Genomic DNA, 57,671 nt, shown 5'->3' on the forward strand with positions numbered 1-57,671 from the left:
CCGGGTCGAGTGCAGAATTGTGGTCTGGCAGGATCCCAGTGTGCTTACCGTGCCCTCCAGTGCACTGTTTCGCCATAACACGGACTGGGCGGTATTTGTAAAACAGCGAAACAAGGTGACACTAACGGTGGTCAAAGTAGGTCACAACAATGGTATCCGGGCCCAGATACTAACCGGCCTTGAACCCGGCGAAAAGGTAGTACTTTATCCGGGGCCAGAACTACAGGATGGTGCTGCTGTCACCGAGCGTACGGACTAACAAAGCAAAGTGTTAAATCCTTAAACAGGAGATACGTTATGACCAATGAACAGATGATCGTTGCCTTTAAAGATATTGAGAATAAGTTTAAGCGCAATCAGGAAGCCGCCGAAGCAGTCTGGTCGCAGGGCTCGCCTTTTCTGGAACTGGCCAGGCAGCAAGCCACCAGAGTGATGGAGCAGGAACTCGCCGCTGTTATGCAGTCAGAGTAATGTTACCGCAGAGTCACTAAGAGCAAAGAGAAGCACAGTACATCCCTTTAAAACCTCAGCGCTCTTTGCGCCTCAGCGAGATCAACAAATAAAAAGCCAGTGATCTCACAGAGGCGCGGAGGTCGCAGAGGTATTTACCGTTTAAACCTTTAGAACCTCTGTTTTCTTCTTGCCTCCATGGTTCTGGGTAATAGAATCACCTGGAGCCAATTCGGGTTTGGCCCGGCAATACCCTCATTAGTTTTTCTAACCTTAAGATTAGAATATTCCAATCCCTTCAGACAGCGCTTGGGCGTATGATAGAAACTATTGCGTAGCGGCCACTAACCATTAATAACAAAGGTCAGCAAACCCGTTTTTTTATAAAATCGGAGTAATTATGGAACATATCCTGATTGTCGGTGGGGGTGCCGGAGGGCTTGAACTGGCCACAAAACTAGGCCACAAGCTGGGGAAAAAAGATAAGGCACAGGTTACCCTGGTAGATAAAAATACCAGCCATATCTGGAAGCCACTGCTACATGAAGTGGCAAGCGGGTCGCTTGATACCAGCACTGATGGCGTGATTTACAGTGCCCATGCTGCCCGCCACGGCTACCAGTTTCAGCACGGCGAGTTTATCGATCTGGACACCGGGAACAAACAACTCACTCTGGCAGCCATTCGTGATGATAATAATGAACTGCTGGTCGCAGAGCGGAAGCTCGGCTACGACACTTTAGTACTGGCTATTGGCAGCGTGTCCAATGATTTCAACACGCCCGGCGTCAGTGAACATTGCTATTTCCTTGATTCTGCCGGGCAGGCGATGCGTTTTCATCGTGCGCTGATGAATAATTTTGTACGTATCAATCAGCTCCCTGACAACAGGGAACTGAATATCGCCATCGTCGGAGGCGGTGCTACCGGGGTGGAACTGGCGGCTGAGCTCTATCATGTGGCCACACTGGCCAAACGTTATGGCATGTCACAGATGAACGCCAGCAAGCTCAGAATTCATCTGTTAGAGGCAGGGCCCGGCATACTGCCCGCCCTGCCGACGCGGATCTCTGATGCAGTCCGCAAAGAGCTCAAAGCATTAGGTGTACAGGTACTGGAGAATACCCGGGTCAGTGCCGCCAACAGCAAAGGCTTTGAAACCGCAGAGAACGGCTTTATTGCCGCAGATATGATGGTCTGGGCGGCCGGGGTAAAAATCCCGGATTACATTAAAGAACTGAACATCTTTGAACTCAATCGTATGCAACAGATTCTGGTCACCCCGCAGTTAACCGCCAAAGGCACGCCAGATATTTATGTAATAGGCGACTGTTGCGGCTTTGAACAGCGCGATGGAAGCTGGGTGCCGCCAAGAGCACAGTCGGCTCATCAGATGGCCTCCGTTGTGGCGACAAATATTCTGCGCAGTCGTGCGAACAAACCTCTGAAAAGATTCGTCTACAAAGATCATGGCTCACTGGTTAACCTCAGCCGCTACAGCACAGTAGGGAATCTGATGGGAAACCTGACCGGTAACAGCATGTTTATCGAGGGGCGTATCGCGCGATTTGTGTATATGTCGTTGTACCGCATGCACCAGATAGCCATTCACGGCTGGTTTAAAGGGATGTTGCTGATGATGGTGGAAAAGATCAATCGTGCGGTAAGACCGAAGTTAAAACTGCATTAACAAAGAAAGTTATCAGCCCTCAGTTATCAGGGGGCAGTTAAGCACGTAATAGGAACTTAACCACAGAGGCACGGAGAACACAGAGGTTTAGAACTTTCTTATCATCTCTGTGCGCTCTGTGATCTGTGGTGAAATTAGCTTTTGGTAGCTGCGAGATCTTAAGCTTTTATCCGTTTGATCTCGCTGAGGTACAAAGGCGCAGAGATGTTGAAGCCCTTTCAATCCTCTGCACCCTCCGAGCCTCTGCGGTGAATATTAAGTTGTTCCCGGATTCCGCTTCGCTGCATCCGGGCTACAACTATGCCCTGGCAGGCCTAATTGGTCGGATACAAGGCGTGTTCGATAACCGGGTACTGACTGATCATCTCTCGGTAGCGCTCTGAGTATTTCAGTTGGTTTAAGGCTTCCTGAAGCTTGTCTTCCACCCATTTTGGAGTCGAGCGACTTAACCCCATATATTGGTGAGATTCCTGCAGGATATATACAATTTCGTATTTATCCAGATCTTCACCGATATGATCCAGGTACCAGAACGCAGAGATATCGTCATAGGCAATGGCATTGAGATGGTTACGCTTGAGCATTTCAACAATCTTCTTGGGAGAGTCTTCACTGACAATATTACGCACCGCAAAACCTTCCTCTATCAGCAATTGCTCTCCCACATCCTGACTCACGGTTCCGATCACCAGGCCGGCCAGTTCCTCAACGGATTCGGCTTTAAATTCCATATTCCGTTTGGCAATCACTACCACGCGAGTCGGTACTAAAGGGCCAATCCAGCGGAATAATGGATCCCGATGTTCAGTGTGGATCAGGGTGAACAGCATCGTATCAGGGCGCAACAATCCCTGTTGATAGGCACTGGACCAGGGCAGAACCTGCATATCAGTGCGGTTCTGCGATGAGCCGGTGGCGGCAAGGATGTGTTCCACCACATCAACAGTGAACCCCTTGATCTGTTCGTCTTCAACGTAATTGAACGGCGCAAAGTTTTCAGTTAACAGCGTCAGTTTTGGCAAGGGTTTGTCATCAACAACATCAACTTCATCGGCATAAGTTGGCATCAAAGCAATGGCAGTCATCAGACTGGTGAATAACAAAGCAATTCGGTAGCACATAATGGACTCACAATGCAGATGTTAATTAATTGTTAGTGTAGCAAAGCCCTCAGAAATACAAGCTTTAATTTGCGCTGGTGTTGATCCAGCACAATGCTGAACTCTCTCAGATGGACTAGGCTTGGTGCACTGGTAAAGACAATTACAGAGGAGACTGGCAATGCGGGTAAAAGATATTATGACTACTGACCTGCATACGCTGGATGAGTCGGCCACGCTGCGGGACGCTCACAGTATGAGTCGCGAATACGGTATCAGACATATTCCGGTACTGGATTCAAAGAGCGGCAAATTGCGTGGCGTGGTCACGCAAAAGGCGTTGATTTCTAAGGTTATGAAACTGGCAAAGATCTATGGTGAATCGGAATTAGCCGAACAGGAAAAAGCGGTACCCATTGAGGAAGTCGCTGTTGTTGACTGTGACACCATAAGCGCTGATCATCCACTGCTGGATATGGCTGAGTATTTTCTTGCACACAAGCATGGCTGTTTGCCTGTTGTCGACGAACAGGGTGCACTTCAAGGTATTATTACCTCTTCGGATTTCGTTAAACTGGCAATCAGATTACTCAAACACCAGGCCGCACCGGAGTTCTAGGCCGTACCGGTTTGCCTGCAGCAGTCAGACTGAAATTGGGGCCAGTCCAATGCCATAGACAATCTGTCCAGACCACAGAATGGCTCCTGCTGCACCTGAAAGAAAGGCGCATCGAATATACCAAGCCGGATAGCCTGCTGGTTTTGCAGGTGTAACCTGGCCTTTGCCTCCATAGAGTTGGCCTGCTCAATAACCGTCAGTGGATCCTGGCCTGCGATGGCAACACAATCAGCTATGACCTTTTCATCGGCAATATTTCTGTCTTGTGCATAAGCGGCATGAAATACCGCTCTGACAAAAACCGGTAGCCAGCTCTGTTGCTGATACCAGCACAGAATGCGTGTCGCCAGTCTGGCCCCGTTCGGGTAACGGGATGGCTTTATAAAAATAAGTTCATATTGCTTGCACAGCCTGTGCATATCATGCCAGATGTATGAGAGTCTGGCGTTGTTCTGCTCATCCAGACCCCGCTCATGACTCTGAGATCTGATCATCGGCCCGAGCATAAAACCGCGCCAGTTCACCTGCAAGTCCTTGTGCCGGGCTGCCTCTTCGATCATCATGGCAACGGGGTAACAATAGGGGCTGGAAAAGTCGAACCAGAAATCAATTTCCATCAGCTAATTCCTTATCGGACAGAGAATAGCTGACAGTTTGCAGAATTATCCGCCGACAATAAATGGCAGATCTGATACCCACTGAACAGTGCCCATACCTAATCTTTACCAACGTAAATAACTATCTGAAAACTCGCCCTTTTTCCGCAGTGTTCTATACTGTTAGCTGAGCTGGCTTTGTGCTGGTTCGTTGCGCGGTCACAATAACCGGATGATGAGTTTTGCAGAAGTTTATGTGTTTTTTCGGGCCCTGCGTTTTGCTTTTTTGCACGTCGCTGTTCGCCTCACCTCATCTGTTGGTGGAATATCAATATCAGAATAACAATTATGAGGTGCAGGGAATTCGCACAGATCGCGGCTACCTGTTTGCCGATGACAGCACAGATAAAACGGTGATTATTTCAACCCTCAACTGGCAGCCGTATATAGGAGAGAACCTCTGTAAGCAGGGCTGGGTGCAACAGCTGACTGTGGCATTGCTGCACAGCCAGGGCTATGCAGTACATTCTCAGTTTCGTCCCTGGGCCCGAGCCGTACAGGAGGCTGAATCCGGCGACTCAGATATACTCTATCCCGAATACTTTATCGAACAGCGCGCACCATCCGATATCTACCCCGGCACCGCCCGGCTTAAACACCTGGCCTTGTCGGATCCCTTTCCCGGCGGCAGTATCGCCCTGATCAAACGCAAAGGCGAAGCGGATAAGTTTAATGGTGAGCTGAAAAACCTTAAGGGAGAGCATATCGGTGTGGTGCGAGGGTATCAGAATACCCCGGAGTTTGATGAGCTGATGGACCAGGGATATTTTAAGACTATGCAAGCCACCCATGACTTACAGCTGGCCAGGATGTTGCTGGCCGGGCGGGTTGAACTGATCATCGGCGACCCTAAAGTCATTTTTTATAATATCAGCCAGGCAAACTCTTCCTCACCGGAGTTTACTTCCGACGTCAGCAAGCTGGAAGTTGTCGAGCCGGCATTGCAGTACAATCACCTGTATTACGCCATCAGCCGCAAAAGGGAAAACTGGCAGCAACTGCTCAGTGATATCAATACGGCTCTGGCGCATTTCACCGAAAACAACGAATTACAAAATATTGTTGATAAAACAGTCCGTTACTGTGGATATGGGAATACCACTGACTGACCGGTATAAAAAAGCCACTCCTGAGAGTGGCCAATCTGACGGGAATAGGTATCTGCCGGAAACCAGGTCAGGAAGAAAATTCTTCCTGCAGTTGCTCGTAACTGACTTTTTCAGCCTGTACATAACGCCCCCACTGCTGAGCCATGCGTCTGGAGCTGTCATACTCCTCTGCTTTGGCCAGTTGATTGAGGGAATCGTTAAAGCGCTTTTGATTAAAGTAGGCCATACCTATAACCAGGTGAGACATGCCAGGGTTGCGCAGTTCACCTTTATCCAGCGCTCTCTGGGCTGCAGCAATAGCCTTATCCCACTGCTCCATATTCAGATACAACTGAGCGAGTTGCGCATCCAGCTCACCATCACTGGAAAGCTCGGCAGCTGAAATCATTACCGGTATGGCTTTTTCATGCTCTTTGGCCAGTGACCAGCAGTTAGCGAGGAACTTAAGATTGCGCAGGTTGCGCTCCAGAGTCCCATCCGCCATAGCCTGTTCCATTAATCTGGCCCCCTTCACCGGCGCCTGGTGGTAGTAATATAGCTGGGCAAGATTAAAAATATCCGCGCTGCTGGTGATATAGTCCTGCTGATAAGCCGATTCGAGGATCGCCAACTGTTTTTTCTCTTCACCCAGTTCGCCGTACATGCCTGCCAGTTGCACCCAGTATTTGTCCTGATTATAGTGCCGGACCATTTTTACCAGTACATCACGGACTTTTTCGGGCTGCTTGAGCTCGTAATACACCGCCCGTTGCAGTACATACCAACTCTCTTCGGGTACCTTACCCTCTGCCTCAACCATCTCCACTGCCTGGTTGATATACCTTGATGCCCGTTCAAAATCCTTCATCTGGTACATGGCCTGTGCCTTGATCAGATAATTTTTTGCCGGGATCTCTCCGGGATTCAGGGCTTCCCAACGTTCCAGAAAACTCAGGGTTTTATCATAGTTGCCCTGCATCATATGCAGTTGCGCTAATGAAAACAGCGTACTGAGTTCAAAAGATTCGGGAATGGGTTGCTGTTCAACCACCTGCTCGAAGGCAGCGATGGCGTCATCGTACTTCTCATCGTTGTAGTAAATAAAACCAAAGAAGTTATACATCATCGCCAGCTCATAGCTGTTCATGGAGCTGCTGCGGTCTTTGACCGAGTTCAGCGCCTCGATGGCCTCGGCAGTTTTATCCTCATCGGCCAGCGTCTGTGCCCGGGCAAGCTGTTCGTATACTTTTGCCCTGAGCGCAGGAGTACGGCGGGTTTTGCGTTCCTCACCCGATTCCTGAGCCTGCACCAAAGAGACTGGCAGTAATGCGGGCAGGCTATAGACAGTAGAGCCCAGCAGAGCCACAGCAATAATCCGGCCTAACGATTTTCTGACTAACATACTGCCCCCTTACCCATCTATCTGGAACGTAATGCGGTTCTGTACGCCGGACACTTCCGCTGCCTCACCGTTCACTACTCTTGGCTTGTATTTAAACTTAAGCGCGGCATCCATGGCAGCCTGCTCGAAGATCCCTTCCGGATTGGCTTCTACCACAAAGGGATCTTTCACCGAACCCTGCTTACTGACAGTAAATTCAACAATCACATAGCCTTCGATACCACGCTGTAAGGCGCGACGGGGATAAACCGGTGCCACTTTTACAATCGGCAGGTATTCACCGTCTCCCCCTTCCAGAGCAAGACCGCCACTGATGGCCATATCGCCACCCACATCGGCACTAAAGTCCATGCCAGCACCGCCTTCTGAATCAGGACTGGGTGAGTCCATCTGCGGCTGCTCCATCTGCGGTGGCGGCTCCTCGGGTTTAGGTGGCTTCTTCGGCTTGCGATCTTTCTTTTCCACCGTTTCTTCTTCTTTCACCCGTACAAAATCCAGCACACTGCCCTGAGCCGGTTCGGTCAGGGCACTGCCGCCCATCTGAATCAGCGACTGCATCAGAAAAAACAGCCCTAATGTCACGGCGCTGGCCAGTACCAGCGCGATCAGCAACCTTGGAATATTCATGCCGCTGCAGACCCTTGTAGTAATTTACTGATAAACATCATTCACTCTCCGCTTAAGGGCTGCCGGATCACTCCCGGGCAGCGATGGATACGTCATAAACGCCAGCGGCCCGTGAGGCATCCATAACTTTGATTAGGGTCTCGGTGGTGGCTTTCTTATCGGCCTGAATCACCACGCTGCCTTGCGGATTCTCAGCGTACAAACGCTCGATATTGGCCTGCACGGCACGCTCATCGATACGACGCTTATTGATCCATATTTCGTTGGTGTCACTGATGGCCACCAGAATATTGGCACGGTCTTTTTTCACCGCCGTGGCTGCTTCAGGGCGGTTTACATCAATACCTGATTCCTTTACGAAAGAGGCGGTAACAATAAAGAAGATCAACATGATGAAGACCACGTCCAGCATGGGAGTCAGGTCGATATTCGCTTCTTCTTCATCTACCAGGTTCTGAAAATGCTGTTTCATAAATTTCTCTTAGTCTGTAGGTCGGACTTTCGTCCAACAAATCTGTTGAATCCCGGAGCCATTTTCCTTTGGGTCGGGATTTATCCCGACGTATTTGCCAGCCTAACGCTAAACAGTCGGACTAAAGTCCGGCCTACTAATGTTCCATCGCCATGGCGTCTTCGATATGGGTTTTCTCGGTCTTGCCGATACGTGCCAGCCAGGTCGAGGCAAATACCCCGGATAGCGCCCCGACCATTCCCGCCATAGTGGGAATGGTGGCCTTGGACACGCCGGACGCCATAGAGCGCGCATTGCCTGAACCGGAAATAGCCATCACGTCAAATACCTCGATCATGCCGGTCACCGTGCCCATCAGACCAAGCAACGGGCACAGCGCCACCAGCGCCTGAATAATCGGCACACTGACATTGAGTTTCAGCATCACCCTGGAAATCTGCGCCTGACGGATCTGCTCGGCAAACCAGGAGGATTTATCCTGACGGGCATTCCAGCTGGCTATGGTTTGCTGTTTAAGCTGCTTGTGCCAGATAAAGAAGTACAGTGCACGCTCCAGAATCAGCATCCACATCACGAAGATCAGTACCCCGATGACCAGCAAGACCTGGCCCCCGGTTTCGGTGAAATCGCGAATCGCTTCAAAAAACTCAGCAAAGAACATGAACTTAACCTCGCTCGGCGCGTTCTGCTATGACACCGGAAGCCTGTTCCTGAAGGATATAAACAATGTTCTTACTACGGGTATTGAGCATGGCGTACAGCAGTGTCATCGGAATCGCCACCACCAGACCCAGTACCGTGGTCATCAGCGCCGTAGAAATACCACCGGCCATCAGTTTCGGGTCACCGGTACCAAACAGAGTAATAGCCTGGAAGGTATTGATCATACCGGTTACTGTACCCAGCAGTCCCATCAGTGGTGCCACCACAGAGATGATCTTGATAATGGTCAGATTACGGCCCAGCTTTGGCACTTCCCCCAGAATGGCTTCTGTGAGTTTCAGTTCCAGGGTTTCGGTATCCACGTCCGGGAACTCTTCACGCACTTTCAGCACACGTCCCAGCGGATTATTACTGTTAGCCTGTTTGGCTTTCAGTTGCTTATTTACCTTTGTGCGCACCAGCGTCAGGCTAATCAGTCGCTCCAGCGCTAACAACAGACCAATAGCCCCGACTACCAGGATGATGTAGCCGACGATTCCGCCCTGCTCAATCCGCTCCTTAAAGTTAGGCGCCTGTACCAGTAATCCGAGAATAGAGCCGCCGGTAGGGTCCAGGCCGAACTGCACCAGCTCACCGCTGGATTGCTGTAATTCTTCGGCGCTCTCGCCATAACGACCTGCAGGCTGACGCACCAGCTCGGCAACGGTACCGGTAGAAGGGTTCATATCCAGATATTTACCATCGGATACCAGGGCGAATGACCCCACGCGTACCACTTCTTTATTGACCTTTTCACCACCGGCTTCCACCACATCGGTAGTAAATTTAGTGACTTTGCCTGATTCAGTCATTTCCCGCTGTACTTCAAACCAGACCCGCTCTATCTCATCAATCGAAGCCAGTTTGGAGCTTTTCCCCATGGACTGAGCCAGTTCATCCAGAAATGTGGCGCGGCCCTGAATTTGTGCCGAAATCACCGAGTTCTGAAATTTACCTTTGGTATCACCCGCGACCTGCTGCAACACACCGAACAGCTCTTTCAGTGATCCCAGACGGGTCGTCAGTGCTTCATCCATATCTGCCAGCTTGAATTCATTTTCCTGAAACTGACGTTCCAGTTCTTCACTGGTTTGCAGGGCCCGATTGCGGCGCTGAGTCGCATCGTTAAGCATCTGATCCTGCTCGGAAACCTTTGCGGCAAATTCCTGCTCACGGCGCTGATTATCTTTATTCTGGATAATCTGACCCTGTTCAAGTTGCCTGAGCAATTGATCCAGATCCAGCGCTTTGTCACTGTCCTGGGCGAAGGCACTGGTCGCGACAAAAGAGGCGACCAACGTAAATGTCTTTAGTATGGATTTCATCAGTCTTCTCTCTTAGTCGGTCAGGGCTACGGGCATCATTAACAGATCAGGGGCCAGCTGTTTTTTGGCCATTCTCAGGCCCTTGGTCACCTGAGTGCGATAATCAGCCGGTAACTCCTCCCACTGACGGGTCTGTTTGTTCCATACACCCTGCTTACTGGCATCCCGGGTCTGATAAATCAGTGCGGTGCGGCCAATACGTAAGAAGTCCACGTCCCTTTCCTGACCATCGACGGTATGCAGGCCACTGTATGCCTCGATGGTGCGGCCATAATCCATCTCTACCTGATAGGCTTCCATTACACGGCGAAACTTCTCCGAGGGTGCCACATCGGCCCGGTCCATCAGATTCTGTAAATCGGCCAGTCGTCTGGCGCGCTCTTCGGGCAAAAAGGGCATGTCTAGTTCGATAAACTGAGCCAGACCTTCGATCATGCGCATCATCAGCGGCGTAATCTGCCGCTCAATCACACTGACTTCATCGATAGAGGCATTCAGATCGGCCATTTCCTGTTCCTGATTGGCAATCTGTTTACGCAGCTGGCGGTTATATACTTCCAGGCCGTCAATCTCCTTATTGAGCACCTTGAATTGCTGCAATTTGCTGTCTATCTGGTCAGTCATCCTGTTGATCTTCTGTTGTGACTGCGCCGCCGATTCATTGATCTTCGCCGCTTCTTCGACAACAGGTTCAAGATACTCGTCCTCCTGTGCCAATACCGGACCGGCAAGCAGGTAAAGGGCGCATAGCACCGCTGGAAGTCTTGTCAAAAGCCTCATACTGTCCCCAATATCAAAAATGATCAGTGGGATACTGATCGTGGAATTCGCGCACAGCATAGGGGTTATCTGTGACAGTTTTATTACGCTTTGATGACGGACAGATTAAGGCTGACTAAAGGCCATGAAGAAGAATTGACTGAGAGTCATCTCTGGTAAGCTGATGGCAGGATAGATGGGGGCGAAAAACGCCCCCATTGTTATGACAGGTCTCTTAGAACTCTCTTTTATAAGACAAGCTGAACTCGATACCCTGAGATTCCGAGCGGATAAGGTTGTCGGAAAAAGTGATTTCCTTTTTCTCATCCAGCAGGTTTTTGACTTTAAAGCTGATGGTAGAGTTAAAGTCAGGGTAATAGGTATACACCACATCCAGCGAGTGAAATGGCTTCTCATAGGAATCATCACGACCTTCGATGCCCGGAATAATAATCCGCTCACCGAACACGTTATAGACTACTGATGCGGAATGCTCACCGCTGTCAGAGTCAAAGCCCAGCTGCAGGTTCAGCACATACTCAGAGTGACCGGTCAGGCGACGCTCAGTATTGGTGATGGCCGCAGACACCCCGGTTTGCTCGACAATGGCCTGAGTATCCAGCTGAATTTCCGAGTCACTCAGGGTCAGGTTACCGGCGGTGTAGAAATTACGGCCAAAGTCACCGAGGAAATCCAGACCTTTGAGAAACTCCAGTTCCACCCCGCAGACCTCACCCGTCTCAGCGTTGGCAATCCGCACCAGAGGTGGACCATCCTGAGCGGGAGACTGCACAGTTTCAATCGGGTTTTCCATGTCTTTGTAGAACAGCGCCACAGACAGGTTGTCACCATTATCCACATACCATTCCCAGCGCAGGTCATAGTTTTTAATGTCTGTCGTTTCCAGACCTGGCGTACCGCCGACCGGGAACAGCGTCAGCGGATCCAGATAGGTGGTAGGTGCCAGTTCCCGCAGATCCGGACGTACTACAGTTTCACCGTAACTGAAACGCAACTGCATCTCATCATCCATAATGTAGGTAAGTGCCAGCGCCGGATAGAGGTTGTCTTCCTGGAAAGCCAGGCTGGCCAGATCCTCGGGGGTGGCACTTGTGGGCAGATCGATAGTCCCATCGGCCGGATCCAGTGGCACCACAGCCTGACGAAAATCCTCCCAGCGCACACCACCGCTGATGCGCCACTTATTATCGAAGAACATGTCCGCTTCAAAATAATAGGCGTCCACTTTTTGCGCCGATACATAGTCATCGCCCGCAATAGTCGTATCCCGCAGTATTGAATCACGCAGCGGTGCATTCAGAATCACATCATCATTGAGAATATCTGCAAAACGGTGGCCCTGCAGCACGCTGGAGTCCATAAAGGCCCGCGCATTGACGTCAAAACGGCGGTTACTGGCGGTACGGGTCTTGTCGATAAAATCGGCACCGGCTTTAAGGGTAATATCCCACTTATCCAGCATTAATGGATAATTCAGATTCCAGCCGTAGTTTTCTACCTTATCATCCAGATCCTGGAAGCTGTAACGGGAGGCCGTTGTGGCGTTATTGAGAATGCTCTCATTAACCCGGTCAAAGACACCATCTTCATTATGATCCGTTATGATAAAACGGGTCTGAACATTACCCGGGGCATAACGGCTGGAACGGGAATCAGAGTATTTCCAGTCAAAACCAAGGAAGTTCCACTGAGTAAAGGTATGCATACCCTTGATCTGATTGGCCACCATGCGCCGCTCTTCATAGGTCACATCGTATTCGCGTATACGCTGATCAGAGCCGAAGTTAATGTTGTTACTGTTCCCCAGCTTTTCCCGTAATTCATCATTGGTATCGTTGAGGATTACTGTGGTCAGATCGACTCTGTGGTTGCGGTTGTAATCCACACCCAGTGCCAGCATCCCAGACCATTTTACGTTATGCTCTGTCGACTCCACATCATCCCAGCCGCGCACCAGGGTGGCCGTACCATCCTGGTTCTGACGGTAGTCTTCACCGAGGAACTGGTCGCTAACCTGCCATTCATTGTCGTAGCCCACAGTGCCAAGAAAACCAATGCGAAAATCATCAATATCAGTACTGTCACCAAAGGCCAGGTTGAAGCCAAAATCCGGGTCAACTGACTTAAGCTCGGTATCGTATTCACGATTTAAATCCAGTGCCAGCTGGCGGTTCGCATCTGTACTGACGTCATTCAACGAGGTGCGGCTGTCCCACAGCGCCTGGATTGCGGCCGGGGCTGCGCGAGTGCCATCATCCTTGCCCTTCCAGCTGCTGCCGCCATCGTACTGCCAGGCATCATCAAAATTATCCGTGTTACCACCAACACTGACACTGGCATTAAAGACCGTATCGGTAGGAATACTCTTCAACCGGATATCTACGCTACCGCCACCAAAAGCGGCTGGCATCGAGGGGGAAAAGGATTTTTGTACTGAAAGACTTTCAATAATATCCGAGGGAAATAAGTCCAGCGGAATAACAGTACGGGTCGGATCCGGGCTCGGCACCGAGGCACCATTGAGTAAAGTACTGGAATAACGCTCACCTAAGCCACGAACATAGATAAACTTACCATCTACCAGGGTCAGTCCCGTAATACGGCGCAGGGCACCGGCCGCATCGCTGTCACCGGTACGGGCGATTTGTTCCGCGCCCATAATATCGGCCACAAAAGCCTGATCCTTACGCTCCTGCATCACTGCGGTGGCACTGCCCTTCAGGCGGGTGCCTGTGGCCACCACTTCTTCAATCAACTGATCTTCATCATCGCTTTGTGCCAGAACCGGCTGAGCGCTCAATCCAGCCAGTATGGCCGCACTCAGGCTGGCGAGGGGAAACCTAATCGCACGCTTCATATGTGTAACCTCTTGTGCATTTGGACTTAAGGCGGCTCGCAGCCGCCTTGATTCGCATGACTTGTAGGTCGGGCTTCAGCCCGACAATAGAGTCTCGTTTTAACCTGTTTGTCGGAATAAATTCAGACCTACAGACCTACGGTCCAGCCGGCAGTCCAGTCGTTGCCTTCTTCCACTGCACCGATAAAGTCAACATTATCGAAGAAGGTATCACCGCTGAAATCTTCAGTGGTGCTTTCGATGATGGTGTAGATACCGTTGAGCACTGCACTCTGGCCGGCGGCAACCTGATTGCCGTCCTGCGCCAGGAACCAGCTTTCGAGGTTGACATCGGAGCCGCCAAACTTGAAGTTCTCATCGTTTTCACAGGCCATTACGCTGTGAGTCATCGCTGTGCCACCGCTCAGGTTAGCCTGAGTAACCGGCTCCGATTCAAATTCCAGACACTCACCCATACCTGCAGGGCCGGTAACGATGAAGTTATGCATCTTAGGCATCGCACCTTCACGGAAGTAGATACCTTCTGAGGAATCAGTGCCGACGAAGTTGTTACCGATAATGGTCATATTGGCGATAGTTGGACTGGTCATCGGCTCGGCGCCGGGGTTAGAACCATCGTTATCACATTCAATAGCACGGTTAGCATCGGAATCATCTTCAGCATGACGGGCCAGCACATACTGCATCTTGCCATCCCAGCCGTTATCGCAATCAACGCTGTCATCCTGAATATCCGTCAGCACCACATACTTGAAGTTGAGGTTGCCACCGAACATTTCGATACCGTCATCAGAGCTCTTATGTACCTGCAGATATTCAACTGTGGTACCGCGTCCGACACCACCAAAAGTGATACCGTTAAGCTCATTATCCGGGGCGATTTCAAAACCTGAGTGCATCACGCGCACATAACGCATGGTGCCTGAATTGTCTTCTTCGTCAGTGCCGCCGAATACGGCACCGGCTTCGATACCCTCAACCTGCAGCGCACAATCAGAGCCGTCTGACGGGCACTTATTGGAAGGTGCATTTCCGAGAACTACAAAACCCCCCCACTGTCCGGCAAAGGTATCTTCACCCAGCACGTCCTGGCGGGAGGTCAGTGAAATAGGCTTATCGGCTGTACCTTCGGCCATAATCTGTGAACCACGGCTGATAATCAGCACATCGGCGCCTTCACGGCCATAGATAGTGACACCCGGCTCAACTGTCAGCGTGGCAGAGTCCACATTATCGCCGCCTATAAATACCTGGCCATCAAGAGCGTAGAAGTTACCTTCGGTAAGTGTTAAATCAGCAGTAATACGACCAGAAAGCTGGCAGGTGGTTGTCACACCATCAACAGGGGTGATGGCTTCTGTACCGGTGGGGCAGCCCGCCACAGGCGCTTCAGAATCCCCTTCACGGGCCACTTCACCACCGCCAAAACCAAAGGCCCAGCCCTGACGCCAGTCATTATCAGGGTGTACAGCACCGATAAAGTCAACGGATTCAAAGAAGCTGCCATCAACGGTATTGGCCACATCCTGACCAGCACCTAACAGTGGTGAGCCAGCCATCGGCTTGCCTTCACTGTCGAGCATTACTGATGTGCTGATAAAGTTACCGTCCTGGCCTAAGAACCATTCTTCAAGGTCTACATCCGCAGCACCAAACTTAAAGTTCTCGTCATTGCTACAAGCCATGGCCGAGTTTTGCATGGTGATATTACCATTACCCAGATTCGCCTGAGTGACCGGCTCGCTCTCTACTTCGAGGCATTCGCCCATCTCAGAGGGGCCGGTAATGACCATGTTATAGATATTCATGCCCACGCCTTCACGCAGGTAAACCCCCTCAGAGGCATTGGTGCCGGCGAAGTTATTACCTATGATGGTCATATTGGCGATGGTCGGCTGTGTCATTGGTTCTGCACCGGGGTTAGAGCCATCGTTGTCGCACTCGATACCACGGTTAGCATCGCCACCGTTCTTATCATGCTCAACATAAACAAACTGCATACGACCATCCCAGCCGTTATCACAATCTACGCTGTCATCCTGAATACCGGTCAGCACTACATTTTTAAAGTCAACGGTACCACCGAACATCTCAATGCCGTCATCAGCATTAGAATCTACCTGGATATATTCCACTGTGGTACCACGGCCCACGCCGCCGAAGGTAATACCATTAAGCTCGTTATCCGGGGCGATTTCAAAACCGGCATTTTTCAGCACCAGATAACGCAAGGTGCCGGAATTATCCTCTTCATCGGTGCCACCGAATACAGCTCCGGCTTCAATGCCTTCCACCTGAAGGGCGCAATCTGAACCGTCAGCAGGGCATTTGTTGGAAGGCGCGTTGCCCAGAATCACAAAACCACCCCACTGACCGGCGCCAGTTTCTTCACCAACGACATCCTGCAATGACGTCATGATGATCGGCGCTTCAGCTGTACCTTCGGCTTCAATTTGCGAGCCACGGCTGACCACCAGCACATCAGCTCCACCACGGCCAAACAGCACGGTACCCGGCTCAATGGTCAGGGTAGCGGAGTCTGTATTATCACCACCAACAAATACCTGACCATCAAGAGCATACATCACCCGGTCAGAATCGGAGGTGGCAACCAGAGTGGTATCCTGAATGATGCGGCCACTGAGTACCTGTACTATTACGTCCTGCTCCAGAGCGGCAGAAGCCTGTTCAGATAATGAAGCACTGAATTGACCCGGGAGAGGCTCAGAAGGATCCGGAGCCGGAGAAGGTGAAGGGCTCGGAGCAGGTGCAGGAGCGGGTGCCTCAGAATTTGTATTGATATTGATATCACCACCACAACCGGCCAGGAGCAGGGCCGTGGCAACGGCAGAAGCTTTAAATAATGTGTTGAGTTGCATTGAGCTCTCCAATTCGGGTTTTATGAGTTTATGTATTCATACCGGCGGCTAGGTTAAACAAGGTGGGTGACAGTTTTGTTACAACGACTAGCTGTCATTAAAGTTTCATATACCAAAATCCGGTCTTGATTGTCGCCGGTGGCTATGGCTGCTCAGAAGCCTTTGTGCCCGGCATCGGGGAGAGGATAAATGGTCGCTGATGAGAATGACTGGAAATAGCCGGTATCAGTGAAGGGACGATTAAACATGGCGCCTAATCTATCCCTTCACATCACTTAACGGCTAAAAAGGTATGAGGTTACTCCGATTTCGCTGACAGTGCTCTTAGCTTGTGAACCAAAAGATACAGGGCAGGTAATACTACCAACGTCAGCAAGGTGGATGACACAATCCCGCCAATCACTACCGTGGCTAACGGCCGCTGCACTTCTGCGCCTGTTCCGGTATTAAAGGCCATGGGGACAAAGCCCAGACTCGCCACCAGCGCAGTCATCAGTACCGGGCGTAAACGCTGCCGGGCACCATCAAATACGGCATCGAACAGTAATGCGCCCTGATCCCTTAGTTGCTGAATAAAAGACAGCATCACCACCCCATTGAGTACCGCAACACCCGATAAGGCAATAAAGCCGACAGCCGCTGAAATCGACAATGGCATGCCCCGCAGAGTCAGGGCCAGAATCCCGCCGGTCAGCGCCAGCGGCACCCCGGTAAAGATAATCAGTGAGTTGCTCAGCGAGTTAAACGCGCCGTACAACAGCCCTAATATAAGCAGCAATGCCAGTGGTACGACAATGGCCAGTCGGTTCGAAGCCGACTGCAATTGCTCAAACGTACCGCCATAGTCTATCCAGTAGCCCGTTGGAAGGGGTAATTCAGATTTAATCTTCTGACCTATGTCTTTAACAAAAGAGCCCAGATCCCGCCCCGTCACATTCGCGCTGACAACGATATTGCGTTTCCCGCTTTCGCGGTTAATCTGATTCGGCCCCAGTTTCAGTTCCAGTTCGGCAATCTCTCCCAGCGGCACATACTGCAATTCCGGGTTTTCCGCCTGTGGCACCGCTACCGGCAAACGTTTCAGGCTTGATAAATCTTCGCGCCAATCCTCATCCATGCGCAGCATCAGCCGAAAGCGCTTATCGCCCTCATAGATGATTCCGGCTTCAATTCCGCCAATCGCGGCCTGAACGGCGCGCTGCACATCTGAAACAGTCAGTCCCAGCAACGCCAGATGATCCCGAATGGGGATGACAGATAAGGTAGGCAGTCCGGTCATTTGCTCCGCGCGCACATCACTGGCACCCCGAACAGTATTAATAATGCCCACCGCGGCATCACCCAGTGATTTTAACTGACTCAGATCGTCACCGTAGATGCGCACAGCAAGGTCAGCGCGAACCCCGGATATCAGTTCGTTAAAACGCATTTCTATCGGTTGGGTAAACTCATAATTATTGCCGGGAATTTGTTCGACGGTTTGTCGCAGTTCAGAGATAAACTGCGCTTTGGTTTTTGTGGGATCAGGCCATTGCTGTCGAGGTTTCAGCATCACGAAGGTATCTGCCACACTCGGTGGCATAGGATCCGTTGCCACATCTGGCGTACCAATTTTAGAAAATACCCGTTTCACTTCATCAAACTCTGCAATCGCCGACTCCAGTTGCAACTGCATATCAACAGACTGCTGCAGGCCGGTGCCGGGTATTCGCAGCGCATGCATGGCAATATCTCCCTCATCCAGCTGTGGCAGAAACTCGGTGCCCATTCGTGATGCCTGATATAACGCGCCGGCAAATAAGCTGAAGCCTATCACTGCAATCAGCAGCGGTTGTTTTAACGACAACCTGAGTACCGGCTCATAGATACGGCGTGCACTGCGCATAATCCGGTTTTCCTGGTGTGTCACTCTGCCTGTGACGAAAATGGCAATCGCGGCCGGCACAAAGGTGATTGACAGAATCAGTGCACCTAACAGAGCAAACACCACAGTGAATGCCATGGGGTGGAACATTTTTCCTTCCACACCGCTTAGGGCAAAAATCGGCAAATACACCAACATAATAATCAGCACGCCAAAAACCGCCGGATTAAATACCTCACGGGTACTCTCGAATACCTCCTGTAAACGCTCTTTGGTACTCAGCAGGCGGCCAAGTCGCTGCTGTGCCAATCCGAGCCGACGCAGGGCGTTCTCAACCACAATGACGGCACCATCGACAATAATGCCAAAATCGATGGCGCCGAGGCTCATCAGATTTCCGGATACCCGGTTTGCGGTCATGCCGGTCACCGCAAATAACATACTCAGCGGAATCACCAGTGCAGTGATCAGCGCTGCACGGACATTACCCAGCAATAAAAGTAGCACCACGATAACCAGTACCGCCCCTTCGAACAGGTTCTTCTCGACCGTCGCAATGGTTTTATCAACCAGTGTAGTGCGGTTATAAATCGGCTCTGCGATGACCCCTTCGGGCAGACTCAACTGAACCACTTTGAGCTTTTGTGCGACCGCTTCGGATACAACCCGGCTATTTTCACCAATCAACATCATCGCTGTACCCAGCACGACCTCTTCACCGCCGGAGGTCGCTGCACCAGTGCGCAACTGTGTACCATAGCCAACCTCTGCCACATCGCTGATCCGCACGGGAGCATCATCCCGCCTGGCGATCACAACTTGCCCAATCTCTGCCAGGTTTTTAAGCTGCCCCGGCGAACGCACCAGCCATTGCTCGCCATTACGTTCAATATATCCCGCGCCGGCGTTGTCATTATTCAGCTGCAGGGCGCCAAAAATATCTTCCATGGAAACTTTATAGGCCAGCATTTTGCCGGGTATTGGCGCCACCTGATACTCACGCTCATACCCCCCTACCGCGTTGATCTCGGTCACTCCCGGCACCTTAAGCAGTTGCGGGCGAATCACCCAGTCCTGCAATGTGCGTAACGATTCTGCGGTATAAGGTTTACCATGTTCATCAACGGCCCCGGGCCGGGCCCTTACAATATAGGTGAAAATCTCCCCCAGACCGCTGGCAATAGGCCCCAGGGCTGGTTCTAGTCCTTGTGGTAACTTACCCCGAACGCTTTGTAAGCGCTCACTGATTTGCTGGCGGGCCCAGTAAATATCAGTGCCTTCGTCGAAGATCACCGTTACCTGAGATAAACCATACCGGGACAAAGAGCGGGTATAATCCAGATTCGGTATACCCGCCATGGCGTTCTCCACCGAATAAGTAATGCGCTGCTCCGTCTCCAACGGAGAGTAACCGGGCGCTTCGGTATTGATTTGCACCTGTACATTGGTGATATCAGGCACCGCATCAATGGGTAATTTTAATGTGCTATACACACCTGTTGCAGCGACCAGCAGCGTTGCCGCTATTACCAGCCAGCGTCTGTGGATGGCGAAACGTATCAGTGCATCAACCATGCTCTCACCTCCTAGTGATTGTGGCTGGCGCCATCTTTAAGAATGTCTGCTTTGAGTAAATAGCTGTTTCCGACAACATAGGGAATGCCTGGCGAAAGACCGCTTTTTACCTCAATATAGTTCCCATCGGTCTCACCCAACTCAGGCATGCGAACCTCGAAAGTATTACCAAAACGGGCAAACACTACCGGCTTCCCTCGAAACGTCTGTAGCGCGTCCTTTTCTACTGCCAGTGCAACTGCTTTTTGCCCTGTCGTCACATCTGCCTGTACATGCATACCGGGCCGCCAGTGCCCCAGTCTGTTAGTAACCAATACGCGAGCCCGGGCGATATGGCCGCCAGTCATGACCGGCGCAATATACGTGACTTCACCATGAACACGCTGATGTTGATGCAAATCGAAAACTTCGGCTTGCTGGCCGACCTTCAGCTTTTCGATATTTTCCGGGAATGCGGAAAGCTCAACCCACACAGAAGACAGATCGACAATCTCAAACAGGACCTGCTCGTCTGCCAATTCCCCGGCATTAACGAACCGCTCAGTGACCTCTCCGGCCATCGGGCTATTGATCTGATAACGCACACCACTAGCGGCATTGACGACAACTGCCAGCGCCTGCCCCTGCACCACCTTATCGCCAATACTTACCAGCACCTGCGCCACTTCACCGGCATAGGTGGCCTTCACTGAACTTACCTGCTCGGCCACAGGTGCAATAACTCCGAACAGACGTTGTTTGAAAGTCAGAGTCGCTGGTTGCGCTTTCTCAACCGCAATACCGGCTCTTTCAATCACCCGTTCGGATAAAGTTGTGCGCCCCTCGAAACTTTCATAGCGCCAGTCTGCCTGAATAGTCTGATAAGCGGCTTGCACCGCTACCTCGTAGGAGTGAGGCTCAGTGACCACTTCGTTGCTGACCAGATAACCTCCTTCAGGGGTGAAGCTGAGGTTGTCAGTGACCCCGCCGAGCCGGTGCAAGCTAACCTTCAGATCGAGCCGTTCGGGGCTCACCAGTTCGCCTTTGTGGTAGGCATAAACCCGCATTTCCGGCGGAATGCCCGACTCGAAAATAGTAATTTCGACAGCAAGATCTCCTTCTTTGAGCAGTTTCCCGCCTTTGGGGCCTTCAACTTTATGGTTATCAATAGGGTGGGAGTCACCCGGCGCGGCGCAGGCAAGCGGGGTGAATATCAGGCTGCTGAGCAGGCAGAGGATTAAACTAACGAAGTTGACAGAATTCATTTTGAAGATCCCAAAAAGGCTTGTCCGGTGAGTCGCTCCAGTTCAAGGAGCGCATGATAAATGGCATAGCGACGATTAATTTGTTCGGCTTCCAGCTGTGCCAGCTCGTTTTGCGCGTCCAGCACCTGCAACAGGTTGTAAGCTCCTCTGGCATAACCGGCCTGAATTTCCGTTTCCAGTTGCTGAGCCAGTGGTAACAGGGTGTCCTGAATGCTTTGCAGATACTGCTCATGTCGTTGCAATTGTGCCATGACAGCTCGGGTACGCACACGCAACTGCTCGCGCACAGAATGCTGCAACCCCACAAGCATGTCACGCTCGGCACGATTGGACTGCATCAGTCCGGCATTGGGGTCAGAGAGTTGCAGCGGCATTGACGCCTTAAGTATCAGGCCTGCATCTTCAAACTCGTTGTTATAGCGCACCCCCATACCCAGGGTTAAATCTGCCGTCGCCGCACTACTCAAGGCTTGAGCTTTCGCTGCCAACAGTTGCTCAGAATCTGCCAGGCGCAGCAGCTCAGGCGCCTGATTCACCGCAGCCTCTACTTTTGCCACAGTCGGCAGAGTGATATCCCTGGCAAAGGTGCCACGCACAGACTCAAATTCGGGCGCCGATGCCCACATACCACTGAGCCTTGCTCTGGCCTCGGTTAACTGCCCGCTGATAGCGTTAAAATCAGCTTCAGTACGTTTTTTCTGCAGGCTTATCCTGGTGATCTCAGAAGGCGCAACAGCGCCGGATTTGACCCTTGTGCTGGCGATATTCAGGGCATTACTGAGACGCTGTTGTTGCTGCTGATTCCAGTGCGCAAGCGCCTGCAACTGAACCAGGCGGTAAAAACGGCTGGCGGTTTCTGCCAGCACTTCTGTTTTAGCGTAGGCAAATTCGGCTTCAAGCTGGCGCTGTTTAGCCGAGGCAAACTCAATACGTTGCTCACGCTTGCCGCCCAGTTCAATTAACTGGCTAAAAGACAGCGTGGCCTGTGCACTTTGAACTCCCTGATTGCGGCCACTACCGGCCAGATTTTCCAGCTCAAAACCTATTACCGGATTAGGCCTGAGCGATGCCTGCAGCTTTTCAGCCTCAGCCATTCTTTGTTGATAAGGGTATTGTTGCAATTCAGGGTGACCCTGCAGGGTTTTTTGTAACGCATCGCGCAAGGTCAACTCATTGGCGATCGCTGTATGGGGGAGCAATAATACCCCCCACAGGCCAGCAATCGCGAAATAAACTGATTTCATGATTCATCTCCACATCAAAAGGATTGTGCAACAGCACAGATTTTTTAAAGGTGAAGATCAGCTGTCAGGCGGAGGAGTGGGAGGCTGGGTGTGATTATTGTTAAACGACAGATGCCTGAAGCCAATAGCCAACTCAGGCGAACAGCGTACAGAGGTATGCACAGCATAACCAGTAATACAGCTTATATGGGTATGAAACTGATGCTCGTGATCTGTATCAGACTCGCTCTGAAAACCAGTGTCATGAGTATGATTCTGGTGACTTTGGTAATCAAAGGTATGTTGGCCATCCTGAATATGCCCGGCTGCAACCGCACAGGTGAATAATCCATGCAGCAACATTATGGCGATAAGTATCCAGGAAAACTTCGGCAACTTTATAAACACCCTAAACGGTAAAAAGGCGCAGCAGCATAACAGACAGTAGCTCAGAGCCACAAGCAGCGTCGCGATAGACAAAACGTTGAGTTAATCAGATTCAATGGCACGGAGAAACACAGCCTGCACCGACTTTTTCAAGCTACCCGGAAACTTAGAACAGGTCAGGCAATATTAGCGTAAGGTGTCAGTTGGAAGCCGTACACCTTACCCCCGGCATTCTTACATATCTGAAAAACGATTACCTGCTTGTACCATAAGCATCACTTCGTGTTCTTCTAGAGCGCTTAAAGAATCCAACAGATGCTGGGCTGACGGAATATCCGCACGCGATGCCAAATAACGATACAGTTCTATCACCTGCTGATGCTGATTGATAACGTCATTCATCACCTGCGTCGCATCCAGGTCTTTGAAAGGAGCGTTACATTGTTGATGACGAACAATCGGGTGTTTCTGAAGGTACTCAATGCACCATGTGTTAAGTGCATCCACAGCTCCGGTAGCCTCGAATCCGCTAACCACTTTCCTCAGTCTGTTCTCGTGCTCGGAGAGGTATTGAAGCATCATCCTGGCTCTCTGATCTGTATTGTTATCCGCACAATGCGACAAACACTCACTGAGTTGCTGATGAAATGACGCGGTCCAGTGCAGGATGTCTCTCAGGGTTTCAATTTGCATTTAGTATTCCTCTTTGATTTGCCCTTCATTATGTTGCGTTTTAAAGGCAAGGATATGTTTAGTTAATTCGTTCGTCATAGCATTCTCTGAAGAACCGGCTACCTCCTGACGGATAACGGAGTTACTCTCGCTGTTTTTGTTCCTTCACCAACGACACCAATCACCTATTGCAAATCAATTTCAGTGCTGATGATGCTCTGCACGCTCATCTTGAGCGCCCTTTCTAAAGCTGGAGCGCAGAAAAAGCCACTCCCCAAGGGCAATCAGCAACATCCCGATCAGGGCGACACCAATCACCAGTGGATCCGTATTCAGCTTAACCCAGACAAATCCTCCTAATGCTGCCAGATCGAGGATAATGGCTGTCATCGGTATCCAGCGTTTCACTTTCACTTCGTCTTGCAGATAACGTAATAATCCCCAGTGAATAGCCATATCCATGATCAGATAAAACACGATACCCAACGCCGCTATGCGGGAAAGATCAAAAAACGCAGTCAATACCAGCCCCAGTACAACGGTGTAAACCAGCGTATGTTTCTGAATGCTGCCAGGCATACCGAAGTGGCTATGGGGCACCAGTTTCATTTCAGTCAGCATCGCCAGCATTCTGGAGACAGCAAAAATACTGGCGAGCATCCCCCCTGCGGTTGCCAGCATAGCAATGATGACCGTAGACCAGACTCCCCACTCTCCGAGTGCAGGTCGGGCAGCCGCTGCCAACGAATAATCACGGGTACGGATTATTTCACTCACAGACAGGTTACTGGCTACAGCCAAACCCACCAGCGTGTAGATGACAACACAAACAGCGATAGAAATAATAATCGCTCTTCCGACATTGCGATGCGGCTCAATCACCTCTGAACCGCTATTTGTGATGGTGGTAAACCCCTTAAATGCCAGAATCCCCAGTGCCGTTGCCGCCAGAAAATTCTCCGGCCCACCACTGGCTTTTTGAGTGATAAAATCCACTGCCAGGCTGTCAGCCAGCCAGATACCGACCAGACCAAAAACCAGAATACCAGCAATCTTGAACATGCCCAGAAAACCGGCCGTTCTCTGAATCAGTTTGTTCCCCAGCAAGTTAACAATAAAAGCCGTCAGTATCAGCGCCACACCGAGTACCGGAACCATGTTCCCGGACTCATCGCCACCAAATAACTGCATGGTGTAAGAGCCGAACGTACGGGCCAGAAAGCTCTGCGCAATCACCATAGAGAAATACATCAACAGCGCATTGAATGCTGTCGGCAAGCGCTCACCATATGCCTTGTACAAATACATACCAATACCGCCAGCAGATGGGAAGGCATTAGAAATTTTGATGTAAGAATAAGCGCTGAAGGCAACGATCACGGCGGCAGCCAGGAACGCCAGAGGAAACAGGCCTCCCACCATTTGGGCCATCTGGCCGGTCAGGGCGAAAATGCCTGCACCAATCATCACCCCTGTACCTAACATGACCGTTCCGGACAACGTCAGGCTTCCCTCAGCGTAGCGGGATGTGCGATTTTTATCCTGTGTCATAATGCGTCCTTAACTCGTTGTCTTATCTGTATTTATTGACATTTTGGGGATCCACGCGGGCGTCACTTCCATATAGCGACGATATTCATCGCCGAATTCTTTAAGTGCGTTGTTCTCCTCACGCCTGGCCAGTCTTACGTAAACGATTACCAGAACCGGAAACATAACCAGTGTCGGAATCGTCGGCCACTGCAACAAAAAACCAAACATAATCATGATAAAGGCAACATATTGTGGATGACGACAGCGGGCATACCATCCCGTTTTTGCCATAGAGCGGGTTTGCTGCGCGCTGTGCAGTACGTGCCAGGCCGAAGCAAGCAGGAAAAACCCCAGTACAATTAAGATGTTGCTGGCAAGATGAAGAGGATCAAAGTGCGGATTGCCTTCAAAACCTAAAATAGTGTGTAGCAAATGACCACTGTCATGAGAAAGAAAATCCACTCCCGGATAGTTGTCTGCCAGCCAGCCGGAGAGAAAATAAATGGTCAGCGGAAAACCATACATCTCGGTAAACAGCGCCACGATAAACGCCGAAAACGCCCCGAGACTGCGCCAGTCAGTTTTGCTTTGCGGTTTGGTAAAACTAAAAGCAAAGAAAATAAATATCGCTGAGTTAAGAATCACAAGGGTCCACAGACCATAAGCCGAGTCACCGTGCATCGTCACTCTCCTTCTTTTTGCGTTCATCCCGCGCAGTTTTCAGGCCTTCAAGATAGCCGTCACGGTACGCCTTGTTTTTGTCCGTCTGCTGACCGAATGATTCGGCGGCATCGTCGTGATGATGTTCACCAGAGTGCTGATGTCCGCGCCCTCGGTGCATAAAGATATGCATCACAGGACAGGCCAGCAGGATCAGGAAAGGCAGGAATTCAAACAGGTGTTGTCGGTGCTCCACCAGCAGAAAGTAGCTTACCGCGCCAATCAGGCCCAATGAAGCAATCCCCTTTGGGGTAAGCCAGAACGACTGAGGTTTATGTTTCATAATATACTCCGCTTAGTAAGCCCGTAATTTCGCGCGTTTCAATAAAATGGAATTACCGATAACAGACAGAGAACTGATGGTCATGGCGACAACACCCACCATGGGGTGCAACAGCCCCAGCGCAGCAATTGGAATGGCAGCAAGGTTATAGAACCAGGCCCAGAACAAGTTTTGGACAATTTTGCGGAATGTCGCCCGGGACAACAGAATCGCCTCAATCAGCTTTGTCAGCTGTCCCTGCACCAAGGTCACATCAGCAGCTTCAATGGCCACATCGGCTCCGGCCCCGATAGCGATGCCCACGTTGGCCTGTTTTAATGCCGGCGCATCGTTAATACCATCCCCGACCATTGCGACACTTTCACCGTACTTCGTTTGTAGCTTCTTTACTGCATCCACTTTTCCTTCGGGTAACACATTCGCCAACACTTCATCAATGCCAACCAGATCTGCGACATGTTTCGCTGTGCGTTCATTATCGCCGGTTACCATAACCACATGGATATTCAGATCGTGCATCGCTTTTATCGCGGCTTTGGAATCTTCTTTAATGGTGTCGGCGACAGCGACAACTCCCGCTGGTTGCTTATCAATGGCAACCAGCATCGCTGTTTTACCCTGTACCTCGAGGGATTTGAGCCTGTCGTCCAGTTCACCTAAGCTTACCCCCTGCTCGTCAAGCAGGCGGCGACTGCCTACATGCACTAAACGCCCGTCAACGACCCCTTCTACGCCACGGGCAGTGATAGAGCGAAAATCCTTAAGCTCCGGAATAGCCAGTTTCTGGTCTTTTGCCCCCTGAACGATGGCTTGTGCCAAGGGATGCTCTGAACCGCCCTCCACCGCAGCGGTTGCGGCTAACAGCTCCTCCTTTGTGAATCCGGGGGCGGGTATGACATCGGTAAGAGAGGGTTTACCCGCGGTGATCGTGCCGGTCTTATCCAACACAACAACCTTGATGTCTTTGAGCGTTTGTATTGCTTCGCCTGAGCGTATCAACACCCCCCGCTCTGCTCCCATACCGGAGCCCACCATAATTGCCGTGGGTGTGGCCAACCCCAAAGCACAAGGGCAGGCAATAACCAGAACCGCAACGGCCGCCAGCAAGGCTGCAATTAAAGGAGTTAAGGTCGGGTCGACCCAGGGTAAAACGTTTGCTCCCCATTCAAGAACAGGACGCAAGGTATCAGCGAAAACCAACCAGCCCAAAAAGCTTAGCAGGGAGATGATAATAACAGCGGGAACAAAGGTGGAGGTGACTTTGTCTGCAAACTCCTGTATCGGCACCTTGGATCCTTGTGCTTGTTCCACCAGCCGAATCACCTGAGACAAGAAGGTATCGGCACCAATTTTTGTTGCCCTGACTTTTAACAGGCCTTCCTTATTCATGGTGGCACCCAGCACCATCGCACCGGGGCCTTTTTCTACCGGAACAGATTCACCGGTGGCGATAGATTCGTCCAGATGACTATAACCTTCTATAACCTCGCCATCCGTAGGCACCTTAGCACCTGGTTTTATAATCATCACATCGCCAATTGCGAGTTGATCAATTGGCACTTCAATTTCCTGAGCATCGCGTAAGACAATTGCCGTTTTTGCCCCCATTTTAATAAGCCGTTTAATAGCTTGTGATGCCCTTCCTTTCGCACGGGTTTCCAGATACCGGCCCAACATATGAAAAGTCATAATGGTTGAGGCCATTTCAATAAACGACGTCATCGGGTAAATAAATCCGATCAGACCAATCAGATATGGCGGCATGCTGCCAAGAGAAATCAGCACATCCATGTTTGCCGTGCGATTTTTGAGTGAGCGCCAGGCGGAACGATGGGTCGCCTTGCCTCCTTTGAGAAATACCACCGGGAACGCCAACACAGCGACAATGGCCAGATAGCCAGGAATCGGAAACCAGAACATATGGGGTATCATCAAAAGCATGATAACGGTAGTAGGGATGGCCGCGAACCATAGCCGACGCCAAGCTTGTGTAAGATAGCGTTCTTCCGCTTCATCAGAAGTCTTGTGATCACCCACTAACCGGTTGTCGACACTGGCAACCTCATACCCGGCATTTTCTACCGTGCGCTTGATCGTCTCGGCATCCAGTGTTTTAAGATCAAAACTGACTGTAACCTGATGATTAGCAATGTTGGTTTGTATTTGCGTAATGCCGGACAAACGCTCTAATGAGGTCTTAATTAATCCCGCGCAGTGATCACTGCCCATGCCTGGCACCATTAAGAGGATTTGAGACGCCTGAGCTTCCCCGCTCAGCTGTGCGCTGATCACATCATAGCCTGCGCTTTCAACTGCCTGCCGGATGCGTTCAACATCAGTATTGGCCCCCTCATAGGTAACTTCTACGGCATGATTAGCAATATTGGCCTGAATATCCACTATACCGTCAAGTCTCGCTATTGACGTTCTGACCAGACCCGCACAATGGTTGCTTCCCATGCCGGGGACAATCAGCCTGGCCACATGATGATTCGGACTCCCATTACCCTTGCGGTCAGCCCCTTGCTGTGTTGATACCCTCTTCATAAATTTTTCCATTGATATGATTAAAAATAACGCCAGACTCACCAGCGCCCCACGACGCTCACTCTTGGTTTGGCATAGACTGCTGGTTTAATTGTCGTGAAAAGTCTTCAATAAGGTGGCAGATTGTGCTGCCGGTCGGTGCCTTGTCCGGCTTTTGCTGCCACTGTTCAACCGCCTGTTTCATGCGCTGCCTGAGTTGCGACATTTCAGAGAAGCGCTGCTCAGTTTCTTCCAGTCTTTGCACGATAAGTCGACGTGCCACCGGGCAGGGTGACGCTTTTTTATCTGCCGTGGTGAGCAGTTGTTGGATATCGTCTACTGAAAAACCCAGTTGCCGCGCATTCAACGCAAATCGCATACGAGCGATGTCGCTCTGGTTGTACTCACGATATCCGTTGCTGCGATTCCTTAACGGCTTGAGAATCCCGATACGTGTATAAAACCTCACCGTATCAGCGGTAATCTGTAAATACCTTGCTAATTCAATTACCTTCACAACCTTTTCCCACTTTTCTGACATTAATTTCTGTTGAATTACCCTGCTCCTGGGCACCAGAGCCTCATACCGGACGCCAGCGCCTTGTGGGCGATGCCACGCTATGGTCTGAACATACACTTATGTCCGGCACACAGGTCAAGCAGACGATATTGTATTTACCGGTTTTTAACGGAATTGCGGCAAATACAGAGCTGACTGAGCCGCTCTTTTTGCTGTCAAACTATGGTGTGGTGGGTTCTCGGAGGGTGATAAATACGTGAAAGGCTGCCAGTTGGTAACGATGTTGAAACAGTAGCCGGGGTAACAAAAAATTCATCACTGACCATATCAACAGAGTTAGAGTTTACCATGCAGGCTGTGACTACAAGCGAACAAAAGGTCAGACAAGAATCGTTACACGAACAGTCCGAATAACACGCGCCCGCAGGACACCTGACACTTTCCCCGACGCTGTCTTTGTATATCTGCTGATGGCAAGGCAGTTCAGATTCACTTCCCGTTGAATTCCCGCTTACTGCCCGCGGTTGTTGGGCCTCGCCTTGTTCAACGGTACCGTCTGAAGTCTGCAATTCCAGCATTGATTCTGCTCTTCGGGGGGCGTCTTCTGGCAGTGAGAACTCTGAAGGCGAATTGTGCACCAAAGCCGACACAGGATGACAAGTCAACCCCGTGATCACTAACAGCACTATCCAAATTCGCTCCATCTTTGTTCCTATATATATCAGTGTAAACTGCAGTCAAGTGCCAACCTGACCCGAATCACCTGTTTGACCGCTGCTCAGCCATCACTGGCACAAAAACGGCATCCTGGCTTTTCTAGTTATCGCTCTAGTCCATATTGACGCCACAGGTAATAAACTGCAGGCAGTACCAGCAGCGTCAGCACGACGGCGCTAATCATCCCCCCCACCATAGGTGCCGCAATCCGGCTGACAACTTCAGACCCGGCCCCTGAACTTAGCATGATCGGTAACAAGCCGGCGATAGTTGACACCGTGGTCATCATTACCGGACGAACACGAAACCCTGCACCTTGTCTGATGGCTTCTAAAAGCTCGGCTTTGTCTGGCGCCGCCGCTTTGTTTTTGCAGTCCCGCAACAGCTCATTATAGGATTGATTAAGATAGGTCAGCATAATTATGCCTATCTCAACCGTGACCCCGGCCAGAGCAATAAAGCCAACTGCCACTGCCACTGAGAAGTTGTAATTTAGCAAGTACATCAACCAGATGGACCCGATAACAGCCAATGGCAAGGTACCCAGAATAATCGCAATTTCCGCAAAGTTACGAAAATTCATATAAAGCAATACGATAATAATGGCCAATGTCAGTGGTATCACATACGTCAGCTTTTCCTTAGCCCGCTGCATGTATTCGTATTGACCTGACCAGGTTATTGAATAACCAGCAGGCAAATCGAGTTGCTGCTCAACGGTCACCATTGCTTTTTCCACGTAAGTGCCTACATCAACATTTTCTATATCCACAAAAGTCCAGCCGTTGAGTCGAGCATTTTCACTCTTGATCGCGGGTGGCCCATCCTCCACGTACACTCGGGCTACATCCGCCAGCGCGATACGCTGCCCTGCGGGCGTCACTATAGGCAATAAGGCAAGTTGTTCAGGTGAATTGCGGTAGTCTTGAGGATACCGCAGGTTCACCGGATAGCGTTCTAAGCCCTCCACCGTTTGGGTAACATTCATGCCGCCGACGGCGCTAGCCACCACCTGTTGCACGTCAGCAATATTCAAACCATATTTTGCTGCCTGCTCCCGCTGTATATCAACCTTGATATAACGCCCCCCTGCCACTCTCTCTGAATAGACTGAGGCTGTGCCCGGCTCATCCTTGAGAATTCTCTCTAACTGCTGCCCAATCTTTTGTATTTCCTTCAGATCCTGACCTGATACCTTGATACCTACGGGTGTCTTGATGCCGGTGGCCAACATATCGATACGGGTTTTAATTGGCATTACCCAGGCATTGGTCAGGCCGGGAAATTTCACCAATGCATCCAGTTCTTTCTTTAGCTTGTCGGTGGTCATTCCCTCTCGCCACTGCTCTTTGGGCTTAAGCTGGATAAAGGTTTCGATCATTGTCAGTGGTGCAGGATCGGTGGCGGTATCCGCACGGCCAATTTTACCAAACACCGTTTTCACCTCTGGGACCGTGGCAATCAACTTATCAGTTTGCTGCAACAGTTCTCTGGCTTTACCGACAGACAAACCTGGGTAAGTGGTTGGCATATACATCAGATCACCTTCATCCAGATCCGGAATAAACTCACTGCCAATTTTATTGACTGGCCATATACCGATGAAGAAAACCACAATAGCCAATACAACCGTCATCTTAGGAAAACGTAATACGGTCTTTAGTAAAGGCATATAGCCGGCAATCAGTACTCTGTTTACCGGGTTATTACGTTCAGCAATCACTTTCCCTCTGATAAAGTAACCCATCAGTACTGGCACCACGGTGATAGCCAGCGCCGCACTGGCAGCCATGGCATAGGTCTTGGTGAACGCCAGTGGACTAAACATTCGCCCCTCCTGAGCTTCCAGCGTGAATACCGGCACAAAACTCACCGTAATGATCAGCAGACTAAAAAACAGGGCCGGACCGACCTCCACCGCAGATTCAGCGACAACCTGCCACCGATTCTCCTTTGTCAGGGGGGTTCGCTCCATGTGTTTATGCATGTTCTCGATCATCACAATAGCCCCGTCAATCATGGCACCAATAGCGATGGCTATCCCCCCTAAAGACATGATGTTGGCGTTGATCCCCTGCCAATACATAACGATAAAAGCCGTCAGAATACCCAGAGGCAAACTGATGACCGCCACCAGCGACGACCTGATATGAAACAGAAAAATAGCGCATATCAGTGCCACGATAGCGAGTTCTTCAACCAGGCTTTTCCACAGACTTTCAACGGCACGGGAAATCAGTCCGGAACGGTCATAAACGGTGACGATCTCCACCCCATCAGGCAAACCAGTTTTAAGCTTTTCCAGTTTTTCCTTAACACCATCAATGGTCTTTTGTGCATTTTCACCGAAACGCATCACCACAATGCCGCCAACTGTTTCTCCTTCGCCATTGAGTTCAGCAATTCCGCGGCGCATCTGCGGGCCCAGCCCTATATCGGCTACGTCTTTAAGTAGCAAGGGGGTGCCATTGGCTTCGACGCCCAGGGGAATCGTCGCCAAATCCTCGATCCCCTGAATATAACCGGTCGCCCGCACCATATATTCTGCTTCGGCCATCTCCACCACGGAGGCACCAACTTCCTGGTTTCCCCGCTGTATGGCTGTCTGAATATGCGCCAGAGGGATGCCAAATGCGCGCAGCTTTTCCGGGTTCACCCTGACCTGATATTGCTTTACCATCCCGCCGATTGCTGAGACTTCAGACACGCCGGGGACGGTTTGCAATTCATATTTTAAAAACCAGTCCTGAAGACTACGCAACTGACTGAGATCATGCTGACCGCTGCGATCTACCAACGCATACAGGTACACCCAGCCGACCCCTGTCGCATCAGGACCCAATTGCGGTCTGGCGCTCGCGGGCAATGTCGGCGCCACCTGCGATAAGTATTCAAGCACCCTCGAACGCGCCCAGTAGGCATCAGTGTCCTCATCGAAGATCACATAGACATAAGAGTCACCAAAGAAAGAGTACCCACGCACGGTGACAGCACCCGGCACGGACAGCATCGCGGTAGTCAGTGGGTAGGTCACCTGATCTTCCACTACCTGAGGTGCCTGACCTGGATAGCTGGTCTTAATGATAACCTGCACATCCGACAAATCAGGAATCGCATCTACAGGGGTATTTTTCAGAGAAAAGAGCCCAATGCCGACCAACATCAGGGTTGCCAACAACACGAAGAAGCGATTACCGACAGACCAGCGGATAACCGATTTAATCATGATGATGCTCCTTGCTGTTGCTCTTCGTCTGGGGTTGTGACTTCACCGTGGCATCATACGCCTTCCCCCGATGCTGACTGTGATCTTCTCCATCTGAGTCAGGATCCTCTGTTTTTTCCTGTTCGGGAATATGAATGCGGGTAAGCAGATAGTCACCGCTGCTGGTTCGCGTAATCTGCACATGCAAGCGCATTCCCGGCTGCAGGCTATCCAGAGCGATACCATCTTGAGCCGTGAAGTCCATGGTCATGGCAGGCCATTGCCATTCCGGTATGGCATCATGTTGCAGCGTAACCTTACGATGATCCGGCATTAAACTATCGACGCGGGCACTGACCCAAACTGATTCGGCTTCAGCGCTTGTCTGCTCTTCCGTTGCTCCATTCTGCTGTGTATACCCGTCCATACGCTTAAAGTCCGACGTCTTGCTGGACTCCGAGTCAATCAGAAATTGCGCCGATGTCACAATGCGTTCGTTGCTATTCAAACCCGCCAGTATCTCAACCTGGTGTTGCGCAATATGACCGACCTCAACCGCCACTGATTTGAATTTCCCATCCCCCAGCGCCACAACAACGCGTGACTGTGCGCCGCTGCGAATCAGTGCCTCCCGCGGAATCAATAGCGCTTCTTCTCTGGGTTGGGTTTCAATCTCCATTTGTGCAAACATGCCGGGCTTGAGAAACTGATCAGGATTATCGAGATGCACCCTCACCTGGACGGTTCTTGTATCGGTATTTAACGATGGGTAGATATAGTCAACCTGGCCAGTCCATTCACGTGCCGGCAGATAATCAAGCCGCAGGCGCACCTTATCCCCTTCGCCTACCAGGCCGACCTGGCGCTCGAAAACTTCGCCAATCACCCAAATATGCTCCAGCTGACCGATGCTCATCATACTCATGCCAGGCTTAACGAACATACCTTCACGCACTGACAAATTATCCAGCACGCCGGACTGCGGGGCCGTAACAGTAAGAGTCTGGCTGACCTTGCGTGTTTTTCGTAACCTGTCGATGTCAGTCTGTGAAACCTGCAGTGCTGACAATCGCTCAATAGCCGCATCGATCAGAGCCGGGTTATTGCGCTTAAGTGACAGTAATAACTCTTCCTGTGCATTCACCAGCGTTGGCGAATAGAGCGCGAAAAGCGGCTCTCCCTGCGTAACCGGATCCCCTGCCGCTTTGACGAAAAGCTCTTCAATCCAGCCCTCGACTCTGGGACTGATATGCACCAACCGGTTTTCATCATATTGGACATAACCGACGGTTTTCACCAGTGGCTGCAAGTGACCTGTTTTAACTGTCGCGCTGCGTACACCAAGGTTATTTACTACCGCAGGAGATATTTTCACTATACCTGCTTCGTCATCACCATCTTCATACACCGGAACCAGATCCATCCCCATAGGCGACTTGCCCGGCTGGTCACGTTTATAATTAGGGTCCATGGGAGCCACCCAATAGAGCGGCTGCGGTGAGTTATCAGAACCCGCTGTCTCTTGCTTGCCTGAATCTGATAGTAGCCAGGCTCCGGAGGCGCCGAGCAATATCCCCACGGTAATCCCCAACAACACCTTGTGAAATGTATTCATTCTGTTTTCCTTTAAAACGATGTGGCGGGTCCCTGCGGGTTGATGGGCGCCTGGGTGAGCAGATAATTGATTTGAGCGATGGTCTTTTGTCTGTCCACGGCAATGCTAAGCCCATCGATCCTGGCGTTGAGCTCCGCTATACGGGCTCGCACTGCCTCTGAAAAATCACCATCATCATTATTGTAAGCGCTGAGCGATGCTTCGGCTTGTTCCGCCATTTGCGGCAGCAGTTGTTCGGTATAAAGGGCATGCCTTTCGCCCAGGCGCACTAGCTGCGCGATTGCCGTGTCCAATGCCGCCATCAACTGACGGCTGCGCAACCGCTTTTCAGTTTTGATCGCTTCAGTACGATTGACCGCGGCACTGACCTCCTTGTCCTGGCGGTTCTGCGTAAAAACCGGCAAGTCAAAGCTGACGCCCACTGAAAACAGGTCTGCCCTGTCAGAGCCCATGGGATCGTCATAACGATACCCATACTGAGCTGTTAATCCCCACTGAGGCTTATATTTCTGCCTGGCCAGCGCAATACTGGTGCGTGTAGCGTTAATACGTTGCTCCAATGCCTGCAACTCTGGATGATTGCGAATCCACTCATAACGTGCCTGCGCTGAAACCTGTTGTATTTCCTTTAACGACAAAGGCAGAGCAAGGGACTGCTCGGGTAACTCTGAACTGACACCCGCCCCGATGTCTTCTCCTATCCACTCCAAAAGCCGTTGCTCAGCAGTTTCACGCTGCTGACTGAGCAATGTTAACCTGTCCTGTAAGCGAGTCAGTTCCAACTGGGCTCGAATAACATCCTGTTGTCGTGCTTTGCCAATAGCCGATGAGTAGCCGGCTTCAGCCGCATCCATCAGTTGCTCAAACAGCGATCTGTCCTGTTCCAGTAAACGAATGCTCTCCTGTGCCCTGAATGCCTCCAGCCACAACTGCGTGACAGTCGCCTTCACTTTGGCCTGTCGGTCCTGTCGCAGCAACGGATGCTGCTGCGCCAATTGCAGTTTCTGCTGGCTCGCCAGCTTCAGGCTATCTCCGCGGGGCAACATTTGTGTGACGGCGGCGACCAACTGCGTCATCCCTTCCTGATTTAGATCAAAACCGTTCAACGGAAAGTTCGCGGCCATCAGACTTACCCTCGGATCAGGCAGGGTCGATGCCGCTGTCGCCTCATCATTCAGGGCTTGTTGCGTGTGCTGACTGCCACTGAGCCATGGATCGGTTTTAATAGCTGCAACAACCGCAGTATCTAAGGCTAATCGCTCAGTGTCCTGCTGAGCGTGGACGTCAGTTGCGCCTCCAGAAGCAAACAGCAACACACCCAGGTAGGTTAAAGGTCTCATGGCGTTCCCTTTTCGTATTGTTGTTCCATACTCTCAATACTGGCGTAAACCTCACTACTGCCATCATTTTTCAGTAATAAAATCTGATAAGGTCTGAACCTGTCACCCACCTCCATGCCGGGACTGCCAACCGGCATTGCCGGCACCGAAAGGCCGAGTGCTCCAGTCGGGGGGCTGGCCAGAAACTGGCGTATAAACTGTGCTGGCACATGACCCTCAAACACATACCCCTGAGAGGTCACAGCGGTATGACAGGAGCGCTCTGTGGCCGCTATCTTGTAACGCGATTTAATCACATCCAGATCCGCCGGGTGCTCTGCAGTCGCCCTGAATCCCTGAGCTTCAACATGCTCAATCCATTTCTCGCAACAGCCACAATTGGGGCTTTTATAGATCGTCAGCTGTTGCTCAGTACTGAACTGGTTTTGGTCAGCCGGTGGCGACGTCGCCGGCGTCTGATTGCTGCTGTGTTCTGACACATCGTCGCAGGCAGCAAAAAAGGGTAGCAACATTAGTATGCTCAGCGTTTTAATATGATACATATCCGTCTCCGGTAAAAGTGGTCGCGCAGCTTAATGGGGGCATGATAATCACTAGTCCTCACAGCCCATTGAATAATCCTTTCCAGTACCAATGCCGAACAAGCGAAGCGAGAATGGGATAACGGGTATACTGGTATTGGGGAAAAATTTGCGGTATGCAGTTGAAAATACGAAAAATGTCAGAACATTGTCATCGACAGTCCGTCTGGCTTTCTGTGCATCACCAGCCTTTAAAACATGATCTAATGCACTAACCCCTTCCTTGCTATTCCTGCCGTAATGCTCCCGACAAGCATAAACGGAGAACAGTCGCACCATCCATCGCCCTAAGAGAACCACCGAGATGAGCACTGTTGTAACTATTTTCATATGAAAGTTCTCCCGTTTTATCCCTGTTTCAGTATCAAAGTAGAACCCTTAGTGCGCCTCATCCGACTCCCCCCGTGCCGTAAGGATCTGATATTGAGCCTGGGACAACTCGGGAAGCCGTTGCAGGAACGCCACCATATTCCAGATTCGCTCGTCATCATGGCCTGACCCCCAGGCTGGCATGCCTGACGCTTTGATACCGTGTTTAATAATCCAGAAACGTTTTCTATTCTGTGCCTGTGCATCACCTGCATAATCAGACGGGGCGCTCAGGTCTGGCGGCTGAGGATAAAGTCCTAAGCTGAGATCGGTCTGTGTCGTACCAGGTTTAAGATGACAACCGGCGCACATATCGTTGTAGTCAGCCCCACCTGCCAATAATCTCTCAGAATTGTCGAGGTCAACAGGCACCTCAAGATCGGCAGCAGCACGGGTAACAGAACGCTCACGCAGGGTGTCCAGTGCCCAATATGTGACCGCATTGTGAGAATCGTCGGCACCCATTGGATAAAGACCGGAGTAGATAAAGCCCAGGCCAGCCAGCACGCTCACGCCAAGCACGGTGATAAGGCATTTGAAACAAGACATCTAATCTTTACTCCCGGAAAAATCTTTAGTGTTTCTTATGCTCATGCCCGGAATCTTTAGTCGATTCCTCTTTCGTCTTTTGCGTGTCTTTCTTGGCATGATCTTCATGAGAATCCTTCTCATTGTGGTGCATCATTTTCATGCATTTTTTCATCATGGCTTGCATAACCGGGTCATTCATATCCATTTCTTCATGATCCATGTTTTTCATAGCTGCACAGTCTGGCGCTTCAGCATTCTTCATATGCTCCTTGGGATCATGGGCATGAACGGATAATGCATATGGCAAGATTGCAGCAAAAACAACGAGTTGAGTTTTCATAATTAATTCCCTGTTAAAGCAAAAATGTTCCAGCAGAACAGCTCCGGTACAGCGGAACTGTAAGTCCTGAAGTCAACCACAGGATACCGCTCCTCTTCTGTCAGACAGATGACCCCAGCATTACAACAATGTAATGTTGATGTAATCTGACCGTTGGAGACACTCCTTTAAACTGGTGTCTGCCATAGCTGAGGTGTTATATGCGATTGTTATTAGTCGAAGACGAAGTCAAGACAGGGGACTATTTACAACAAGGTCTCGCGGAGGCTGGTTTTCAGGTCAGTTTGATAAGAAATGGTTTAGATGGCCATCATCTGGCCATGACTGAATCTTTCGACCTGATCATTCTCGACGTGATGTTGCCAGATGTGGACGGTTGGCGTATTTTGCAGTCGCTACGAGAAGCTGACCACCACACGCCGGTACTTTTTCTCACTGCCCGCGACAGTGTTGATGATCGTGTAAAAGGACTTGAGCTGGGGGCTGACGACTACCTGGTGAAACCTTTTGCTTTTGCTGAGTTGCTTGCCAGAGTGCGCACTTTACTCCGCCGTGGAGCGGTGCCTGTTCAGTCTGATCAGCTTACAGTTGCCGATCTCGTCGTCGATCTGCCTAAGCGGCGGGTAACACGGGCAGGTGTCAAAATAAACCTCAGTCATAAGGAGTTTTGCTTACTGGAACTGCTTGTCCGCCGCCAGGGAGAGGTACTACCGCGTTCGCTCATTGCATCTCAGGTCTGGGATATGAATTTCGATTCAGATACCAATGTCATCGATGTCGCCATTCGTCGGCTTCGGGCAAAAATTGACGAGCCATTCTCTGTCAGGCTCATCCATACGGTACGAGGTATGGGCTATAAGCTTGATATTGAAGTTGACGATGCTCATGAAGACAACTAGACCCTTATCACTCACTGCCAGGGTGATGGTCTTTGTTGCCCTTGCGATTGGAATAAGCCAGTTGATCATCGGCAAGTTGATATTGGATGCTGTTGAACGACATTTCACCGAACAGGATGCAGACGAACTGACCGTGATGAATCGGGCCATAAAACAGTCTGCATTACAGGCATTAACTCAAGCTCAGTTACCAATTGCACTGTCAAACGCGGTATCAGGCCACCATGGTGTCTATTTTCAGGTATGGAACAATAATAATCAGCTTATTTACAGCACCCCCGGTGCCGACTTCGGGCCAGTTCAGGCAAGTCTCTCACCCATCAGACAAATACATTCAGATAATCTGCAAACCTGGGAATCAAACGGCAATACTTATCGAGGCAGTGTTACTCAATTCACTAGTCTAGACAAAGAGTACAAAATAGTCGCCGCGATAGACATCGGCTTTCATTTGCAGTTTTTGCAGGGATTCCGCCGCAGCCTGTGGTTAATAATGATGCTTACCGGAGCGGCAACGTTGCTGGCAACCTGGCTGGGCGTCCATCAGGGGCATGCTCCGTTGCGAAGTCTTTCGCAAAGCATGCGTGACATTCAGGCTGACCGCCTGCATATCAGACTAAACCCTGCTACTTTGCCAAAAGAGTTACAAGAGTTAACTTCCTCCTTCAATCAGATGATTGGACGTCTGGAAGAGAGTTTCACCCGACTGTCTCATTTTTCCGCCGATATTGCCCATGAACTCAGAACCCCCCTCACGAATCTGATTACTCAGACTCAGGTAGCTCTTGGTAAGGCCCGCACGTTAAAAGAGTATCGCGAGCTGCTTTACTCTAATCTTGAAGAGCAGGAAAGGCTGGCCAAAATGGTTAACGACATGCTCTGGCTGGCTAAAAGTGATCATGGTCTGATAAGGCCGGTACAGGTTTCACTGGATCTGGCGGTTGAGATCAAAGAGCTATTTGAATTCTTCGAGGCTCTGGCGGAAGAAAAACAGATAACGCTGAGGCAAACCGGGCATGCCCCTGCAATTATGGGTGACCGGGAAATGCTTCGCAGGGCTATCTCCAACCTGATGTCTAATGCTATTCGCTATACTCCTGCCGGTAAATGGATAGAGGTTCGTCTGGACTCGCCAACAGAAAACACAATAACATTGAGTATCACGAATCCCGGACCCGGGATTAGTGAAAAACATCTTCCGAGGTTATTTGATCGTTTTTATCGCGCTGACCCGTCAAGAACCCGCCAGAGCGAGGGCGTTGGTCTGGGTCTGGCCATTGTCCGCTCTATTGCAGAGGCTCATCAAGGGCAGGTCGACGCGATTTCGGATCAAAACCAGACTACCTTTAAACTGAGCTTACCCACTCAGAACAAATCAACGGAGTAAGTAGCTCCGGGGGATTTTTTTTTGAACCAAAGCGCTGGATGGGGCCTGAAACAGCGAAACCTTGCATTCAGCCAGGGAGAGACTATATCGATATTGGACTCAGAGCAGGGGTTCGTGCTTCATAGCAAGGATTGATTATCATCACCATAACAACAGAGTCTTTAATAAAGAGGTTGAATCGCATTGAACTCTCCAATTCGGGTTTTATGAGTTTATGTAGTCATACATACCGGCAACCAGGTTAAACAAGGTGGGCAACAATTTTGTTACAGCTGCTAACTGTCATAAAACGTCAAGGTGGGGAGGATGAACCAGAATCTGATGCCCTATGGCCTATTTTTTCCAGGCAAGCAGGCGGGCCCTTTGTGGCTTATTTTCTATCTGTCGGCGCGCCAGGAGCTAATTGTCTTAAAAGGGGTTTTGTTTGATATCCGTTTTACAATCAAATATTTAAGGCTAAACTAAATGCAGTAACAACAAACAGCGGGTGTAATAAACCAACCGCTGGCTTTACTAAAAAAATTGTCAAACAAGGAAATGGTTATGTTAGGTTGGACGCTAATTTTTCTGGTTATTGCCATTATTGCTGCTGTGCTGGGTTTTACCGGTATCGCAGGGGCTGCCGCTGAGATCGCGAAAATAATATTTTTCATCTTTCTCGTGTTGTGGATTATTTCACTCATCGCCGGTGCACTGAGAGGAAGAGGTCCCCGACCGTGACAGAGCAAAAGCATTAAATCACAGCGTCTGAAGAGACCACTTTTTACTGAGGCGTTCTGAATTATGCCCTTCGCGTTATATTATATGGCTGCTGCCCTGTTGTTGGTGACTGCAGCCGTGATCACTCCCTCTCCCTATTTTAAACTGCCACTGGCCTGGGGCGGGTTATCCCTGTTTACCGTCAGTATTGCCTACTTTTTTGATATTGCGGCAATTTTCCGCAAACGTGCAGACGGTCGCATTCCTGCCTACATCCGTTGGGTTTTTGTGCCTTTTTTGCTGGGTGTGCAGGTGTATAACGCCTGGGCCCGTAAGCGGGATAAGGTGCCTGCCATCCAGCAGATTGAAGAGCAGCTCTATCTGGCCTGCCGCCTTTTTCCTTCGGATGTGGAGTATCTGAAAAAGCAACAAATCGGAGCAGTACTGGATGTCACCGCAGAGTTCGATGGCCTCGACTGGTCGTTACTTGGCGAGAAAATAACGTACCTCAATATACCGGTTCTGGACCATCGCTCTCCCACAAGGAAACAACTGCAACAGGCACTTAACTGGATTGACAACCAGCAACGCAATGGTCGCAAGGTACTGGTTCATTGTGCGCTGGGCCGCGGACGTTCGGTACTGGTGGTGGCCGCCTATCTGCTATCGCAGAATAAAACCGGCTCCGTAAAGGAGGTTCTCAGGCAGATAAAGTCCATTCGCCAGACTGCCAACCTTAATCATCACCAGTTCAAAAAACTAATGAAACTGCATAAGTCCGGCAAGCTTCGCCAGAAATCTCTGGCCTGGGTGATTGCCAACCCCGTTGCCGGAGGCGGTAAGTGGGATGAATATCAGCAGGAGTTGGTCAACAGGCTCAGTCAGCACTATCAGCTAACCATCAAAACCACCACTAAAGAGGTTGACGGCGAAACCCTGGCTCAACAAGCCGTTAAGGCAAAAGCAGATCTGGTGGTCGCCTGCGGCGGTGACGGCACTGTTACCCAGGTGGCCTCGGCACTGGTCAATACCGACATTGCCCTGGGTATTATTCCGATGGGTACCGCTAACGCCCTGTCTCAGGCTCTTTGTGGCAGTATCAGCAAAATATTGCCGCTGGATACTGCCTGCAGTGCCATTACTGAGGGCAAGACCATCAATATGGATAGTGCGAAATGTAATGGCAAACTGATGTTGTTACTCGCCGGTGTCGGCTTTGAGGAAAAAATGATTTCCTCCGCTGATCGCGATCAGAAAAACAATTCCGGGCAAATGGCTTATCTGCGCGGCCTCTGGCAGGCCATTGAACAAAACAAAATCTACTCACTGACGGTGCAATTTGATGATCAGCCTCCTGAACAAATAGATACCCAGTCACTGGTGGTGGCCAATGCAGCGCCTTTTACCTCGCTGCTGGCGCAGGGCAAAGGGCAGCCTGATATCGCCGATGGCAAGCTGGATATCACCTGGCTGACCGAGACCGAAACGCCCGAATCACACCTGTTCAGCCTGGCAGAACTGGCTTTTTCCGGGATCACGCAAGATAACTCCGATTCTCAGGTAAAGCATCGTCAGGCCAGCAGAATCAGGATTTGTGGTGATGAGCTCGAGAAGTACATTATCGACGGTGAGGTATATCAGGATCTGCCACTGGACATTCAGGTGCAACCTGCTTCGCTGCGGGTCCGCGTCCCCGAAAACCGGGGTAGCTAAGGAGTCAGATCAGGAACCTTTGAAAGCAGATATTGTCGCAGGAATTGAGCCTTAAAGTGCAGGAAAAAAACCTGAACTCAGACTACGCTTACTGTGCGTCAATAACTAAGGAGGAACAACCATGCCATTAGAGAAACATCCCCTGCAAAACGAATTCCCACAGCACCAATCCCGTATTCAGCAGCTCCATGCCAGCAACGATAATTTCGCCCGTCTGTCAGACAAGTATCATCAACTGGACAAAGAAATTTTTGAAATAGAACAGCAGAAATTGATTAACGATGAAAACTATCTTGAGCAATTGAAACTCCGGCGCCTGCAACTTAAAGATCAGCTCTACCATATGCTGGACAAAGACCTGACCTGAATCCCTTCTGATCAAAAAAAGACATGCTGACAGGATCAGCATGTCTTTTAACCACCCCTATCTGCTAAGTCAAAGACTGCACCAGCACCACAGTGGTCACATGTGCGATTCGACAATCTGCGGAAGGCGACTGATGGTGTCCGTCATCAACCAGTTGAATAGCTGAAGGGCGGACGCCAAGGGCAACAAGTTGTCGCTTTACTTCCTCAGCTCTCTCAACCAGCAATTCATGAGACTCCCGGGCTAACTTGCCGCCCTGACTGTAAAGTAATACCAGTAAGGTTTGCGGACTCTTAATTAACTTAGCCTGCTGGATCAGCTTGCGAAGTTCCCGGAAAGTAATTTTGCTGGAATAAGGCGGGAAATGGAGCACAAACTCAGTCAATTCCCGCCTTTGGATGCTGATATTCTGGCGACTCGCGACGTTATCAGCGAGGGGACCACAAGCATAGTCCCTTTGTAACACCGTCATTATTGATTCAGATAAGCTTCGAACTCTGATTTAGAGATCCGGCCGTCACCATCCTTGTCATGCTTATCAAAAGAAGCTGACAGCGGGCCTTCCGGAGCCGCTTCAGGCTTGTTCAGATAGCCATCGCCATTACGGTCAAGGGTGTCAAAAATTTCGCCAGCATTGCCCGCGGCCAGTGCCAGTGAAGAGGGAAGCAAAAACATTATCAGTGCTAACTTTTTCATCATATTCTCCTTACGTTTCCTGTTGTACCGGCATGAATGCCCGCCGGCTAACGGTGCTATGGACTAAGGGACCTGAGGCCGGGTCCCTTAGTCAAAGCGTTGTTATTGATTCAGATAGGCTTCGAACTCTGATTTAGAGATCTTGCCGTCACCATCCTTGTCATACTTATCAAAGGAGGATGACAGCGGGCCTTCTGAAGCCGCTTCAGACTTGCTCAGGTAGCCATCGCCATTCTGGTCAAGGGTGTCGAAGATTTCGCTGGCATTGCTCGCAGCCAGTGCCAGCGAAGAGGGAAGCAAAAACATTATCAGTGCTAACTTTTTCATCATATTCTCCTTACGTTTCCTGTTGTACCGGCTCGAATATCCGCCGGTTCGAGGGGCAAAGGGGCCTGAGGCTGGCCCCTTAGTCAAAGCATCATTACTGATTCAGGTAGGCTTCGAACTCTGATTTCGAGATCTGGCCGTCGCCATCTTTGTCATACTTGTCAAAGGAGGCTGACAGGGGGCCCTCTGAAGCCGCTTCAGACTTGCTCAGGTAGCCATCACCATTCTGATCCAGGGTGTCAAAGATTTCGCCGGCATTGCTCGCAGCCAGTGCCAGCGAAGAGGGAAGCAAAAACATTATCAGTGCTAATTTTTTCATCACGTTCTCCTTACGTTTACGGTTGTACTAAGCAGGAATTTTCTGCTTGTTCACACTGACTACATCAAATAGGATGCCAGAATTTTTTAATTCTTAATTATCAAAAAGTTATGCTTGTTTTATGGGGTTGGACCGGGAACGAAGCAGGGAAACTGTCGCCTGAAAGCAACAGTATTTATCATTATTTTCATAAATCCTTATAAATCATATCGTTAGGCTGTTGCCAATTACCAACTATAGATTTAGCGGGCACGCCATTGACATATGAATTTTCATATATATGATTATCCGAATATTTTATCCAACAGGTTAAGACAGATGACAGAACCGCTGGCGTTTTTTAAATGCCTGGCAGAAGACACCCGGCTGAAAAGTCTGTTGTTAATTGCTGAACAAGAAGAACTCTGTGTCTGTGAGCTCACCTGCGCGCTGGAATTAAGTCAGCCCAAGGTATCCCGGCATCTTGCCGAGCTGCGCAAATGTGGCTTGCTGTCTGATCAGCGCCGGGGCAAATGGGTTTACTATCGCCTGAACGAAGACCTTGCGCTGTGGGCCCGGCAGGTGCTGACAATGACAGCCGACGAGAACCCGCAGCTGTTACAACAGCTTTACCAACGTCTTGAACACATGCATAACAGACCACAGCCACAATGCTGTGAAACTGAGCATAAGGAGCCGGCATGAATCCTCTGAAAATCCTGTATATCTGCACCCATAATCGCTGCCGCAGTATTTTGTCTGAAGCGATAACCAACCACATGGGCAATGGCCGTATCCTGGCACGAAGTGCAGGCAGTCAGCCTTCTGGTGAAGTCCATCCGTTGTCGATTTTTTACCTTGAAGAACAGGGTATTGCTACTGACGACCTGCAGTCTCAGTCCTGGGATGAATTTGAAGATTTCGCCCCGGATTTAGTGATCACTGTGTGTGACTCTGCAGCCGGTGAGAGCTGCCCCCTGTGGTTCGGCAAGTCCCTGAAGATACACTGGGGCCTGGCAGATCCCTCGAAACTGCAAGGCAGCGAGGAAGATAAAGCCGATGCGTTCCGAAACACCATCAAAGAGATTGAACAACGCGTGCAACAGATGCTGAAGCTGGATCTCGAACACATCAGCCAGCATCAATTGCAGCAAGCGCTTACGGATTTAGGAGCACAGGCATGAGTGTACTGGATACCAGTCTGCCAAATATTGATCAGGAGCAGTTCCGGCACCCTGAAAGCGACGACTTCAGAACGTCCTTATCCACCCATAAACCGAAAATATTGCTGCTGTACGGCTCGCTCAGACAGCGCTCTTACAGCCGCCTGGTGATTGAAGAGTGTGCCAGATTGCTGGATGTGATGGGCGCTGAAACCCGCATTTTTGATCCATCCGGTTTACCCCTGCCCGACGATGCGCCTGACAGTCACCCCAAAGTTCAGGAACTGCGCGAGCTGGCTATCTGGTCTGAAGGACAAGTCTGGTGCTCACCGGAACGTCATGGTTCCATGACCGGTATTATGAAGGCCCAGATTGACTGGATCCCGTTATCAGCCGGTGCCGTGCGTCCGACTCAGGGTAAAACCCTGGCAGTGATGCAGGTCTGTGGTGGCTCTCAGTCCTTTAATGTGGTTAATCAGCTCAGAGTACTGGGCCGCTGGATGCGCATGCTCACTATTCCCAATCAGTCTTCTGTGGCTAAGGCTTTTCTGGAATTCGAAGAAGACGGTCGCATGAAGCCATCAGGCTATTACAACCGCATTGTGGATGTGATGGAAGAGCTGATGAAATTTACCCTGCTGACCCGGGATAATTCTGCCTATCTGACCGACCGCTATTCAGAGCGGGTAGAAAGCGCAGAGCAACTGATGCAGCGGGTTAATCAGAAGTCAGTGTAACTAAGTGAAGAGGTAGGGGTGAGGAAAGCTACCGCTTTCCAGCCCCGTCATTCCGCGTGTGATTAGCCGGAATCTTTTTTTAACAGCTGAGAAGTATATCGTTAGCTGCGCGGTTGGATGTAGCAGTTCCTGAATCACGTTCAGGATGACGGGGTAGGATGACAAAAGCCGGACGACCTGGCTGAATTTAAAATATAGCCCTTCGCGCCTCTGCGAGTTCAAAAGAAGAGAGCTATTGATCTCTCAGAGGCGCAGAGAACACAGAGTCCCCCCGGATTTGGCTAAGCTGCTGATAGCTGAAAACTTATAACAATCAACAAGGTAAAACAAAAATGGGACTGTTTGAACGTTATTTATCTCTGTGGGTGGCACTGTGTATTGCTGCCGGCGTGATACTGGGAAATCTTATCCCTGGTGTATTTGCTCAGATTGCGGCGCTGGAATATGCCCATGTGAACTTGGTGGTGGCGGTACTGATCTGGCTGATGATCTACCCCATTATGGTGCAGGTGGACTTCACTGCCATTAAAGACGTGGGTAAAAAGCCCAGGGGCCTGTTGCTGACGCTGGTCATTAACTGGCTGATCAAACCCTTTACCATGGCCCTGCTTGGCTGGCTGTTCTTTAAAGGCCTGTTCGCTGATTTTGTAGACCCCCAATCTGCAGGTGAATATATCGCCGGCATGATCCTGTTGGGTGTCGCCCCCTGCACCGCCATGGTATTTATCTGGAGTCAGCTGACTAAGGGTGATGCCAACTACACCCTGGTACAGGTCTCGGTCAATGATGTGATCATGATCTTCGCCTTTGCCCCCATCAGCGCCTTTTTACTCGGTCTCAGTGATATTCAGGTGCCCTGGGAAACCTTATTACTGTCGGTGGTGCTCTATGTGGTGTTACCGCTGGTCGCGGGTGCACTGACCCGTAAACGCCTGGACAAAGGCAATGATCACAGCCGTATAGAAGACTTTGTTAACCAGCTGAAGCCCTGGTCAATTATCGGGTTGCTGGCCACCGTTGTTCTGCTGTTTGGCTTTCAGGCCGGGACCATCATCAATAAGCCAATGATTATTCTGCTGATTGCCATACCGCTGCTGATCCAGACCTATGGCATTTTTGCTATCGCCTATTTCGCTGCCAAAAAGCTGAAACTGCCCCACAATGTGGCGGCACCGGCCTGTATGATTGGCACCTCCAACTTCTTTGAACTGGCCGTGGCGGTGGCCATCTCCCTGTTCGGTCTGCATTCGGGCGCGGCACTGGCGACTGTGGTAGGCGTACTGGTGGAAGTACCGGTAATGCTCTCGCTGGTATGGTTTGCCAATCGTACCCGCCACTGGTTTGACTAAAGCGATAAGCTCAAAAATAACGAGGGAATACCATGCAGATACGCTATGCCAACAAGGAAGATATCCCGGCTATCCGCGCTATTTATAATGCTGGTATCGAATCGGGTACCGGCACCTTCGAGACCCGGCCCAGACGCAACAAGGATATCGCCGGGTGGCTGAAGGTAGATAACCTCTATCCGTTGCTGGTTGCCGAATCAGAAGGTCAGGTACTGGGTTTTGCGCGACTGTATGAATACCGGCCACGGGAGTGTTATGCCGGTATTGCCGAGTTTTCCATCTATCTGGCCGATGAAGCTCAAGGCAAAGGTACAGGTACCCTATTACTGGCCGAATTGTTGACCGCCGCCGGAACCTGGGGCTTTCACAAGGTCATTTCACGGATTTTTACCTTTAATCAGGCCAGCCGCGCCCTGTGCAAAAAACTCGGGTTTCGCGAAGTGGGGATCTACGAAAAGCACGGTCAGATCAATGGCCGCTGGCTGGATGTGGTGATTGTGGAGTATCTGGTTCTGCCTTCTCGCTCAGCACCCGCTGAGATATAAACTGCTAAAGACACTGATACAGCACCTGTGCTCAGTTTCCATTAGGCCTCAGATGACTAAATGTAAATACCCACGAATTAGAATTGATAGTAGTTCTCATTTCAATTAAGATTCCGTCCGATTTTTAAAACACACATATTCGATGAAGGACTGTATCCGATGAAACACTCTGTATTGGCAACCGCCATTACCGCCGCACTGATGAGTACAACCCCTCTGGCTGAAGAATCCATGACACCATCCGGTGTCAGTCTGGCCGGAGTGGAAACCATTAAAATAATTGGCAGTAAATCTGATGCCCGTGGCCTTGCCGGCTCCAGCGCCGTTATTGACGAGCAGCAGATGCAGGTGGAAGTAACCACAGATATTCATCAGGTACTCAAGACGGTACCCGGTATTTATATTCAGGAAGAAGATGGGCATGGTTTGCGCCCAAACATTGGCATTCGCGCCGCCAACTCTGGTCGTTCGAGTAAAATCACCCTGCTCGAAGATGGCGTGATGATCGCCCCGGCCCCCTACTCTAATCCGGCCGCCTATTATTTCCCCACCACTTTCCGTATGTCTTCCGTTGAAGTATTAAAAGGTGCGCCGCTGTTGCGCTTCGGCCCACAGACCACAGGCGGTGTGGTCAACATGGTAACTACGGCGATACCTGATCAGCAAAGTGGCAAGGTGATCACTCAGTTTGGTGAAAACAGCAGCCGTGATATCCATGCCTATATCGGTGGTACCGAGGGTAATTTCGGTTATTTACTGGAAACCGTACAGCGCAGCAGCGCTGGATTTAAAGATATCGATCGCAGCAGCCGTGATACCGGCTTTGATATCGAAGACTATGTGGTCAAGCTGAAATGGACTGACGATAATCAAAGCCTGCTGGCTAAACTGCAATACTCTGAAGAGCTATCCAACGAAACCTATGCCGGTCTGACCGATGCGGATTTCAGGCGCGATGCCAACCGCCGTTATGGCCTGTCTGATATCGACCAGATGGACAACAGCCACAAAGGGTACAGCCTTAACTATAATCTGGATATCAACGACAATCTGTCTCTGAATCTGGTGGGCTATTACAATGAGTTTGCCCGCAACTGGTTTAAAGCCGGTGTTGCCGGAGGCCTGATCAACAGTGCCAACAACGGCGATACCGAGGCGCAGGCGATTCTCGATGGAGACATGGATCTGGCCGGCATCAAGTTTAAAAACAATAATCGCAGCTATGAGTCCTATGGCCTGGAAGCTAATCTTGGTATCGATTTAAACGATCACAGCATTCAGATTGGTGTCCGTGATCATCGCGATACCATGGACAGATTCCAGCCTCAGGATGTGTATGACCAGATCAACGGCAGCCTGGTATTCCAGTCTGTTATCGAGCCCACAGGCGGCGACAACCGCCTCGAAGAAGCCGATGCCCTGAGCTTATGGGTTACCGATAACTGGCAGGTCACTGACGCCCTGAAAGTCAATCTGGCCCTGCGTTATGAAGATGTAGAATCGTCGCGCCGCCAGTTTAACGACGTGGCCCGCAACGACTTAGGCAGCTTCCGCAGTAATGACAGCGATGAGTGGTTACCCGGTGCATCATTTACTTATGATCTAACCGGTGAATGGCAGGTTCTGGCGGGTGTACACAAGGGCTTCTCGCCCCTTGGCGGTGGCGCTGTGGCAGAAGAAGAGCCGGAGACCAGTATCAACTATGAAGCTGGTGTACGCTTTTCACGCAATGGCCTGTTCGCCGAAGCCATTGTCTTTTACAGCGATTTTTCAAATAAGTCTGAGCTGTGCTCAGTGGCAACCCCCTGCAGCAACGGCGCCGAGAGTGGCACATTCTCCACCGGTGATGCGGTTGTTTCCGGTTTGGAGATTCAGCTGAGCCAGACCCTGGATTTAGGCAACTACAGCATGCCGATTGATTTCAGCTACACCTACAGCAATGCTGAGATCACTAAAGACAATGCCGTGGTTGGCGTATTCGACGGTGACGAACTGGCCGGTGTACCCACTAATATGGCCAGTTTGCGCGTGGCGCTGGACAGTGGTGATAAGTGGTACCACTATGCGGTGGCCAAGTACATTGATGAGACCTGCGTAGCCCTGGGATGCAACAACAGCGATGATGCCTTTGGTAAAACAGATTCTTTGTTTGTGATGGACATTGTCAGCCGCTATCAGCTCAACAGCCAGACGACTTTGTACGTTAAGGTGGAGAACCTGCTGGATAATCAGGAAATCATCGCCCGCACTCCACAGGGTGCAAGACCCAATAAACCACAGACCGCCTCTGTGGGGGTTGAATACAGCTTCTGAGCACTTTGACACTCATCAGAGAAACAACAAGGCGGCCAACAGGCCGCCTTTGTTTTTCCCACTCCGGGCTGAATACCCTGCAAAAAAATACCGGGCCAGCCCGGTATTTTTGTTTAATAAATCATCGCCGACATTATCTTAATAACAGCAACGGAATACTGGCGCGATTCAGCATTTTCAGGGTAAAGCTGCCCAGCAGCATCTCCCGCAGGCGACCATGTCCAAATGAGCCCATCACAATCATCTGAATATCCTCTTCCTGCTGATAACTGAGCAATTGCTGTTCGGCATCACCGTGAAGCTTGGCAGTCACCACTTTTAAACCGGCTTGTTGCAAGCGCTCGCTGGCATCTTCAAGTAACTTATCGGCCTTAGCATCATCTTTAGTCACATGCACAAGATGACAATCCATGCCCTTGTACAAGGGGCTGGTGAGCAGATAATCGAGCGCTTTTTCTGCGGCCTCACTACCATCATAAGCCAACATTATGCGCTGTGGTTCGGCAAATTCCCGATTGACGATCAGAATCGGCTTGTGCAGCGCACGAATAATGCTCTCGATATGATTGCCCAGGCCATCATCAGACTGATGATCTTCACCGCGTACACCCAGTACCAGCACCCGGATATGTTCTTCCATCTCCACCAGGGTTTCGGTGAGACTGCCGTGCCGCTGACATAACTGCGCTGAATCAATACCCGCAGCTTTCACCCGTTCGTTAGCCGCTTCAAGCATGTGCTTGCCCTGCTCCAGCAAGATCTTACTGCGCTTGGCTTCCAGCTCGGTGAGTTCCTCAAGCAGATATTCACGACTACCAAGGCCGATATTACCACTCAGATCTGCCGCAGCCGGAGGTTCTCTGTGTTCAAGGTTGTGCAGCAATTTTAACGGTACGCCAACACGATTGGCTATCCAGGCGGCGTAGTCTGCCACCGCAGCACTGATGACAGAGCCGTCGATACCCGCAAGTACCAGATTTTTTTCAGATTGACTCATCAGTGTCCTCCCAGGACTTTTTCAATTTCTTCAGGCTTATCATGCACACCGAAGCGATCCACTATAGTTTCCGTGGCTTCATTCAGACCGATCAGCTCTACCTCAGCCCCTTCGCGACGGAATTTGATCACCGCCTTATCCAGTGCAGCTACCGCAGATACGTCCCAGAAATGAGCCCTGTCCAAATCGATGACTACCTTATCAACCACTTCTTTAAAATCAAAGCTGTCGGCGAACTTATCCGCCGAATTGAAAAATACCTGCCCCATCACTTTATAAGTACGGGTATTGGTTTCTTCATCCAGCTCCGAGCTCACGTACATAAAGTGGCTGACCTTGTTGGCAAAAAATACCGAGGCAAAAAGTACCCCCACCAATACGCCATAGGCCAGATTATGGGTCGCAACCGTGACAATCACCGTAGCCAGCATACCGATATTGTAGGACAAGGGATGGGATTTAAGATTACGGATGGAGTCCCAGCTAAAGGTACCGATAGACACCATGATCATCACCGCCACCAGTGCCGCCATGGGAATAATTTTTATCCAGTCCGACAGAAACACCACCATGAACAGCAGGAAGCTACCCGCCACCAGCGTCGATAATCGCCCGCGACCACCGGATTTCACATTGATAATTGACTGACCGATCATGGCACAACCGGCCATACCACCAAGCAGACCGGCCCCCACATTCGCCACGCCCTGGCCTTTGCACTCACGGTTTTTATCGCTGTCGGTATCGGTCAGATCATCCACAATAGTGGCGGTCATCAGAGACTCCAATAAACCCACTACAGCAAGAGCGGCCGAATACGGGAAAATAATCGCCAGGGTTTCAAAATTCAGCGGCACATCGGGCCACAGAAATACCGGCAAGGTATCAGGCAGTTCGCCCATATCACCCACATTGCGAATATCCAGCCCCATCATGACGGCCACTATGGTCAGGGCCACAATACACACCAGTGGCGAGGGCAGCAGTTTGCCGACAACAGGTACATAAGGAAACAGATAAATAATACCCAGTCCGGCAGCGGTCATAGCATACACATGCCAGGTCACATCAGTCAGCTCAGGCAACTGGGCCATAAAAATCAGGATGGCCAGAGCATTCACAAAGCCGGTGACCACGGAGCGGGAGACAAAAGACATCAGGCTACCGAGCTTTAAGTAACCGGCGATAATCTGTAGTACGCCGGTGAGCAAGGTCGCGGCCAGCAGATATTCAAGTCCATGCTCTTTAACCAGGGTCACCATCAACAATGCCATGGCCCCGGTGGCGGCACTGATCATGCCCGGACGTCCACCCACTATGGCTATCACCACAGCAATACAAAAGGATGCGTATAGTCCCACCTTGGGATCCACGCCAGCAATAATAGAAAAGGCAATAGCCTCGGGGATCAAAGCCAGCGCAACAACGATGCCGGCAAGCAGATCACCGCGAATGTTGCCCAGCCAGTCCTGTTTGGTTGAGTGCAGTAACATAGTCAATCCTGATGTTTAATAACGGGTTTTCGGTCTTGCTGACCGTCTAAAGCATAGCCTGAATATCAGACAATACAGTTACAACCGCCGCTGAAACCGGGCAGTAGCATTGTAGGAGGGTAAGATGTTCTAGGGTGGCGTAATCAGCACGTTGCGGCTTTTATATCTGTAATTAGAAAGCGCGGCATCATACGCAAGGCAGCCTGATATTTCAACAAGCAAGGCCCGTACCAGAATAAAGTTATCTATATTTTACAATTAATTAACAGCGCTCAGAGGGCATGATAGGTTAAAATCAGTGCAACAGAAAAATCGATACGGAGCACTATGACTGCCTACTGGCGCTTTATTCAACAACACTGGCCATTGCTGGGATTTGGTTTTATTACCATTTTCTGGGGCAACCTTGGCCAGTCGTTTTTTATCAGCTTTTTTGGTGCCAGTATTCAGCAAAGCCTGGCCATCAGTGCCGGTGACTATGGGCTGATCTATGCACTCGCGACCCTGACTTCCGGGCTGATGCTGATGGCATTGGGCGGCAAGGTGGATAAATACCCGCTGAAAAACTTCAGTTCCGCGGCGGCGCTGGGATTAATGCTCGCCTGTTCGGTAATGTGGCTGGCCAACAATGCCTTATGGCTGTGGCTGGGATTTTTTCTGTTGCGCCTTTGTGGTCAGGGGCTGCTGCCCCATATAGGCCAGACCACCATGGCACGCAGCTTTGACAAAGACAGGGGCAAAGCCATTAGCTTATCGGCTTGCGGCGTACCCCTGGGTGAAGCCATATTACCGCTGATCGTAGTGGCGTTAATTGCCTGGCTCGGCTGGCAGCAAAGCTGGCTGTGGCTGGGGTTAAGCATTCCGCTTATCTATATTCCCTTAAGCCGTAAACTGCTGAATAAAGCGGCGCTGGCCCCACCTGAGGTTAACGCGGCCAATGCCACAGGGCCCCAGTACAGTCGCCGCCATGTGCTCAAAGATCTGCGTTTCTGGCTGGTACTACCGGCGATGCTGGCCGGGCCTTTTCTGGTGACTGCTATTTTTATACAGCAAAACTATGTGCTGGAGCAAAAAGGCTGGACCACCGCTTTGCTGGCCAGCAGCTTTATCATCTATGGCGTATTGCACTGGGCCGGCTCAATCTGGTCCGGCGTACTGGTAGACAGATTCCGGGCCAGAAAGCTGGTGCCGGTTATTTCCCTGCCATTGTTACTGGCAATGCTGTTGCTGACGCTGGGCTATGGCCCCTGGTTAGCGCCGGTGTTTATGGCGATACTGGGGTTATCCATTGGCATTACCGGACCGGTGTTTAATGCCCTTTGGGCCGAGGTTTATGGCACCACCAATCTCGGCGCTATCCGCGCGCTGGCCACCTCTTTGATGATCCTCTCCACCGCCAGCTCACCCTGGCTGTTTGGCCTGTTGATTGATGCGGGCGTCACAGGAACAGCACTGTTTGCAGGTTGCAGCACCGGGGTCTTTATCGCATTGATTGGAACGCTGATTGCCTATGGCAGAAATCCGGCTCAGTGATGTTCTGCACACCGGATACAGTAAGTGGTGACCGGATTAAACAACAGGCGGCGGGGATCGATCGGCTCGTCGCATTCTAGAGCGCCGAGTGGTTAGATAACAACCACCATAGCCTGCCTGAAATTTCCCCAGTTCACTACTGGCGGCCAGACGCTCGGCGCGCATCTGCAGTAACTTTTGTTTGCATTGTTGTACTTGTTGTGGAGTCATGGGGACAGACCAACAGCAGCAATCTGTAAAATCAGACTAACAGCTTACTTTATCGCCAGTTATCAGGCAAAAGGCAGGGATCCGCGACAGGTAGTGATCCAATTCATACTGAAGTTGTTAGACTAATGGCACTGCTACCCAATTGATTCAGGAGCCTAGAATGCAAACCATTAAAACCCGCGCCGCCGTTGCCTGGGAAGCCGGTAAACCCCTCAGCATAGAAGAAGTGGAACTGATGCCACCACAAAAAGGCGAAGTACTGGTGCGTATTGTCGCCACCGGTGTTTGCCATACCGATGCCTACACCTTAAGCGGTGATGATCCTGAAGGTTTGTTCCCTGCCATTTTAGGCCATGAAGGCGCAGGAGTTGTGGAAGCCATAGGCGAAGGGGTGAAGGATATTCAGGTGGGGATCATGTTATTCCGCTGTACACCCCGGAATGTGGCGAGTGTAAATTCTGCAAATCCGGTAAAACCAACCTTTGTCAGGCGATTCGCGCTACTCAGGGCAAAGGCCTGATGCCCGATGGCACCACCCGTTTCAGTAAAGACGGCCAGCCCATTTACCACTATATGGGCACCTCCACTTTTGCTGAGCATACGGTGGTTCCGGAAATTGCACTGGCGAAAATCCCCAAAGACGCCCCGCTGGAAAAAGTCTGCCTGCTCGGCTGCGGCGTGACAACAGGTATGGGTGCCGTCACCAACGCTGCCAAGGTACAAAAAGGCGATACGGTGGCCGTATTTGGTTTAGGCGGGATTGGTCTGTCGGTGCTGATCGGAGCGCGTATGGCAGGGGCCGGCCGGATTATCGCCATCGATATCAACGAAGATAAGTTCGATATTGCCCGTCAGCTCGGCGCAACCGATACCGTTAACCCCAAAAACTACGATAAACCCATTCAGGAGGTGATCGTAGAGCTAACCGACGGTGGTGTAGACTTCTCCTTTGAGTGTATTGGTAACGTCAATGTGATGCGTTCGGCACTGGAGTGCTGTCACAAGGGCTGGGGTGAATCGGTGATTATTGGTGTGGCCGGGGCCGGGCAGGAAATCTCAACCCGTCCCTTTCAGCTGGTTACCGGCAGGGTATGGCGCGGTACCGCCTTTGGCGGCGTAAAAGGCCGCAGTCAGTTACCCGATTATGTGCAGCGCTATATGGACGGCGAATTCGAGCTGGATACCTTTATCACCCACACCATGGGCCTTGAGGATATCAACAAAGCCTTTGATTTAATGCACGAGGGCAAATCCATTCGCAGTGTGATTCATTATTGATGCGTGAGGGGTGAAGAGTTAGGTGAGATGAGTCCTGAGAGAAATAGCTCATCACAGAGCCGCGGAGATTAGGATCTGTTTAAAACTCAGCGAACCCAGCGATTCAGTCTGTAGTCTGGATGCAGCGAAGCGGAATCCGGGTTAAAAAGGCTTTCGCGGATAAGCACCCGCAATCCGCTACGCTTCTTGACGGGCTACTCTGTGGTAAATAAGGTGATTTTATGACACAACTTACTGAAATATCAGCCGTTAAATGCTTCGATGGCGTTCAGAAGCGTTTTGAGCATGACTCACAGGTGCTGAACTGCAGGATGCAGTTCTCGGTGTATTTACCGCCACAGGCAGAGAAAGAACAGTCCCTGCCCGTGCTGTACTGGCTTTCGGGGCTGACCTGCTCCGATGAGAACTTTTCTGCTAAGGCCGGGGCACAGCGGGTTGCCGCTGAGCTGGGGATCATACTGGTGATCCCTGATACCAGCCCCCGCGGTGATGGCGTGCCGGGTGCCGATGATGGCGCCTACGATCTGGGCCTGGGCGCCGGTTTTTATGTAAATGCAACCGAATCCCCCTGGCAGCGCCACTACCAGATGTATGACTATATAGCCGAAGAGCTGCCTGGTGTGATTAAGCAGCAGTTTAACATTTCAAAGTCTGCCATTAGTGGTCATTCCATGGGAGGTCATGGTGCATTGGTGCTGGCGCTTCGCAACCCGGGCCGCTTTACTTCGGTGTCGGCTTTTGCGCCTATTGTAAATCCCGTTGATTGCCCATGGGGTGAAAAGGCCTTCAGCGCCTACTTAGGGGAAAATAAACAACAATGGCAGCAATACGATGCCTGCCACTTGCTGGAAAATAAGCAGGCAGACTGGCATATTCCGATTAAAATCGACCAGGGGCTGGCGGATAATTTTCTGGAGAGCCAGCGTCTTACCCGTCCACTGGAGGAAGTTTGTGAGAAAACCGGCGTCAAAGCAGAGTTTGGCTATCACCCCGGCTATGATCACAGCTACTACTTTATCGCCAGCTTTATCGAACAACATCTGCGCTTTCATGCGAAGCATCTGAAGGCCTGATCTTGGCCGCTACGCAGTATCTGATCCCATCCGCAGCGGCTGAATTTGAATCAGAGATCAAACGCAGCCGCTTTATCTGTTATGCCGATCATGCCGACAACCGAGAGGCGGCAGAGCATTTTATCCGTTCTGTCCGTGAGCGCCACCCACAAGCCCGCCATGTGTGCTGGGCTTATATTGCCGGCGCCCCGGATACCACAGTGATGTCCATGAGTGACGATGGAGAGCCCAGCGGCACCGCAGGTATGCCCATGCTTAAGGTGCTGCAATATTCCGGCATGGGCGAGGTTGTGGTTGCCGTGGTGCGCTATTTTGGCGGTACCAAACTCGGCACCGGAGGATTGCAACGGGCCTATTCTGACGCTGTCAGTGGGGTACTTGAACTGTTATCTGTCAGAACCCATATCACCCGCACAAGGTTGCTGCTGACCTTTGATTTTGCACTGGAATCACAGGTTCGCCATATTCTCAGTCAATACGATGTTCAGGCAGATGAACCTGATTACCAGCAGCAGGTCAGTTTACAACTGGCGGTGGCGGCCCATGAAGCTGAAAAACTGATTACCATGCTGACCAATCATTCAGCCGGCGCCATACACATCAAACACCTCTGATAAGCCTTTCAGAGTAGTCACTGGTCATTGGTGATAAAAAGCCCCTGAGACTAAAGTCCTGATTGAATCACCTGCCGGGATTCCTTAT

53 protein-coding genes and 1 pseudogene (1 of these 54 cut by a window edge) are annotated in these 57,671 nt (G+C 50.7%); 21 read left to right on the forward strand and 33 right to left on the reverse strand.

Going from position 1 to position 57,671, the window contains the following annotated elements:
• From AT746_RS14865 to AT746_RS14870, 3 genes are all read left to right on the forward strand, one after another.
• Window positions 1-259: the final stretch of an efflux RND transporter periplasmic adaptor subunit gene (locus AT746_RS14865; RefSeq protein ID WP_062481705.1), read on the forward strand. 962 nt of this gene lie to the left of the window's left edge; the window shows 259 of its 1,221 coding nt (coding positions 963-1,221); its start codon lies off the left edge, out of view; it ends in the stop codon at window positions 257-259.
• Window positions 260-297: 38 nt separating this feature from the next.
• On the forward strand, window positions 298-471 hold the full coding sequence (locus tag AT746_RS19855) for a hypothetical protein (RefSeq protein WP_156413712.1): 174 nt from the start codon (window positions 298-300) through the stop codon (window positions 469-471).
• A 379-nt stretch (window positions 472-850) separates the two neighbouring features.
• Window positions 851-2,140, forward strand: a complete 1,290-nt coding sequence (locus AT746_RS14870; RefSeq protein WP_062481707.1) for an NAD(P)/FAD-dependent oxidoreductase — start codon at window positions 851-853, stop codon at window positions 2,138-2,140.
• A 314-nt stretch (window positions 2,141-2,454) separates the two neighbouring features.
• Here the strand turns inward: AT746_RS14870 and AT746_RS14875 are convergent, their stop codons facing one another.
• A complete protein-coding gene (locus AT746_RS14875; protein ID WP_062481709.1) occupies window positions 2,455-3,261 on the reverse strand; it encodes a substrate-binding periplasmic protein in 807 nt (268 codons plus the stop codon).
• Between the two features lie 160 nt (window positions 3,262-3,421).
• Here AT746_RS14875 and AT746_RS14880 point away from each other — a divergent pair, with 160 nt between their 5' ends.
• A complete protein-coding gene (locus tag AT746_RS14880; protein WP_062481711.1) occupies window positions 3,422-3,859 on the forward strand; it encodes an HPP family protein in 438 nt (145 codons plus the stop codon).
• Here AT746_RS14880 and AT746_RS14885 read toward each other — a convergent pair.
• The gene (locus AT746_RS14885) at window positions 3,856-4,476 is read right to left on the reverse strand and encodes a 2-hydroxychromene-2-carboxylate isomerase (RefSeq protein WP_062481713.1); all 621 of its coding nucleotides are present in this window, start codon (window positions 4,474-4,476) and stop codon (window positions 3,856-3,858) included. The genes AT746_RS14880 and AT746_RS14885 overlap by 4 nt on opposite strands.
• A 257-nt stretch (window positions 4,477-4,733) precedes the next feature.
• Between AT746_RS14885 and AT746_RS14890 the strand changes: the two genes are divergently transcribed.
• On the forward strand, window positions 4,734-5,624 hold the full coding sequence (locus tag AT746_RS14890) for a substrate-binding periplasmic protein (RefSeq protein WP_197414269.1): 891 nt from the start codon (window positions 4,734-4,736) through the stop codon (window positions 5,622-5,624).
• A 67-nt stretch (window positions 5,625-5,691) separates the two neighbouring features.
• On the opposite strand, the gene AT746_RS14895 is transcribed toward AT746_RS14890, so the two are convergent.
• From AT746_RS14895 to AT746_RS14945, 11 genes are all read right to left on the reverse strand, one after another.
• Window positions 5,692-7,005, reverse strand: coding sequence for a tetratricopeptide repeat protein (locus AT746_RS14895; RefSeq protein ID WP_062481715.1), 1,314 nt, complete (start codon window positions 7,003-7,005; stop codon window positions 5,692-5,694).
• A 9-nt stretch (window positions 7,006-7,014) separates the two neighbouring features.
• On the reverse strand, window positions 7,015-7,626 hold the full coding sequence (locus AT746_RS14900; RefSeq protein ID WP_062484274.1) for an energy transducer TonB: 612 nt from the start codon (window positions 7,624-7,626) through the stop codon (window positions 7,015-7,017).
• Between the two features lie 73 nt (window positions 7,627-7,699).
• Entirely contained in the window at window positions 7,700-8,104 is a 405-nt protein-coding gene (locus AT746_RS14905; RefSeq protein WP_062481717.1) for an ExbD/TolR family protein, read from the reverse strand.
• Between the two features lie 136 nt (window positions 8,105-8,240).
• Entirely contained in the window at window positions 8,241-8,765 is a 525-nt protein-coding gene (locus tag AT746_RS14910; RefSeq protein WP_062481722.1) for a MotA/TolQ/ExbB proton channel family protein, read from the reverse strand.
• Between the two features lie 4 nt (window positions 8,766-8,769).
• Window positions 8,770-10,131, reverse strand: a complete 1,362-nt coding sequence (locus tag AT746_RS14915; RefSeq protein WP_062481725.1) for a MotA/TolQ/ExbB proton channel family protein — start codon at window positions 10,129-10,131, stop codon at window positions 8,770-8,772.
• A 12-nt stretch (window positions 10,132-10,143) separates the two neighbouring features.
• The gene (locus AT746_RS14920; protein ID WP_062484275.1) at window positions 10,144-10,911 is read right to left on the reverse strand and encodes a DUF3450 domain-containing protein; all 768 of its coding nucleotides are present in this window, start codon (window positions 10,909-10,911) and stop codon (window positions 10,144-10,146) included.
• A 214-nt stretch (window positions 10,912-11,125) separates the two neighbouring features.
• Window positions 11,126-13,768: a TonB-dependent receptor domain-containing protein gene (locus AT746_RS14925; RefSeq protein ID WP_062481729.1), complete on the reverse strand. Its 2,643-nt coding sequence runs from the start codon at window positions 13,766-13,768 to the stop codon at window positions 11,126-11,128.
• Window positions 13,769-13,896: 128 nt separating this feature from the next.
• Complete coding sequence (locus AT746_RS14930) at window positions 13,897-16,647, reverse strand: hypothetical protein (RefSeq protein WP_062481732.1); 2,751 nt, start codon at window positions 16,645-16,647, stop codon at window positions 13,897-13,899.
• Window positions 16,648-16,945: 298 nt separating this feature from the next.
• On the reverse strand, window positions 16,946-20,086 hold the full coding sequence (locus AT746_RS14935; RefSeq protein WP_062481735.1) for an efflux RND transporter permease subunit: 3,141 nt from the start codon (window positions 20,084-20,086) through the stop codon (window positions 16,946-16,948).
• Between the two features lie 11 nt (window positions 20,087-20,097).
• On the reverse strand, window positions 20,098-21,330 hold the full coding sequence (locus AT746_RS14940; protein ID WP_062481738.1) for an efflux RND transporter periplasmic adaptor subunit: 1,233 nt from the start codon (window positions 21,328-21,330) through the stop codon (window positions 20,098-20,100).
• The gene (locus AT746_RS14945) at window positions 21,327-22,574 is read right to left on the reverse strand and encodes a TolC family protein (protein ID WP_062481741.1); all 1,248 of its coding nucleotides are present in this window, start codon (window positions 22,572-22,574) and stop codon (window positions 21,327-21,329) included. The genes AT746_RS14940 and AT746_RS14945 overlap by 4 nt, the downstream gene beginning before the upstream one ends.
• Before the next feature lie 192 nt (window positions 22,575-22,766).
• Between AT746_RS14945 and AT746_RS20185 the strand changes: the two genes are divergently transcribed.
• Window positions 22,767-22,901, forward strand: a complete 135-nt coding sequence (locus AT746_RS20185; protein WP_257721070.1) for a hypothetical protein — start codon at window positions 22,767-22,769, stop codon at window positions 22,899-22,901.
• A 273-nt stretch (window positions 22,902-23,174) separates the two neighbouring features.
• On the opposite strand, the gene AT746_RS14950 is transcribed toward AT746_RS20185, so the two are convergent.
• The 13 genes from AT746_RS14950 to AT746_RS15010 all read right to left on the reverse strand — a co-directional run bounded on the left by AT746_RS14950 (window position 23,175) and on the right by AT746_RS15010 (window position 37,892).
• Window positions 23,175-23,633 carry a hypothetical protein gene (locus tag AT746_RS14950; protein WP_062481744.1) on the reverse strand — a complete coding sequence of 153 codons (459 nt, stop codon included), beginning with the start codon at window positions 23,631-23,633 and terminating at the stop codon, window positions 23,175-23,177.
• A gap of 180 nt (window positions 23,634-23,813) precedes the next feature.
• Window positions 23,814-25,163 (reverse strand): APC family permease, encoded by a 1,350-nt coding sequence (locus AT746_RS14955; RefSeq protein ID WP_062481746.1) that lies wholly within the window; start codon window positions 25,161-25,163, stop codon window positions 23,814-23,816.
• Between the two features lie 9 nt (window positions 25,164-25,172).
• A complete protein-coding gene (locus tag AT746_RS14960; protein WP_062481749.1) occupies window positions 25,173-25,826 on the reverse strand; it encodes a methyltransferase family protein in 654 nt (217 codons plus the stop codon).
• Window positions 25,816-26,148 (reverse strand): DUF2933 domain-containing protein, encoded by a 333-nt coding sequence (locus AT746_RS14965; protein WP_062481752.1) that lies wholly within the window; start codon window positions 26,146-26,148, stop codon window positions 25,816-25,818. Before AT746_RS14965 ends, AT746_RS14960 begins: the two co-directional genes overlap by 11 nt.
• Window positions 26,149-26,160: 12 nt before the next feature.
• A complete protein-coding gene (locus AT746_RS14970; RefSeq protein WP_156413714.1) occupies window positions 26,161-28,695 on the reverse strand; it encodes a heavy metal translocating P-type ATPase in 2,535 nt (844 codons plus the stop codon).
• A 58-nt stretch (window positions 28,696-28,753) separates the two neighbouring features.
• Window positions 28,754-29,215 (reverse strand): MerR family transcriptional regulator, encoded by a 462-nt coding sequence (locus AT746_RS14975; RefSeq protein ID WP_335338201.1) that lies wholly within the window; start codon window positions 29,213-29,215, stop codon window positions 28,754-28,756.
• A gap of 799 nt (window positions 29,216-30,014) precedes the next feature.
• Window positions 30,015-33,137 (reverse strand): efflux RND transporter permease subunit, encoded by a 3,123-nt coding sequence (locus AT746_RS14980; RefSeq protein ID WP_062481755.1) that lies wholly within the window; start codon window positions 33,135-33,137, stop codon window positions 30,015-30,017.
• Window positions 33,130-34,731 carry an efflux RND transporter periplasmic adaptor subunit gene (locus AT746_RS14985; RefSeq protein ID WP_062481758.1) on the reverse strand — a complete coding sequence of 534 codons (1,602 nt, stop codon included), beginning with the start codon at window positions 34,729-34,731 and terminating at the stop codon, window positions 33,130-33,132. Before AT746_RS14985 ends, AT746_RS14980 begins: the two co-directional genes overlap by 8 nt.
• Window positions 34,732-34,742: 11 nt before the next feature.
• Window positions 34,743-36,071, reverse strand: coding sequence for a TolC family protein (locus tag AT746_RS14990; RefSeq protein WP_062481761.1), 1,329 nt, complete (start codon window positions 36,069-36,071; stop codon window positions 34,743-34,745).
• Window positions 36,068-36,613, reverse strand: coding sequence for a DUF411 domain-containing protein (locus AT746_RS14995; protein ID WP_062481764.1), 546 nt, complete (start codon window positions 36,611-36,613; stop codon window positions 36,068-36,070). Before AT746_RS14995 ends, AT746_RS14990 begins: the two co-directional genes overlap by 4 nt.
• Window positions 36,614-36,664: 51 nt before the next feature.
• Entirely contained in the window at window positions 36,665-36,982 is a 318-nt protein-coding gene (locus AT746_RS15000) for a hypothetical protein (RefSeq protein ID WP_062481768.1), read from the reverse strand.
• A 48-nt stretch (window positions 36,983-37,030) separates the two neighbouring features.
• A complete protein-coding gene (locus AT746_RS15005; protein WP_062481771.1) occupies window positions 37,031-37,570 on the reverse strand; it encodes a c-type cytochrome in 540 nt (179 codons plus the stop codon).
• Window positions 37,571-37,595: 25 nt separating this feature from the next.
• On the reverse strand, window positions 37,596-37,892 hold the full coding sequence (locus tag AT746_RS15010) for a hypothetical protein (protein WP_062481775.1): 297 nt from the start codon (window positions 37,890-37,892) through the stop codon (window positions 37,596-37,598).
• A gap of 200 nt (window positions 37,893-38,092) precedes the next feature.
• Here AT746_RS15010 and AT746_RS15015 point away from each other — a divergent pair, with 200 nt between their 5' ends.
• From AT746_RS15015 to AT746_RS15030, 5 genes are all read left to right on the forward strand, one after another.
• Window positions 38,093-38,791, forward strand: a complete 699-nt coding sequence (locus AT746_RS15015) for a heavy metal response regulator transcription factor (protein WP_062481778.1) — start codon at window positions 38,093-38,095, stop codon at window positions 38,789-38,791.
• Complete coding sequence (locus AT746_RS15020; protein ID WP_082633412.1) at window positions 38,778-40,178, forward strand: heavy metal sensor histidine kinase; 1,401 nt, start codon at window positions 38,778-38,780, stop codon at window positions 40,176-40,178. Before AT746_RS15015 ends, AT746_RS15020 begins: the two co-directional genes overlap by 14 nt.
• Before the next feature lie 543 nt (window positions 40,179-40,721).
• Entirely contained in the window at window positions 40,722-40,898 is a 177-nt protein-coding gene (locus tag AT746_RS19685; protein ID WP_082633296.1) for a DUF1328 domain-containing protein, read from the forward strand.
• Window positions 40,899-40,961: 63 nt separating this feature from the next.
• Window positions 40,962-42,590 (forward strand): diacylglycerol kinase family protein, encoded by a 1,629-nt coding sequence (locus tag AT746_RS15025; protein ID WP_062481786.1) that lies wholly within the window; start codon window positions 40,962-40,964, stop codon window positions 42,588-42,590.
• 121 nt (window positions 42,591-42,711) lie between these two features.
• Window positions 42,712-42,957, forward strand: coding sequence for a YdcH family protein (locus tag AT746_RS15030; protein ID WP_062481790.1), 246 nt, complete (start codon window positions 42,712-42,714; stop codon window positions 42,955-42,957).
• A gap of 64 nt (window positions 42,958-43,021) precedes the next feature.
• Here the strand turns inward: AT746_RS15030 and AT746_RS15035 are convergent, their stop codons facing one another.
• The 4 genes from AT746_RS15035 to AT746_RS15050 form a co-directional block, all read right to left on the reverse strand.
• The gene (locus tag AT746_RS15035; RefSeq protein ID WP_197414271.1) at window positions 43,022-43,342 is read right to left on the reverse strand and encodes a hypothetical protein; all 321 of its coding nucleotides are present in this window, start codon (window positions 43,340-43,342) and stop codon (window positions 43,022-43,024) included.
• An 86-nt stretch (window positions 43,343-43,428) separates the two neighbouring features.
• Window positions 43,429-43,653, reverse strand: a complete 225-nt coding sequence (locus AT746_RS15040) for an EF-hand domain-containing protein (RefSeq protein ID WP_062481796.1) — start codon at window positions 43,651-43,653, stop codon at window positions 43,429-43,431.
• A gap of 102 nt (window positions 43,654-43,755) precedes the next feature.
• A complete protein-coding gene (locus tag AT746_RS15045) occupies window positions 43,756-43,980 on the reverse strand; it encodes an EF-hand domain-containing protein (protein ID WP_062481799.1) in 225 nt (74 codons plus the stop codon).
• Window positions 43,981-44,074: 94 nt separating this feature from the next.
• Complete coding sequence (locus AT746_RS15050; RefSeq protein ID WP_062481802.1) at window positions 44,075-44,299, reverse strand: EF-hand domain-containing protein; 225 nt, start codon at window positions 44,297-44,299, stop codon at window positions 44,075-44,077.
• 318 nt (window positions 44,300-44,617) lie between these two features.
• Here AT746_RS15050 and AT746_RS15055 point away from each other — a divergent pair, with 318 nt between their 5' ends.
• The 6 genes from AT746_RS15055 to AT746_RS15080 all read left to right on the forward strand — a co-directional run bounded on the left by AT746_RS15055 (window position 44,618) and on the right by AT746_RS15080 (window position 50,385).
• The gene (locus AT746_RS15055; RefSeq protein ID WP_062481811.1) at window positions 44,618-44,983 is read left to right on the forward strand and encodes an ArsR/SmtB family transcription factor; all 366 of its coding nucleotides are present in this window, start codon (window positions 44,618-44,620) and stop codon (window positions 44,981-44,983) included.
• 5 nt (window positions 44,984-44,988) lie between these two features.
• Window positions 44,989-45,462 carry an arsenate reductase ArsC gene (locus AT746_RS15060; protein WP_062484280.1) on the forward strand — a complete coding sequence of 158 codons (474 nt, stop codon included), beginning with the start codon at window positions 44,989-44,991 and terminating at the stop codon, window positions 45,460-45,462.
• Window positions 45,459-46,178, forward strand: a complete 720-nt coding sequence (arsH, locus tag AT746_RS15065) for an arsenical resistance protein ArsH (RefSeq protein WP_062481813.1) — start codon at window positions 45,459-45,461, stop codon at window positions 46,176-46,178. The genes AT746_RS15060 and arsH overlap by 4 nt, the downstream gene beginning before the upstream one ends.
• A gap of 332 nt (window positions 46,179-46,510) precedes the next feature.
• Entirely contained in the window at window positions 46,511-47,527 is a 1,017-nt protein-coding gene (arsB, locus tag AT746_RS15070) for an ACR3 family arsenite efflux transporter (RefSeq protein ID WP_062481814.1), read from the forward strand.
• A 32-nt stretch (window positions 47,528-47,559) separates the two neighbouring features.
• Entirely contained in the window at window positions 47,560-48,072 is a 513-nt protein-coding gene (locus tag AT746_RS15075; protein ID WP_062481816.1) for an arsinothricin resistance N-acetyltransferase ArsN1 family A, read from the forward strand.
• Window positions 48,073-48,231: 159 nt separating this feature from the next.
• On the forward strand, window positions 48,232-50,385 hold the full coding sequence (locus AT746_RS15080; protein WP_062481819.1) for a TonB-dependent receptor family protein: 2,154 nt from the start codon (window positions 48,232-48,234) through the stop codon (window positions 50,383-50,385).
• 133 nt (window positions 50,386-50,518) lie between these two features.
• Here the strand turns inward: AT746_RS15080 and AT746_RS15085 are convergent, their stop codons facing one another.
• Entirely contained in the window at window positions 50,519-51,382 is an 864-nt protein-coding gene (locus AT746_RS15085; protein WP_062481821.1) for a universal stress protein, read from the reverse strand.
• Window positions 51,382-52,875, reverse strand: a complete 1,494-nt coding sequence (locus AT746_RS15090; protein ID WP_062481824.1) for a SulP family inorganic anion transporter — start codon at window positions 52,873-52,875, stop codon at window positions 51,382-51,384. The genes AT746_RS15085 and AT746_RS15090 overlap by 1 nt, the downstream gene beginning before the upstream one ends.
• A 327-nt stretch (window positions 52,876-53,202) precedes the next feature.
• On the opposite strand from AT746_RS15090, the gene AT746_RS15095 reads away from it, so the two are divergent.
• A complete protein-coding gene (locus tag AT746_RS15095; RefSeq protein ID WP_062481827.1) occupies window positions 53,203-54,408 on the forward strand; it encodes an MFS transporter in 1,206 nt (401 codons plus the stop codon).
• Here the strand turns inward: AT746_RS15095 and AT746_RS20295 are convergent.
• Window positions 54,402-54,452 carry a hypothetical protein gene (locus AT746_RS20295; RefSeq protein WP_420480315.1) on the reverse strand — a complete coding sequence of 17 codons (51 nt, stop codon included), beginning with the start codon at window positions 54,450-54,452 and terminating at the stop codon, window positions 54,402-54,404. The two genes, AT746_RS15095 and AT746_RS20295, sit on opposite strands and share 7 nt — an antisense overlap.
• Before the next feature lie 326 nt (window positions 54,453-54,778).
• Between AT746_RS20295 and AT746_RS15100 the strand changes: the two are divergent.
• From AT746_RS15100 to AT746_RS15110, 3 genes and pseudogenes are all read left to right on the forward strand, one after another.
• Window positions 54,779-55,896 (forward strand): annotated as a pseudogene (locus tag AT746_RS15100) (S-(hydroxymethyl)glutathione dehydrogenase/class III alcohol dehydrogenase).
• Between the two features lie 221 nt (window positions 55,897-56,117).
• On the forward strand, window positions 56,118-56,969 hold the full coding sequence (gene fghA, locus AT746_RS15105; protein ID WP_062481829.1) for an S-formylglutathione hydrolase: 852 nt from the start codon (window positions 56,118-56,120) through the stop codon (window positions 56,967-56,969).
• Window positions 56,970-56,971: 2 nt separating this feature from the next.
• A complete protein-coding gene (locus AT746_RS15110) occupies window positions 56,972-57,583 on the forward strand; it encodes a YigZ family protein (protein WP_062481831.1) in 612 nt (203 codons plus the stop codon).
• Window positions 57,584-57,671 lie beyond the last annotated feature (88 nt).

The sequence above is a fragment of the Lacimicrobium alkaliphilum genome, assembly GCF_001466725.1.
In the GTDB taxonomy this organism is placed as follows: Bacteria; Pseudomonadota; Gammaproteobacteria; order Enterobacterales; family Alteromonadaceae; genus Lacimicrobium; species Lacimicrobium alkaliphilum_B.

What these genes read in the sequence shown, in the direction of transcription:
- AT746_RS14995 (WP_062481764.1), bottom strand. Translation starts at nt 36,613, where the DNA reads ATGTATCATATTAAAACGCTGAGCATACTAATGTTGCTACCCTTTTTT.
- AT746_RS14935 (WP_062481735.1), bottom strand. Translation starts at nt 20,086, where the DNA reads ATGGTTGATGCACTGATACGTTTCGCCATCCACAGACGCTGGCTGGTA.
- AT746_RS15080 (WP_062481819.1), top strand. Translation starts at nt 48,232, where the DNA reads ATGAAACACTCTGTATTGGCAACCGCCATTACCGCCGCACTGATGAGT.
- AT746_RS14885 (WP_062481713.1), bottom strand. Translation starts at nt 4,476, where the DNA reads ATGGAAATTGATTTCTGGTTCGACTTTTCCAGCCCCTATTGTTACCCC.
- AT746_RS15010 (WP_062481775.1), bottom strand. Translation starts at nt 37,892, where the DNA reads ATGAAAACTCAACTCGTTGTTTTTGCTGCAATCTTGCCATATGCATTA.
- AT746_RS14955 (WP_062481746.1), bottom strand. Translation starts at nt 25,163, where the DNA reads ATGACACAGGATAAAAATCGCACATCCCGCTACGCTGAGGGAAGCCTG.
- fghA (WP_062481829.1), top strand. Translation starts at nt 56,118, where the DNA reads ATGACACAACTTACTGAAATATCAGCCGTTAAATGCTTCGATGGCGTT.
- AT746_RS14880 (WP_062481711.1), top strand. Translation starts at nt 3,422, where the DNA reads ATGCGGGTAAAAGATATTATGACTACTGACCTGCATACGCTGGATGAG.
- AT746_RS19855 (WP_156413712.1), top strand. Translation starts at nt 298, where the DNA reads ATGACCAATGAACAGATGATCGTTGCCTTTAAAGATATTGAGAATAAG.
- AT746_RS14920 (WP_062484275.1), bottom strand. Translation starts at nt 10,911, where the DNA reads ATGAGGCTTTTGACAAGACTTCCAGCGGTGCTATGCGCCCTTTACCTG.
- AT746_RS15025 (WP_062481786.1), top strand. Translation starts at nt 40,962, where the DNA reads ATGCCCTTCGCGTTATATTATATGGCTGCTGCCCTGTTGTTGGTGACT.
- AT746_RS14905 (WP_062481717.1), bottom strand. Translation starts at nt 8,104, where the DNA reads ATGAAACAGCATTTTCAGAACCTGGTAGATGAAGAAGAAGCGAATATC.
- AT746_RS14925 (WP_062481729.1), bottom strand. Translation starts at nt 13,768, where the DNA reads ATGAAGCGTGCGATTAGGTTTCCCCTCGCCAGCCTGAGTGCGGCCATA.
- arsH (WP_062481813.1), top strand. Translation starts at nt 45,459, where the DNA reads ATGAGTGTACTGGATACCAGTCTGCCAAATATTGATCAGGAGCAGTTC.
- AT746_RS14910 (WP_062481722.1), bottom strand. Translation starts at nt 8,765, where the DNA reads ATGTTCTTTGCTGAGTTTTTTGAAGCGATTCGCGATTTCACCGAAACC.
- AT746_RS14970 (WP_156413714.1), bottom strand. Translation starts at nt 28,695, where the DNA reads ATGAAGAGGGTATCAACACAGCAAGGGGCTGACCGCAAGGGTAATGGG.
- AT746_RS14915 (WP_062481725.1), bottom strand. Translation starts at nt 10,131, where the DNA reads ATGAAATCCATACTAAAGACATTTACGTTGGTCGCCTCTTTTGTCGCG.
- AT746_RS14965 (WP_062481752.1), bottom strand. Translation starts at nt 26,148, where the DNA reads ATGAAACATAAACCTCAGTCGTTCTGGCTTACCCCAAAGGGGATTGCT.
- AT746_RS19685 (WP_082633296.1), top strand. Translation starts at nt 40,722, where the DNA reads ATGTTAGGTTGGACGCTAATTTTTCTGGTTATTGCCATTATTGCTGCT.
- AT746_RS15040 (WP_062481796.1), bottom strand. Translation starts at nt 43,653, where the DNA reads ATGAAAAAGTTAGCACTGATAATGTTTTTGCTTCCCTCTTCACTGGCA.
- AT746_RS14975 (WP_335338201.1), bottom strand. Translation starts at nt 29,215, where the DNA reads ATGTCAGAAAAGTGGGAAAAGGTTGTGAAGGTAATTGAATTAGCAAGG.
- AT746_RS14895 (WP_062481715.1), bottom strand. Translation starts at nt 7,005, where the DNA reads ATGTTAGTCAGAAAATCGTTAGGCCGGATTATTGCTGTGGCTCTGCTG.
- AT746_RS14930 (WP_062481732.1), bottom strand. Translation starts at nt 16,647, where the DNA reads ATGCAACTCAACACATTATTTAAAGCTTCTGCCGTTGCCACGGCCCTG.
- AT746_RS14940 (WP_062481738.1), bottom strand. Translation starts at nt 21,330, where the DNA reads ATGAATTCTGTCAACTTCGTTAGTTTAATCCTCTGCCTGCTCAGCAGC.
- AT746_RS15030 (WP_062481790.1), top strand. Translation starts at nt 42,712, where the DNA reads ATGCCATTAGAGAAACATCCCCTGCAAAACGAATTCCCACAGCACCAA.
- AT746_RS15085 (WP_062481821.1), bottom strand. Translation starts at nt 51,382, where the DNA reads ATGAGTCAATCTGAAAAAAATCTGGTACTTGCGGGTATCGACGGCTCT.
- AT746_RS14985 (WP_062481758.1), bottom strand. Translation starts at nt 34,731, where the DNA reads ATGAATACATTTCACAAGGTGTTGTTGGGGATTACCGTGGGGATATTG.
- AT746_RS14870 (WP_062481707.1), top strand. Translation starts at nt 851, where the DNA reads ATGGAACATATCCTGATTGTCGGTGGGGGTGCCGGAGGGCTTGAACTG.
- AT746_RS15095 (WP_062481827.1), top strand. Translation starts at nt 53,203, where the DNA reads ATGACTGCCTACTGGCGCTTTATTCAACAACACTGGCCATTGCTGGGA.
- AT746_RS15090 (WP_062481824.1), bottom strand. Translation starts at nt 52,875, where the DNA reads ATGTTACTGCACTCAACCAAACAGGACTGGCTGGGCAACATTCGCGGT.
- AT746_RS15055 (WP_062481811.1), top strand. Translation starts at nt 44,618, where the DNA reads ATGACAGAACCGCTGGCGTTTTTTAAATGCCTGGCAGAAGACACCCGG.
- AT746_RS15075 (WP_062481816.1), top strand. Translation starts at nt 47,560, where the DNA reads ATGCAGATACGCTATGCCAACAAGGAAGATATCCCGGCTATCCGCGCT.
- AT746_RS15005 (WP_062481771.1), bottom strand. Translation starts at nt 37,570, where the DNA reads ATGTCTTGTTTCAAATGCCTTATCACCGTGCTTGGCGTGAGCGTGCTG.
- AT746_RS20185 (WP_257721070.1), top strand. Translation starts at nt 22,767, where the DNA reads ATGAAACTGATGCTCGTGATCTGTATCAGACTCGCTCTGAAAACCAGT.
- AT746_RS14960 (WP_062481749.1), bottom strand. Translation starts at nt 25,826, where the DNA reads ATGCACGGTGACTCGGCTTATGGTCTGTGGACCCTTGTGATTCTTAAC.
- AT746_RS15020 (WP_082633412.1), top strand. Translation starts at nt 38,778, where the DNA reads ATGAAGACAACTAGACCCTTATCACTCACTGCCAGGGTGATGGTCTTT.
- AT746_RS15050 (WP_062481802.1), bottom strand. Translation starts at nt 44,299, where the DNA reads ATGAAAAAATTAGCACTGATAATGTTTTTGCTTCCCTCTTCGCTGGCA.
- AT746_RS14950 (WP_062481744.1), bottom strand. Translation starts at nt 23,633, where the DNA reads ATGCAAATTGAAACCCTGAGAGACATCCTGCACTGGACCGCGTCATTT.
- AT746_RS15045 (WP_062481799.1), bottom strand. Translation starts at nt 43,980, where the DNA reads ATGAAAAAGTTAGCACTGATAATGTTTTTGCTTCCCTCTTCGCTGGCA.
- AT746_RS14980 (WP_062481755.1), bottom strand. Translation starts at nt 33,137, where the DNA reads ATGATTAAATCGGTTATCCGCTGGTCTGTCGGTAATCGCTTCTTCGTG.
- AT746_RS14875 (WP_062481709.1), bottom strand. Translation starts at nt 3,261, where the DNA reads ATGTGCTACCGAATTGCTTTGTTATTCACCAGTCTGATGACTGCCATT.
- AT746_RS14945 (WP_062481741.1), bottom strand. Translation starts at nt 22,574, where the DNA reads ATGAAATCAGTTTATTTCGCGATTGCTGGCCTGTGGGGGGTATTATTG.
- AT746_RS15000 (WP_062481768.1), bottom strand. Translation starts at nt 36,982, where the DNA reads ATGAAAATAGTTACAACAGTGCTCATCTCGGTGGTTCTCTTAGGGCGA.
- AT746_RS14990 (WP_062481761.1), bottom strand. Translation starts at nt 36,071, where the DNA reads ATGAGACCTTTAACCTACCTGGGTGTGTTGCTGTTTGCTTCTGGAGGC.
- AT746_RS15015 (WP_062481778.1), top strand. Translation starts at nt 38,093, where the DNA reads ATGCGATTGTTATTAGTCGAAGACGAAGTCAAGACAGGGGACTATTTA.
- arsB (WP_062481814.1), top strand. Translation starts at nt 46,511, where the DNA reads ATGGGACTGTTTGAACGTTATTTATCTCTGTGGGTGGCACTGTGTATT.